Here is a 57,671-nt window from a genome sequence, read left to right on the forward strand (position 1 = left end):
ATTGGAATAAAATCAGGGATGCTTAGCGACATAAAATGGAATAAACGAAGCACTTCTAACCGATAATCGTCAAATTAAAATTAACCATTCTTTGAGATATGAAAAAAATAATCTTTACCGAAAAAGCTCCGGCTCCTATTGGTCCTTATAATCAGGCTGTATTATCAGGAAACACACTTTATGCTTCCGGGCAAATAGCTATAAATCCAGCTTCCGGAGAACTCATTACTGAAAACATTAATGATGAAACTCATCAGGTCATGAAAAACATTGCTGCAATCCTTGAAGCTGCAAATATGACTTTTGAAAACGTTGTAAAAGCATCTATTTTTATTATGGATATGAATAATTTTGCAGCTATAAATACAGTTTACGGATCTTATTTTAACGAAAAAACCGCTCCAGCTCGTGAAACGGTTCAGGTGGCTTGTCTGCCAAAAAATGTAAATGTTGAGATTTCTATAATTGCTGTGCAATAGCATCTAATAATAATTGTGCCGTTGCTTCATTTGTTGCCAGCGGCACATTATGTACGTCGCAAACACGAATTAACATATTGATATCAGCTTCATGGGGATGGCTCGACAAAGGGTCTTTAAAAAAGAAAACCATCTTTGTAATTCCTTCTGCTACTCTTCCGGCAATCTGAGCATCACCTCCCAATGGTCCTGAAAGCATTCTTCTTGTTTTAAAACCTGCTGCTTCAGCTTTTCCTCCAGTAGTACCAGTACCAATCAGACTTATATTTTCATTATGTAAAACGATTGTATTTTTAATTAAAAAATTAATCAAATCCGCTTTTTTACCATCATGAGCAATAATTGCAATTTCCATTATAAAATTTTATTTATTAGCAACGTGATACGCTATTAACCCGTCAATCGGACGTCTTAAAACATTCCCTAGCTGAAGTTCATATTTATCAAATGTTTCCTGTAATTCATCTTTTAAATAAAAAGCAATTGAACCTACAAAATGAACCGGAACTTCTTTGCAATTCTCATATTGTTTGATATAATTTTTAACGAAAGATTTCATTCCCTTAAAAATGATTTTTCTACAAAATTCAGAATCTTTATGCTTTATTAAAAACTTGGCAAAAGTGGCTAAATATGCATTAGGATTTGGCTCTTTATATAATTTATTTTTAATAAAATCAGGATCTAAATTATATTCTTTTTCAAATTCAGATGCCAGTTCTTTAGGCATTTTATTAAAATAGTACTTTCTGATTAATTCTTTTCCAAAAACATTTCCACTACAATCATCCATAGCAATATAGCCTAATGACTGTACCTTTTGATGCAATACTTTTCCATCAAAATAACTGCAGTTAGAGCCAGTACCTAAAATACTGACAATTGCTTGTTCTCCTTTTGGGGTAGTTGCGTAAACAGCAGCATATGTATCTTCATGAACTTCAACAATAGCATTCTCAAAGTATTCCTGAAATATTTGTGAAAGTGCGGTTTGCATTCTCTCAGTACCACAACCTGCTCCATAAAAAAACAAATGTGTGGCTTCTTTTCTATTTTGTAAAATATCAAAACGGTCATTTAATCTCTCGATAATCTCGGGACCGTCAAGGATTTCAGGATTTAATCCTAAAGTTTGTGTTGTGAATAATACCTTTCCATTATCATCAATTGCAATCCAATCGGCTTTAGTAGATCCACTATCAACTATTAATTTCATTTTATTTCAGTTTTTGGATTAGTTTTCTTTAATTAAAAGTGTGTTTTTTACATTAATTAAAGAGGTAACAAAATAAGAAAATCCCGTTACTTTGAAATAACGGGATTTTCTAAAATTATAAAATATTATTTTAAACCTGCGATATGCACAGATAAATCAATTAATTTACTAGAGTATCCGTACTCATTATCATACCAGGATACTAATTTGAAGAAAGTTGAATTTAAACCAATTCCTGCAGTAGCATCAATGATTGAAGTTCTTTTATCAGAGATAAAATCTTGAGATACAACTGCATCTTCAGTATATCCTAAGATACCTTTCATTGTAGTTTCAGAAGCTTTTTTCAAAACAGCCATAATTTCTTCGTAAGAAGTCTCTTTAGCTACTTTTACAGTTAAATCTACTGTAGAAACGTCAGCAGTAGGAACACGGAAAGCCATACCAGTTAATTTTCCATTCAATTCCGGAATAACTTTTCCAACAGCTTTTGCTGCACCAGTTGATGAAGGAATAATGTTTATGCTTGCAGCACGTCCACCTCTCCAGTCTTTTCTGGAAGGTCCGTCAGCTGTCATTTGAGTTGAAGTTGTTGCGTGAACAGTTGTCATCAAAGCTTCTACAATTCCAAAGTTATCGTGAATAACTTTAGCTAAAGGGGCTAAACAGTTTGTTGTACATGAAGCATTAGAAACTACAATATCTGAAGCTTTTGCTGTTTCGTGGTTTACACCCATTACAAACATTGGAGCATCTGCAGACGGAGCAGAAATAATTACTTTTTTAGCACCACCTTTAATGTGCTCATTTGCAGTTTCGATAGTTGTGAAGATACCAGTACATTCTGCAACTACATCAACATCAACTTCGTTCCATTTTAAGTCAGCCGGGTTTCTTTCTGCAGTGATACGGATATTTCTTCCGTTTACATAAAGTTTTCCTTCTTTAACTTCTACAGTTCCGTCAAAACGACCGTGAACTGAATCATATTTTAATAAGTAAGCTAAGTGATCTACATCTAATAAATCATTGATTGCTACTACTTCTACATTATCTCTATTGAATGATTCTCTAAAAACGATTCTTCCAATTCTTCCAAATCCGTTAATTCCTAATTTTACTTTTGACATTTTACTTGATTTTGCTTTTGTTTTTATTTAACTAATTTAAAGTCTAATTTCCTCACTTATAAACTTCGTTTCCTTTTATGTTATGTTGACATGATATCTGATACTCTCAATAATTCTCTGTCGATTTCCGATTTTCCTTTAATCGCTTGCTCCAATGGGGTCAAAGTTACTTTATCCTGTTGTAAACCAACCATATAATTTGACTTACCATCTATTAAGGATTCTACAGCCTTTACTCCTAAACGGCTGGCTAATACACGATCAAAACAAGACGGAGAACCTCCACGCTGCATATGACCAAGAACTGAAACTCTTACGTCATATTCAGGCAGATTAGCTTCAACGTAATCTTTTAATTCGAAAACGTTTTTACCAATTCTATCACCTTCGGCAATAACTACTATACTTGATGATTTCCCTGAAGCTTTACTTTTTTGAAGTGAGTCTAAAAGTCTTTCAAGACCTAAATCTTCTTCAGGAATAAGAATTTCTTCGGCACCGGCACCGATTCCTGCGTTAAGGGCAATATGACCGGCATCTCTACCCATAACCTCTACAAAAAACAATCGGTTATGTGAACTTGCTGTATCTCTGATTTTATCAATACAATCTACAACTGTATTTAAGGCAGTATCATATCCTAAGGTGTGACTTGTCCCAAAAATATCGTTATCAATTGTCCCTGGAATTCCCATTACCGGAAAACCAAATTCTGAATTAAATATCAAACCTCCGGTAAAACTTCCATCTCCACCTATAACTACCAAAGCATCTACTCCGGCTTTTAATAAGTTTTCATGGGCTTTTTTTCTACCTTCAGGTGTTCTGAATTCAGTTGAGCGTGCCGATTTTAAAATCGTACCTCCTTTATTTACAATATTATTCACACTTCGAGGTCCCATTTCTTTGAAGTCTCCTTCAATCATTCCCTGGTATCCTCTATAAATTCCCAAACATTCTATATTATGATATGCGCATGTTCGAACAACTGCTCTTATTGCGGCATTCATTCCTGGCGAGTCTCCTCCTGAGGTAAGAACACCTACTTTTTTTATTGTTTTTGGCATTATTTAAGTATTAAAGTGTAAAATTAGCAAACATTCATCACTTTTCAGTGGATGCTTATAATAAATTAATAAAAAAACTAAATTCAAACGTTTTCGGTTAATAAGTTTTACTATACCAAAAAATTCATTTAAAATAATAAAAGGCACATTTTTTAATTAAAAATGTAAAATTAACAATCTATAAATGAACTGTTATAATTCTCTGGATTTCAGGTTGTTTTTTATAAAAGCAAATCACTAAAATAAAAAGCATTTAAAAAACTGCTTAAACAATTACAAAATTAATAATCATCATCCGGTATTAAACCTTGGTTATTATTATTGTTTTCTTGCTGTTTTTCTTCTTCTTTTTTATCCGCATCTTTTTTATCCTTTTTTGATTCTTTTTTAGAATTCGAAAAATTTATATAATCCGGATTCAAATTAGAATCCTGCAAATCATCAGAAGAACTTTTAACTTTTTCTATTTTATGCTTTTTAAAAATTTTATTGACTAATTCACTAAAAGTATCAAAATCTACTTCATACGTAATACCGACACCTTGCGTGTAGCCAATTCCCTGACCTATATAACTAATATCATTTTCTTTATTGAACAAACGCAAATTGGCAGTCCCATCTTCATTGATTCGATATTGTACTTCTATATTTCCAACAATTGCTGATTCATTAATACCTCCAACCGGCACCCCTACTTTTCCATTAATGGTAATTTTTTCATTGATTTGAGATGAAACTGTAGCCACAACCTGACCATCTGCCTCCTGTCCTATTCTTTTATCAGCAGATATGTAATTCAGTCCTACATTTATTTTATCATTATCAGATTTAATGATCCCTCCTAACAAACTCGATGCAGTTTCTGCAAATGTTCCTGATAAATCTCCCTGACTAAAACCATCTGTACTCATGAAAGAACCTGTCGATAATAAATATAAAGCTTGTGTCTGACGAACATCCTTATCATCTAATTTATATTGGATTTCCGATTTTAAAACACTGCTTACAGATGGAAATTCAATGTCAAAATTCGGATCCGGACTAGCTAAATCCCCTTTTAACCCTATGACAACCTCTACAGGAACCTTTTTATTAAAGGAAGAATTCTCTAATAAAACTGCCGGATTTGCAATTGTTCTATAAACGGCTTCCAAATTTAGCTGTGCTTTCATTGGGTTTCCTTCCCAAATGATCGAACCTCCTTTTCTGACAGCGAATTTTTTATCAATTAATCCACCATATTTAAAATTGTAGGTTCCTTCATATGCCTGAAAATCCCCCCACATGTTAAACTTACCTAGTGTATTAATTTTAAACAGCAATGATCCATGACCTCTTCCTTTCATACCATGACCTGAATTCCGGTCCAGGATTACCTCTACTTCAGCATCGGGGGTAATATCAAAATCAAATTCTAATTCAAGACCGTTATAATTTTTTGTTTTTTCGATGATACCATTAGCCAAATTATATTTTTCCTTTGGTGTCACAAAATGAATAAAACTATTTTCCCCTACACTCTGCACATTATTAATAGGTATTTTTATCTCTGTACCTTTCTCTGATTTGGCATCTACTTTAATAAACAACCCTTCCGTTGGTCCTTTTATACTTGCCGTACCATTGATAAAAGCGGTTCCAAAATAAGCAGCATCTTCGCTATCTTTCGTATCTAATGCCAATAATCGTTTTGAGGTTATCGTTAGGTCTAATTTCCAATCTCCAAAATTTTTATGTTCTATACTTCCATTCAACAAACCTTTTGTTTTAAACTTTGTATCTGTTAATTGATTGTTTCTGAACAAAAACTTTTCATCTGTCAAATCGATAACGGTACGATCGTTTAATTCATAATCTGTATTAAGATAAGTAACCGTCATACCCGCTTTTTCTACATAAAGCCTTCCATTGATTTCCGGTTTTTTAAGGTTTCCTGCTATTGCAGCATTTCCTGATGCAGTTCCTCTTATATTTGACAATACATTACCTCCAATAGTTCCTAAAGTTGCCAAATTAAAACCATCAAGTTTTAAGTTTAAGTCTAAAATTGTTTCTTTATTTTGAATTGCGAAACTTCCTTCAGCTTTAAAAGATTCAGTAAAACCATTTTCTATAGAAGAATTTATCGTGAATTTTTTAAATGCTTCATCTCCAGCTATATCAAACTTTAAAGTCCCTAACTCAATCTTGTTTAAATTCAGATGATCAATTTCAATTGAGGCAGTTGGCTGATAGACATTTTTATTCTGTTTATAATTTATACTTCCGTTTAAATTCCCGTTTACTACAAACTTATTGTTTAAAGGTGTTATTTTATTAATATCAACATCTTCAAAATTTAGAACGACGTCTTTATAATCTGTTCCTTTTATAACACCATTTAAATCAATTTTTTGGTCCTGATGAGACAATATAATGTTGTCAATAGTGAAATTTTTAAAATCTTTATCAAAAACTACTTGATTATTGTGTTCTTCATTTTCGTTCAAATACCATAAATAGTCTTTAAATTTCATTTCGGATTTATGAATTCCAACTATATTGTTTTTATTTTTATCTATGGTATGATATAAATTCAGATTGTAGTAATCCTCACCCTTATCCCCTCCTTTAAATTCAGAACGGACAAATAGAGTGTCTTTTGAAGTAACATTTACCAGACTAAAATCCCGAACCTTATAATAAGGCGTTTTGATACTATCCAGTTCCACAAAAGCATTATATAGCGGATTTTTATTATCAATATTGATTCGGATATTATCAAATGTATTTTTAGAGGCTGTTATTTTTTGTGAATTAAATTTAAATTTGAATTCTTGTTTGTCAGAATCAATTTTACCTCTAAAAACAGTACTTGAGTCAATTTTTATATCCGGATACAACATTTCAACCACTTTATTGTATACATGGAAATTAAATTTCAAAAATTGCCCTTTTTTAACTTTATATGGTTTGTAATTCGTATAAAGACTTCCAACAGAATTCAATACTAATTTATCTAACTGATCAAATTGGAATTTACCAACTATTTTTCCATTTATAATATCCGTAGAATTGACGGTTATTGTTCGTAACCTATCTGCATCAAAACTGGAATTTATTGTAAGCTCATCAAAGGCATAAATTGCTTGTGGATTTTGATAAACGGCATCTTTTATATAAATATTACCCTGAAGGGTTTCTATAGAATTTCCTGTAACGGCGACAATAGCATTCCCTTTAAAGTAAGAAATAGAATCTTTTACTAATTTGAGTTTTCTTAAATCGGCATTTTCAACATTTAAATGAAAATCATATTTATTCTCACGTTTGCTTAAATCGACCAAACCATCAAAAGTCAAACTCAAATTAGGATCGTTTACAGAAAGCTGTCCTTTATAATAAGGCAATTTAAAATTACCGTTTACAACAATATTATTATAGGTGTAATTATTATAATCAAATTTGGCGATATCTCCTTTTACAATAGTGTTTAGATATTTCTTAGAAAAACCAACTCCGTCAACATCCAGATTTAAAGTTGTTTTACCGATATCTTTTCTGTTCAGTAAAGCGCCTATATCAAAATTATCCAAAACAATATTGCCTGAATAGGATGCCTTATCTATAAAATCAATATTATTCATATTCAATTCTACCTGACCGTTTCCTAAATCAGTAACCATTTTAAATTTAGTTTCTAAATCTGTGGTCGATACATTTGCAGTTCCTACAATATTAAATTTGCCAATTCTTTGCAATTCTTTAGGCAATTTTTTCCCTAAAACATTTGGTAACAAAACAACCAGATTATCATAACTTGAAACCAGTTTGTTAAACTTTCCATACATAGAAAATTTTTGAGATTTATTTCCTAAAAGATTTCTGAAATTAATATTCCCTACAATTCTCGAACCGTTTCTGTCACTCAATCTAAGACCATTAAAATTAAGATTATTCAGAGGCCCCTGTATTTTAGTTTTAATTTTAAAATGCTGGTTTTTACCTAATCCATTATAAAAATATCGAATATCATTTGAAGCTAGTGAAGCTGAATCTAATGTCACATTAAATCTAACTTTATCCGTAAATTCTAAAAAATCCTTGACTTTATAATTTAAAATTGCCTTTCCATAAATATTAGATCTTTTGGTCAGTATAGTTAAATCTTCAAGTTTTATTTGTTTTTTGGTATAACTAAACTTAGATATTAAGTTTGAAACATATAATCCCCTATGATCTAAAAAGGAAAATCTGTGAATATTCGTATTTATTTCAGAGCCATATAATTTGAAATCACTGATATAAGCATTTAATTTCTTAAAATCTATAATCCTTGGCGTCTTTTTATTTTCGTCAATTACAGAAAATGTCCCTTTAGAAATATAGGCATTTTTAGAAGTTAATAAAAAATGCTTTTTTGATTTGGTTGGTTTGCCCGATTCAAATAATCGTATAAACACATTGATATTATTTTCGTCTTCGTTTTTGTACGTTTTTAAATTAAAAATCAATCCCGTTAAACGAACATCCCCAAAAATTAAGTCTCCATCAATTAATCTGGTCACACTTAAAATATCAGTGGTAATAATATCTGAATAAATTAAAGTTTTTTTGTGATGGTCTAAAATCAATACTTTTTTGAGCTTAACACCTCCAAAAATATTTATTGCCACTTTATCAATACTGATATTGGTTTTAAAATCGGTATTGAGCGTTTCTGTAATATAACGGGCAATTTTAGTCTGTACAATAGGTAAAGACAAAACAATAGCAAGTACTAATAATAGTAAAATTAGCCCAATTAGGGTACGAGATACTATTTTTTTTACTTTTTTGATAACTGCTTTTATTTTAGTTTTCTTTTAAATTTATTTGAACAGGTAAAGAACAACTGTTTCTGATAAAAATTCTTTAATTTTGGCTTCTATTTTTAATCAAAGAAATTTAAAAATTTGATTTGTCAAATATAATTCAAAATTTGTGCCTTTATATGCAAAATTCAGAGGTTTTTATTCTTGCCATCGAAAGTTCATGCGATGATACTGCCGCCGCGGTTTTACATAACGATAAAGTTCTCTCAAATGTTGTAGCCAATCAGTTAATTCACAATCAATATGGTGGTGTAGTTCCTGAATTAGCTTCCAGGGCGCATCAGCAAAATATTGTTCCGGTAATTGATGCAGCACTTCGAAAGGCAAATGTACGAAAAGAACAGCTAACAGCCATTGCCTTTACCCAGGGACCCGGATTAATGGGTTCCCTTCTGGTTGGAAGTTCTTTTAGTAAATCATTATCATTAGCCCTAAATATTCCGTTAATTGCTGTTAATCACATGCATGCACATATATTGGCCCATTTTATAGACGAAGAAGGTTTTGATAAACCGGAATTTCCTTTTCTGGCCCTGACAATTAGCGGAGGACATACCCAAATTGTGAAAGTAAACGGTTTTTTTGATATGGAAATTATTGGAGAAACTACCGATGACGCCGTTGGTGAAGCTTTTGACAAAAGTGCTAAAATACTTGGACTTCCCTACCCTGGCGGACCTTTGATTGATAAATATGCCCAATTAGGAAATCCTAAAGCTTTTGCTTTTACAAAACCTAAAGTTCCCGGATTAGATTTTAGTTTCTCCGGATTAAAAACAGCAATCTTATATTTTATTCAAAAGAAAAAATTAGAGAACCCAAATTTTATTGAAGAAAACCTGAATGATATTTGTGCTTCTATTCAATATACAATTATTGAAATTTTGATGGATAAATTAAAATTAGCCGTAAAAGAAACCGGAATCAGACAAATTGCAATTGGCGGAGGAGTTTCGGCAAATTCAGGAATAAGAACGCGATTAAAAGAAAGTGAAAGCAAATACGGTTGGAAAACCTTTGTTCCAAAATTCGAATATACTACCGACAATGCTGCAATGATAGGAATTGTAGGATATCAAAAATACTTATCAAATCGTTTTGAGACTTCTGCAGTTGTTTCGAAAGCGCGAATTCAATTTTAAATTATGCAATTATTTTACAATCCGGATATAGACGAAACTACCGAAAGCTTTTCTTTTGACAAAGAAGAAAGCCGTCATATTATAAAGGTTTTACGAAAAAAAGATTCGGATATCTTACACGTTACCAATGGTTTGGGATTTTTATTTGAAACTAAAATTACTTTGGCTTCAGATAACAAATGTACCGTTCAGGTTCTTTCCGTAAAAAAAGCTGACGAACCAAAATTCCGTTTGCATTTAGCTGTAGCACCAACCAAAATGAATGATCGTTTTGAATGGTTTTTGGAAAAAGCTACCGAAATTGGTATTCAGGAAATTACACCGGTTTTTTGCGATCGATCTGAAAGAAAAGCAATTAATCCGGAACGTTTTGAGAAAATTATTCTTTCGGCAATGAAACAATCAAATGAAACATTTTTACCAAAATTAAATCAGGCAGTTTCATTTAAAGAATTCATTAAACAAAAAAATGAGGGCTTAAATTTGATTGCACATTGTGAAGAAACCGATAAAAAATCGTTGAAAGAAATTTTAAGATCAAACGAAAATGTTACAATGCTGATTGGCCCTGAAGGAGATTTTTCGGAAAAAGAAATTGCATTGGCTTTAGAAAATAATTTTCAGCCTGTAACTTTAGGGAATACTCGTTTAAGAACTGAAACTGCGGCTATTGTCGCTTGTCATAGTGTTGTTTTTTTTAATGAAATAACTAATAAATAAGCCTAGTTTTGTCATTTCGACGAATTAGTTTTATCATTTTGATGGCTTAGCTTTGTCATTTCGACGAAGGAGAAATCACACGCGGGATTCGACAAAGATTGACGACTTTCTGTGCGAAGTTTCTAGTATGATTTCTCCTTCGTCGAAATGACAAAAAAATATAAATTATATGAAAAAAATATTTCTTTTGTTTTTATTCGTTTCAGTTTCATCATTTTCCCAGGAAATTGCTTTATTAAAATATAGCGGCGGCGGTGATTGGTACGCTAATCCTACCTCATTGCCTAACTTAATCAGATTTTGTAATGCTAATATCAATACCAGAATAAAAGCTAAACCGTCTACGGTTGAACCAAGTAATCCCGATTTACTTTCATATCCTTTTGTTCATATGACCGGCCACGGAAATGTTGTTTTCAGTGACGCTGATATAAGTAACCTTAGAAATTATTTAAACGGCGGCGGTTTTTTGCATATTGATGATAATTACGGAATGGATCAATATATCCGAAAAGAAATCAAAAAAATATTCCCTAACAATAATTTAGTCGAAATTCCGGCCAATCATGCCATTTTTCAAAAACCTTTCCCTTTTCCAAACGGATTGCCAAAAATTCACGAACACGACGGTACCCGCGCACAGGCATTTGGAATTTTTATTGAAAATAAATTAGTGCTTTTATATACGTACGAATGTGATTTAGGAGATGGCTGGGAAGATCCGGAAGTACATAACGATCCTGCAAACGTCAGGGACAAAGCGTTAAAAATGGGCGCTAATATTATCAACTATATATTCACCAATTAATTTCTAAAAAGTGCAGCTTACTCACGAAGAAAACCAATTTGAAAGAAAAACATTTCCGATAACACTCGTTTGCGATCATATTTACTTTCAACAAAATATTGGTTCCCTTTTTAGGATTAGTGAAGCTTTTGGAGTCGAAAACATCATCTTTTTAGGAAAAGATATTCCGCTTACTCCCCGTAAAATAAACAAAACATCAAGAAGTACCCACCTTTATGTACCTCATCAGATAATCGAAGAAACATCTGAATTAATTACTTATTTGCTGGAAAATAAGTTTGAAATTATTGCCTTAGAAATTACAAACAACAGCAAACCTCTAAAAGAAATCATAATTCCTGAAAATAAAAAAATTGCAGTTTTAATTGGTAGTGAAATTAACGGGGTTTCTGATGAACTTTTAAAAATTTCGAACCAAATTGTTCATATAAACATGTTTGGAAAGAACAGTAGCATGAATGTTTCGCAGGCTACAAGTGTTATTTTGTACGAATTAACTTCTTAAATTATTTTTTATTTTTTTGTAAGAACTAGACTATACAAGGGATTGTTAAATTTATGCTAATAAATTGTTTAAAAAATTTGTTCAGGTGTTTTTTTTGTTATAAAATTGCATTAATGTTAACGAATAAACAATTTTATAACAAAAAAACCCCTATTATTATGAAAAAAGTTCTTTTATCTGCAGTGGCCGCACTGTTACTGTTTTCTTGTCAAAATGACCAAACAGCTGAATCTACAGATTCAAACATGAGTGCAATTACCCATCGCAGATGTGCCTCTCAGGAAGTTTTAGAAGCACAATTAAAAGCTGACCCTATGTTGGCTATCAGAATGAATGAAATCGAAGCTTTTACTTCAAAACAACTTCTTAATGGTTTTACTGGCCGTTTAGTAAATGGAAAAGTCGAAATTCCTGTTGTCGTAAATGTTTTATACAAAACTACTGCACAAAACATTTCGACTGCTCAAATTCAATCTCAAATTGATGTCTTAAACAAAGATTTCAATGCCTTAAATTCAGACTACAACAGTGTACCGGCATTATTTGCAGGTGTGAAAGCTAATGTAGGAATCACTTTTGTTTTAGATCAGGTAATTAGAAAATCTACAACAAAAAGTTCTTGGGGTACAAATGATGCTATGAAAAAAACTGCTCAGGGTGGTTTGGCACCAACTTCTCCTACAACAAAACTAAACTTATGGTCTTGTGTTATTGGTGGCGATATCTTAGGTTATGCTCAATTTCCTGGTGGAGCTTCTGCAACTGATGGAGTTGTAATTGACTACAGATTTTTCGGATTATCCGGTTCAGCAAATGCACCATTTAACTTAGGAAGAACAGGAACTCACGAAGTAGGTCACTGGATGAATTTACGTCATATTTGGGGAGATGCAACTTGCGGAAGCGATTTAGTATCTGATACTCCAACTCATAACGATCCTAATTTTGGTGTACCGGCTTACCCACATTACAGTACATGTTCCGGAACTCCTGTAGAAATGACAATGAACTACATGGACTATACTGATGATAATGCAATGTACATGTTTACAACAGGTCAGAAAAACAGAATGGCTGCCATTTTTGTTTCTGGAGGAGCAAGAGCTGCTTTTGGAATCTAAAAAGTAAAAAGTTTAAAAAAAATAAATGCCCTCTAAAAATATTTTTAGAGGGCATTTTAAATTTGGTTATAAAACCTATTATTTATATTTGGAAATTATTTAACGATTGCTTTTTTATTGTTTTATGAATATATTTTGTCCGGCATTTAAATACGATATTTAGAATTAATCCTCTCAGCCAAAACGAATTAAAATAGTATTTACTTTTTTGGCACCCACATATTGGCTCTGTTTTTCTAATAATGAAACATGTTTCACATCGGCAATATAATATGAAATTCTGCCCCAATATTTTCTTCTGCTTTGGAAAAAATAATTCCCAGATGATTTTCTACAATTTTTTTACCAATCGATAGTCCAATACCAGTACCCATATACACTTCATTACTGTGAAGCCTTTGAAAAATTGTAAAAATCTTATTTTCATACTCTTTATTAAAACCTATACCATTATCTTTAATTATTATCTCACAATAATCAAATCTGGTATCTAAAACAGGATAATTTTTAACTTGTTTTAAGGTAAGTTTTTTTGAACTTATCTGCACTTTAGGAACTGAACCATCATTTTTATAAAACTTTAGCGAATTGCTTATCAAATTATAAAAAAGCTGATTCATTTGCAGCGGAATGGCATTAATAATTGGCAATTGCCCAACTTTTATTTCAAACTTATGTTCATGAATCAACAGCTCAAAATCAATGAGAATATTTTCTATGACCACATTTAAATCTGTAGCTACAAATTGCCTGTCCGGATTATTAAGAGAGGAATAAGCCAGTAAGTCTTTGATAAGCGTGTTCATCCTAATGGACGATTTGCTGATTTTTTCAAGTAAAACAAGTGCCTCCTCAGAAATATTTTCTTCCATTCCTAAAAGCCTGCTTATAAACATTAATATCTTGCGCAATGGTTCCTGCAAATCATGACTTGCTATATATGCATACTCTTGTAATTGAACATTGGCAACATTCAAATTCTTGAGAGAACTTTCAAGCTCTTCATTAGCTATTAACAAATCTAAAGTACGTTCCTCAACTTTGGCTTCAAAACCATCTGACAATACCTGCAATCTCTTTTCAATAATTCTCCGTTCCGTAATATCTTCAATAGCGAGCAGAATCAATTGTTTTTTACTGGTTTCATTGGTTACTTGCCTGACATTTAGCAACATGATACTTTCACCATAAGGTAAAAGATTTACAGATATTTGATAATCATCAAGCTGTGTTTTTTCCACAAGTACTTTTTCAAGCATTGCACGCATGGGAAGATTGTCAAAAAGATGATTTTGGATTTCATAAATGAGCTTGCCTGCAGCTTCCTCTTTTGCAATATTATATTTTTTAGAAAATGCCCTATTAATGTTTTTTATTCTCAGCATGCTATCCAGGACTACAATAGGTTCCCTAAGAGTAGCCACAATAGCCTCTGTATAATTTTTTGAAATATTAATCTCTTGCTGCTTGTTTAAAAGTTCCTGGTTAATTTGCAAAAGTTCTTCGTTACTGGATTGTAATTCTTCTTTAGAAGTTTCCAGCTCTTCATTAAGACTTTGCAATTCCTCACTGCCGCTCAATAATTCTTCATTAGCACTCTGCAGTTCTTCGTTAGATGCTTCATGCTCTTCGCTAATAGCATTTACGTCATCGTGTATTTTGGCTAATTCTTTTTCAAGTTGTGCAATCCTTCTTAAATTTACGTCGTCGCGTATTTCTTCAGCTGTAAACCCATTTGTGGGCACATTTTCTTTTCTAATAATGCTTTTGTAAAACAATACTAAAAAATAAGGATCAGAGGTATCCTCCAATGGTTGTACTTCAATGGTGATTTCACTTATGCTTCCTTTATTTTTAATCTGAATGCCTTCTTTTATTATTGATGATCCTGTTTCCCTGGTTTTGTGCCAGGCATTTCGCAGTTCAAAAGCGAGTCCTTCGCGAGCCATTTTGAGCAGATTAAATGTAGGTTTTCCAGACGAAAGCTCAATAAATTCTGCAATAGTTCCATTTATATGTACAATATCCATTTGTTCATTTACAATGACACTCGCCGGCGTATATTTTGAAAGCAGTAGTGATTCTGCACTTTTTCTAAAATCCTCTTTGATAATTTCTTTTCTTTGAATATCAGTTTTAAAACTTTTTAATTTGTCATTAGCTCCCAAACCTGAATGTACAAATCTTCCGGAAGCCATTTTTCGGGTATATATTTTTCCTGCTTTATCAAATGGCTGAAAAAATTCAGCAGCCGGAACAGCAGTTTCCGATTTCCCTAAAAGTAAAAATCCATTTTCTTTTAAGGCGTAATGAAATGTAGTTAATGCCTTTTTTTGCAAAAATGAATCCATATAAATGAATACATTCCTACAGGTAATTAAATCCATTTTAGCAAATGGCGGATCTGTCAAAAAATTATGAACAGCAAAAATGCACAAATCCCTAATTTGTCTTTTTATTTTATACCCGTTTATATTTGGAGTAAAATATTTGGTAAGAATAGTTTCGGAAACATTCCGCATTTGAGACTTTCTATAAAAACCGATTCTTGCTTTTGCAATTGCTACTTCTGAAATATCGGAGGCAAAAATCTGAATTTCTTTTCCTTCAAGGTTCTCTCCTAAAAATTCATGAAGAGCAATGGCTAAAGTATAAGCTTCTTCGCCGGTAGAGCAGCCTGCAATCCAAATACGTATTGAGTTTCCTTCTGTTACCCTGTTGGTCAGTAGCGGGAAAATTTTTTCTTTCATTATCTGAAAAATTTTGATATCCCTAAAAAATTCCGTTACAGGTATAAGCAGGTCGTTAAATAAATCTTCAGATGCTAATTTATCTCCTCGCAAAATTTTAAGATAATCCCTAAGACTGATAATTTTGTTCAATGTCATTCTTCTGGCAATACGCCGGCGTATCGTAGTTTGTTTATAATAGGTGAAATCAACCCCGCTATGATGACGTAAAATTTTAATAATTTCCTGAAATACCGCTTCATCATCTGATTCATTTTCTTCAGCTGCAAGAGCTTCCGCTTTTGAAAACTCAATCAATTTCTCTACTATTTTTGCTGGCGACATTACATAATCAACAACTCCGGCATTAATAGCATTTTGCGGCATTTCATTATTAGCAGCATCAATATCCTGGGCAAAAGTAATACCTCCGTGTTTTTTAATTGCTCTTAGGCCAATTGTCCCGTCAGATCCATTTCCTGAAAGCAATATACCGTATGCCAAGTCAAGATGAACTTCGGCCAATGAAGTAAAAAAAATATCTATTGCCTGATTTTTTGTGTCTTTTATACGGGGGCTTAATTTTAGAACTCCATCAAAAGAGGTCAGCATTTTATTTTCCGGAATGACGTAAATATTATTTGGGGCTAAATGAATATCATCCGTGATTTCATTAATTGGTATTTTAGCGACACGGGAAAGAAGTTCTGTGAGTATGCTATCGTGCATTGGATGTAAATGCTGCACAATGACATACGCCATTTGGGAATCATTAGGAATCGCATCAATAAACTGGCTAAAAGCTTCAAGTCCGCCTGCTGAAGCTCCTATACCTACTATAGGAAAATCTTGTCTGGTAGCCGTAGGCAGAACGTTTTTTTGGGTATGCATGATTTCTAATATTAATTATATTGGGTAGTATGCAAGGAGTATAAATCAATGCAAAACAGTACAGTTATTAAATTCTTTAAAAACCTAGATCGTAATTATAAAAGATTCTAATGCTGAATGTTTCAACTTTTCTTTCCAATCCATTTCGATAACCTTCCTTAATAATTTCTTTAAATCATCAAAATCAACAGGTTTAACAATATAGGCATTGGCACCTAATCCAAAAGTGTTTTTTATACCTTCTTCAGATGCTGAAGTAGAATAGATTGCTATAACCGGAATGTCTTTAAACAGAACATCTTCTCTAATTTGCTGCAAAGTTTCAAAACCGGACATTATCGGCATATTAAGATCTAAAAAAATGATGTCCGGGACAAAAAGATTTTTATCATAAAGACGATTTAAAAGTTCCAAACCATTTTTACAAAATTCAACAGGGAAATTAAGGTGAATATCTTCTATTGCATAAGCAAAAAAATCTCTGTCGTCCTGATCGTCATCAGTGAGTAAAATCCTTATATTCTCTTTATTATCCATTAGTTTTTCATCATTTACTTCAAATGTACGCTTTAATAAACAGCAAGAGATCAATTATAGTGATTTACTTATTAATTTAACTCGTTGGTTAGAATTGATTGAAACTCTTATTTGATATAAATCAAAAAGTATAAATTTGAGCAAAACATTTTTATACTTCCAGAAATCATTGTCATCTTATGCCCATTCGGCTTCGCTCATGATAAATTTTACACGGAAAGGGCTTCGACTCCTCTCAGCCTGACATCTATTTTGAATTACACCCTCTTCATCAGTTTAGATTCTTTTTTAAAAAATGAATCTAAACTATAAATTGTCATGCTTTTTTAGCTTCAAATCTGCCCTCAATTTAGAATAATTAAGATTTTATTTCGTCTGAATTTTCTTCAAAATCATCAATTATTTATTTTACACATTCTTTTTTTATGAATTTCAAAAAAATATCATTTTTTTTCGAAGTGTTCTTTTTACACCAAGTACAGGGAGAGTTTGGCAGGTCAAAGCCTTACAAATACTAGATTTTGTACATTATTAAAATATTAACTAATAGATTATGATATTAATATTTAATCACAGATTAAAAAACACATATCAAAAAAAACAGGATACTACAGGATAGAAATAGCAACATAACCTTTTAGGTTTGATATGTTAATTATTTACAAAAAAAAAGTTAAGAAGATATAACCAGCCTTTTTCAATTTTATAAATTAAGCAAGAATGAAGAAAAAAATACACTACTGTTTACTTGTCTTTTTATTTCTAACCTTACTGACCAGTTGTAGCCGGGACGTCTTTGATGAGTACTATGACCGCCCTGAATCTTTAGAGCCTCCAATTTATCAACAATTGGAAGCACGAGGCAATTTTAAGAATCTTTTAATCTTAATTGAGAAAGCCGGATACAAAGACATTTTGGGCAAAGCGGGTTATTGGACAATGATGGCCCCAAATGATGAAGCCTTCTCTAAATTTTTTCAGGAACAGGGTATTACAGATGTAAACAAAGTTGATCCTGAAACTGCTTCAAAAATTGTTCGATATGCACTTATATACAATGCCTTTCGTACCGAACAGCTTTCAGACTACCAATCTGCAGCCGGATGGGTACCCGATATGGCTTTTAGAAGAAGAACCGCTTTTTATGACGGATTTCAAACTAAGACAATTAACAGTAAACCAATGATTGTTGTAGGATCTAATCGAAATGGAGGATATGCTTCAGGAGATAACAACAATAAGTACATTTCTTATTTTGAAAAAGAATATTTTGCGGCACAAAGTTTAAATTCTAATGACTATAATTTTTTCTTCCCAAATTCAACATACACAGACTTTAATGTATTAGCCGGGACTATAAAAGAAGCTGATATTATTGCGGAAAATGGTATTATACAGGAAGTTAGTCAGGTTTCACTTCCCTTAGTAAATCTGGATCAATATTTAGAAAGTAATAGTGAGTACAGTGAGTTTCGCAAGTTGATTGAGGATAATTTGGTCACTTATGCTTTTGTCCAGTCTGCAACTACTACCTACCGTAATTATACAGGCAAAAACGACGATGTTTACGTAAAGTTTTATGACCCCACTTTGCCTTATTCCCTTAATAATGAAAACTTTTTAAAACAAGCGGACAATGATGGGCAAAGTGATGCTTATACTTTGTTTGCTCCTGATAATGCGTCTTTAGAAAAATTCATCAACGAAGTTTTACTTAAAAACTATACTCGTGAACAACTTCCTAAATATATTTTTCAGGATTTGCTTAAAGCACATATGGTAGTTGGTGCGGTATGGCCATCTAAATTGAGCTCCTTTAATAATGGACTTGATGAGGATTTAAGGTTCAACTTAAGCACTGATGTAAAAGAGGCTAAAGTATTAAGCAATGGTTTCTTTTACGGAACTAACAAAGTACAGGCATCTAATTTGTTTTATAGTGTTTATACCTCAGCTTATCTGGATCCTAAATTTACTTTGGCTACACGATTATTCAATGACGGTTCTTCATATAGGGAAATTATCAGTAATATCAATCAAAAATTTACTTTGTTCCTTCCATCGGATACCGTGTTGCGTGCTCTTGGGTATGAATATAACACGGCCAGATCAGAATGGAATTATGTTTCGCCTATAAATGGTGCAACCTTATCAGGTACTCCTGCCCGATTACGTTTGTTACGAGTATTATACAATTGTATTGTTCCTACTCCTGAAGGAGAATTAAATGATTTATCCGGTTCCGGAATTATACGTTCAGGAGATATGGATATTCCCGGTGAATACATCAAATGGAGTAATAATAAAGTGTATGCTGCAGGAAATGAAGTTTTGGGAAACATGGCTAATATTCTCGGATACGAAGATCAGCAAAACGGACGTACTTACTATATTGACAAATTACTTGAATTTAGTGAGGAACCACCAGGTGTGGATCTTAAAAATTTAGCCGTAGCCGGTTCTGAATATTTTAATTTTTACAGTTATCTGAAAAACTCTAATATTTATTTTGCCGGTGATCAAATCAGAGGAGTAAGCGTTGGAAGCTCATACACATTTGTAATACCAAATAATGCAGCTATTGTACAAGCTGTAAAAGATGGAAAACTTCCCGGCAATACGACAACAGGTGTGCCCAACTTTACCCCGGCTACCTTAGGAGAACAAGATTTAGTAGCTGATTTTATTCGATATCATATTTTGGTTAACAAAACCGTTTCTGACGATGGCCTTTTTGGAGGGCAGGTCGAAACTCTAAGAAAAGATAGTCGTGATGAAAAAACTTATGTAGGAGTAATGAGTGATAAAGGAGTATTAACCTTTACTGATAAGGCAAACAGATCAGCCAACTTCGTCCCAAACAAAAGTAACAACCTCGCCGACAGAACCTTAATCCATTTAGTAGACAACTATCTTTTATATACGGAATAAAATGAAACAAAAAATAACCAATTTGCTTTACCGTTTTTCATTTGCCTTGCTTATTATGGCAGCATTACCATCTCTGGCACAAGAATCTAAAAATAACTTAGTGCGTGGTCAGGTTGTAGATTCAGAAGACAAATTGCCTATACCCTCAGCTACTATTGTTGAACAGGACTCAGAAAATCGTACCGTTGGAGGTGTTTTATCAGATATCGATGGAAATTTTGCCATACACCTTAAAGACCCTAACAATAAATTATTAATTACAAACATTGGATATAAATCTAAAGTGGTTTCTATTAATGGTAAAACCACAATAAAAATTTCTTTAACATCTACTATTACTTCTTTAAATGCTGTAGTTGTGACAGGACAAAAAAAGGTAGAAACCGGTTTACTAAACATTGCAGACAGAAATAAAACAACCAGTTCTGTTACCATTAAAGCAGCCGATATAGCCAACTCTCAAGCCGCTTCTATTGACGAACAATTGCAGGGACGTGTTGCAGGTGTGGATATCATTGCTTCTAGTGGTGATCCGGGTGCCGGAATGCAAATCAAGATCAGGGGAGCTTCTTCTATTTCCGGATCTTCCAGTCCTTTAATTGTTGTTGACGGAATGCCTTACGAAACCTCTATTCCTGCAGATTTTAACTTTGGAACCGCAGATGATGATGGTTATGCGGCATTGTTAAATATTGCTCCTTCGGATATAGATACTATTACTATTGATAAGGATGCGGCTGCAACTGCTTTGTGGGGTTCCCGCGCTGCAGGTGGTGTTATTATCATCAATACAAAACGTGGAGGAGTCAGTGCTCCAAAAATTAGCTACACTTTTGTAGGTACCCGTTCAAAAGTTCCGGATGCAATCCCGATGTTAAACGGAGATCAATATTCACAATTGATTCCAGAAGAATATATGAATCGAAACGGAATACCTTTAAACACACAAAATATCAAGGAATTTCAATATGACCCTCAGGAAGTTTATTATTATAAAAACTATAGCAACAATACCGACTGGACAAAAGCAATATCTCAAGTTGGTCTGGTACATGATCATAACCTTTCTTTACAAGGTGGCGGACAAAGAGCAAGATATTTCAGTTCTGTAGGGTATTACAATTCTAAAGGAGTTACTATTGGCACCGGTTTTGAGCGTATCAGCACCCGTTTAAATTTAGATTATGTAGTTTCAGATCGTATTCGTTTTAAAACGGATATAGCCTACACTTTCTCAAGTACAGACCGTAATTATGTAAATAATTTCTCAGGTACTGATAAAGACTTACTTAGAAGTGTTTCTTATGGCAAAATGCCGAATATGGGAATTTTTGAATATGATCAATCAGGAGTGCTTACCCCTAATTATTTCTCACCTGCACAAAACGTTCAGGGAGGCTATCCAGGTACTTATAACCCCGTTGCAATGGCAGAATTTGCAACAAACAATCAGGTAAGCAATAGAGTTGTTCCACATTTTAATATAAATGTTGACATTATACCAAAAAAATTCATCTCTACATTTGATTTGCAATTTGATTTTAATAGTACAAAAGCCAAATCTTTTTTACCTCAAAATGCCACAGGACGTCCCATTACAGAAACTGTAGTTAACCGTGCTTCAGATGTAGATGTTGATATGGCTAATATTACAACCAAAACTAATTTTATATATACCCCTGATCTTGGTGAAAAACAAAATTTATCCGTACTCTTATCTTTGCAATCTAATGACTCCCGTTATGAGTCACATCAGGTAATAACCTCTAATACAGCATCTTCATTACTTACGGATCCATCAAATCCGTCCAGAACACAAAATTCAGAATTAAATTTATACACCAGTAATAGCCAGACAAGAACTTTAGGCGGCTTGTTGAATGCACAATACGGATTATTAGATCGTTACATTTTAAACGTTGGTTTACGTGGTGATGGTAATTCAAGATTTGGCCAGGAAAACAGATACGGATTATTTCCTTCGGCATCTGCCCGTTGGAGGGTTTCGGGAGAATCTTTTATGAAAAATGTGAGTTGGGTAGATGATTTGAGTGTGAGATTTAGTTATGGACAATCGGGAAAAGCTCCCAGATATGACTACCGTTATTACAATGTATATGGAAATTTCCCCTCTGAATACTTAGGCCTTAATGGAGTATATCCTCAAAATATTGAATTGAGTAATTTCCGTTGGGAAACACTGACCGGAAAAAATTTAGGGTTCAATCTTCAAATGTTTAATAAACGGGTTCAACTGGACGTAGAAATCTACCGAAACACTACAAAAGATATGATATTTCAGGATCTTGATATCACCACAGTTTCAGGATACAGTAAAATGGATCAGAATGTAGGTACTATGGATAATCAGGGCTGGGAATTAGGTCTTTTTACAACCCCGATCAAGACAGACAAATGGAAGGTAGAATTCAACTTTAACATTGCCAGTAATGAAAACATGATTCGTGAGATTTCAGAATATTTCCCAAATGAAAGCGGAAATACGGATCGTAATGGAGAATACAAGCGTTTCCTTCAAAAAGATAACCCGTTTGGATCTTTCTACGGATACCGTTTCAAAGGAGTTTATACGGATAAAGAAGCAACTCTTGCCAGAGATGCAAATGGAAATGTGATTACAGGTCCAAATGGTCAAACGGTTTATATGCGCTTTAATTATCCAAATACCGATTATACTTTTCAGCCTGGAGATGCTATTTATGAAGATATTAATAAAGATGGTAATATCGACAGTCGTGATGTGGTTTATTTAGGAAACAGTAACCCAAAACTTACTGGAGGATTTGGCCCTAATATAATATTCAACAATCAGTTCAAATTATTACTGTTCTTTAACTTCCGTCTGAATTATGATATTGTAAACGGAACTGATATGACCACAACAAACATGTACGGCTGGGGTAATCAAAGTACTGCAACATTATCCAGATGGCGTAATCCGGGTGACAAAACGGATATGCCAAGAGCAGTTTATGGCGCAGGTTACAATTGGTTAGGATCTGATCGATATGTAGAAGATGCTTCTTTCCTTCGTCTTCGTTCAGTTACTTTCAGTTATTCTTTGGGAAAAAAATTATTGAAAAGCTTAAGAATGGACGAAGTAAGAACTTATATAACAGCTGATAACTTGCTAACATTTACGAATTATAGAGGACAGGACCCGGAAGTAAGTATGAAATCCGGAGATCCTTTTGGAATTGCGATCGATAACTCCAGAACTCCTCCTACAAGTCGTATATCATTAGGTATCACATCACGTTTCTAAATAAAATTGATTATGCAAACTAAAATAAAATCCATACTGGCAATCCTTCTAATCTTTGTTACTGTAACATCCTGCAGCGATTATTTAGATTTACAACCTGAGGACGGAATCGTACGCGAAGAGTTCTGGAAAACTAAAGAAGATGTTCAGGCTGCCGTTATCGGTATATATTCTTCTTTACTAAAAAGACCTCCTGCAGCACAAACTCCAACAGATGGAACTGATTACAATATCAGTGAGTATTTGTTTATGTATGGAGAAATCAGAGCAGATATGATATCGCCTGCTGGAAATACTACTCCGGATCAAAGAGACATCACGACATCAAACATATTGTCTTCTAACGACTTGACAAGCTGGGCAGCATTTTATCGAACTATAAATTACTGTAATACCGTTATTGAACTGGCTCCGGCAGTAAGAAGCAACGACCCTACTCTGACACAGACCCAGTTGAACAATTATCTGTCTGAGGCTTTGGCTATCAGAGCCTATTTGTACTTTACGCTGGCTCGTACTTTTAAGGATGTGCCTCTTAAATTAAGTGCAACACTTTCAGACAACGATAATTTCCAAATAGCTAAAACACCGCAAAATGAAATTTTCGAACAGGTAATCAAAGATTTAGCCTTAGCAGAAGAATATGCTGTTGTTGATTATGGAAATATACCTTCCAACAAAGGCAGAATTACTGTTTATACTGTTAATGCAATGCAGGCCGATGTTTATCTGTGGATGGATAAATATACAGAAGCTTTGGCTGCAACCAAAAAGATAGAAGAATCAGGTAAATTTGAACTAATTCCTGCTTCCAACAGTTGGTTCAACAGAGTATTTGCTACAGGAAATACTACCGAAAGCATTTTTGAATTTCAATATACCACACAAAACCTGAATCCGTTTTACGATATGTTTCATCAAAGACCGGAATTTATTGCTTCTCCTGTGGTTACGGAAGATATATTTGGAATTGATTTTAACAATCCAAATAATTTTGACATTCGTGGTGAAAGATGTTCTGTCATGCCGGGAACAAATGAAATATATAAGTTTATTGGTCTTAACATGCAAGATATTAAAACATTCCAGGAATCTAACACACACTGGTTTGTTTACAGATATTCAGATGTTTTACTTTTACAGGCAGAAGCCTTAATTCAATTAGGAAGAGGAGAAGAAGCTCTTCCTATTATCGAAGATATCCGTACTAAGCGAAGAGCAATCAGCCAAACCGCTCAAAATGTAAATCCTGCTAATAAAGCACAAATGACCGACTATCTTTTAGCAGAACGTGCACGCGAATTTGCTTTTGAAGGAAAACGTTGGTTTGATGTTTTACGAAATGTCAGAAGAAATAATTACGAACGATTGGATTTATTGATTAGTATGGCATTGATTAGTGCTCCGGCTGATCAACAACAATCTATCATAGCTAAGCTTCAGGATCCAAATAGTCATTATTTACCAATTAATGAATACGAATTATATACCAACAAAGCACTAGTTCAAAACCCATTTTATAAATAATTAAGTCATGAAAAGATACTCCGCATTACCAAAATTGATGAGACTTACTTTAGTGGTTTTTTTAACCCTGGCATTTCTTAACTGTACTTCTGAGAAAATCAATGAACGTACAGATGAAACAGTAAACATTACTGATTTTTTAAGACAAAATGATGAATATTCCATGTTTTTGGAAATGTTGGAAATTACTAACTATTCTTCGTTTATGAATACTTATGGCACATACACCCTGTTCCTTCCAACCAATACTGCGATAAAACAGTATTTAACCGATATTGGTGCTGCTTCTGTTAAGGATGTACCATTAGCGGATTTACAGGATTTAGTAAAACTTCATATTCTTGATCAGGAAGTAGCTACGACATCATTTACTGATGGAAAGATTGCAACACCCAGCCAACAAGGGCAATTCATCATTACTGGTGCTGCTAATATTGGAGGCGTTTCCAGTATTACAGTTAATAAAACTGCCCGAATTATATCGTCAAATGTAAAAGTAGGAAACGGAGTAATACATATAATAGACAAAGTGTTGCGTGTTGCCAATAAAACTTTAGCAAAGACTATAGAAGAAAATGAATCATTTTCTTTGTTTACCGAAGCGCTAAAAGCAACAGGATGGTATGAAAAATTAAACCAACCGTTAACCGCCACAACTGTTGATGGAAAAACTACTCTTACAGGACATTTAACCGTATTAACTGAAACAAATGAAGTATTTAAAGCTGCAGGTATCAACAACCTTGAAGATTTAAAAGCAAAATACAGTCACCTGCATGACCCTATGAATCCTCAAGACAGTTTGAACCTTTTTGTGAGCTACCGTATTTTGCCTAAACTTCAATATTTAGCTGATTTAGCCGTTTCTCCATCATTAGAAACTAAAGCGCCACTGGAAGTAATTAGTGTAAAATTAGCTACAGGTAATATCTTATTAAATGAAGAAACTTTCAATGGCGTTTTAGAAAAAGGGGTTCCTGTAAACCGCGCAGCAAGTGATGTTACCAGCTCAAATGGAGTAGTTCATACTGTTGATCAAAATTTCTTTATTAAAAAAAGAAACCCTGCTCCGGTTTATTTTGACCTGGGTGATCAGCCGGAGTTTAGAAAATTGAGTGCGATTTTTAGAAAACCGGGTAATTTTGTGTCTCTTGCAAAATCTCTTTTTAGTGAAGTAACCTGGGATGGAACTGATGCATTAACTTATGTTTGTGCTGCTAAAGGAAGTTCAAGTTACCAGGACCGTGCATGGAAAGGGGATATAATTGAAATATTCCGTTTTCGAAATAACAATACTCAAAATATTGCCTTTAAAACACCGGTAATTATAAAAGGAAAATACAAAGTTTGGGTATCGTACAGATGGAAAAGCACTAAAAACCCTACTGTTAGAGCCTATTTTGATGGCGTTGCACTACCTAGGCTTATTAACTTTCAAGAGCAAGGGGTTAATAATATTGACGAGAGAGTTTTAGAATCACAAGGATATAAAAGTCATATCAGCCCATTTACCAATAGGTTCAATACCAGACTTTGTGGTGTTATAGATGTACAAACAACAGGTCGGCATACTATAACATTTGAGTCGCTTTCTAATCCTGGTGATACGGCCTGGATGGATACGGTAGAATTCCGCCCGATAGACATGGATCAGCTATATCCAAGATTTCAATCAGGTGGGGAAGGTTTTGCACCTTAATAATCCATTCATAAATCGAAAAACATTCTAACCAAAACTTAATCACCTAAAAATGATATTATTAAAATTAATTAATAAAAAACTCTTTGTTGGTATTCTGACAATGGCATTGGTTTCGTGTTCTGATCCTTGGTCAGATCGTGAAAATAATGGAGACGATAATCTAAATGCTACTCTTACCGAAGCCATTACAAATACATCTGAAACATCTAAGTTTGCAGAATTGTTAGTACAATCGGGTTATGACAAAATTTTGTCGGCTTCTAAAACTTATACTGTTTTTGCACCAACAAATGCAGCTATGGCCCAAGTTGACGCTTCTCTTCTGGATACTCCACAAGAACTTGAAGCTTTTGTACAAAACCATATTGCGCTCACAGCATATTCTTCTATAAGAAATAAAGCTTCAGAGCAAATAAAAATGCTTACCAATAAATATTTGTTGTTTAACGGTGCAACAGCAATTGGCGACGCCATGATTGTTACTGCCGATAAATATGCCGCCAACGGAGTTTTCCATATAGTAAATAAAGCATTGAGTCCAAAACAAAATATCTGGCAGTATGTGAATAGCATAACAGCGACCTCTGCAATGAGTAATTATTTAGTAAGTCTAAATGAGTTAAACATTTATGATTCAGATATTATTGCCAAAGAAAATGCAATACCGGGAGCATTGGCAGATTCCCTTAGTAACTCTTTTTTAAAAAATGTATATAATGTAAATAACGAAAAGAACTCTTATACACTTTTTTTGATTGAAGATGAAGGTTATACTATTGAGGTAGATAAACTTAAGCCTTATTTAAACAAACCTACTGCCGATTCAACTGCCACATATTCAGGATATTTTACAGTTAGGGATATGGTTTTTCCAAAAGCGTATATGCCAAGCGAATTGCCAAACGAATTAACTACTCGTTTTGGTGTAACGGTGCCAATAGACAAAACTCAAATCGTGGGAGAACCTATTGTTTTGAGTAATGGGGTTATATATCGTATGAAAAAAATGGATGTTCCTTTGATCAATCGTTTGGTAACAACTAAAATAGAAGGAGAAAAAAACACCTCATTATTTCCAAATTTACGCAGCAAGGTTTTTTATCGTGAAGTAAGAGATCCTTTTGGCGTACTCTTTAATGATATTATGTCTCAAAACTCTACAGTTTCCACTTTTTTAATTAATTATAAAGCTGCTGATTTGTACAGTACTACTTATAAAGTTTACTGGAGGGCCATTAACGATGTTCAAACCAATGTATTTCAGCAAAGGTTACTGATAGGAACAGTAATCAGAGATAATGTTATTTATGTTAATGAATCGATCAAAGCGTTTCCTTATACCAATGTAGAGGTAAAAAATTATAATGAAGTCTATCTGGGAGATTTTAATTTGTCACAAGCCGGTAATATCGATATGATTTCGTTAATGGCTTTCAATACAACTACAAATGGTAACAATTCCCTTACCCTTGATTATTTAAAATTTGTTCCTGTCGTTAAATAATATTTTATTAAAATATAGATATGTTAAAAAATTTACAACTAACCTGTGCGATAACCATCTTCTTTGCCGGAAGCCTTAGTGTATCCTTATACGCTCAAACCGATCAGGATTCAACTGCAACAACTGTAACCGCGGCTCCAAAAATAAAAAATGGAATTATAGTTAAAGGTATTGTTAAAGATGCTAAAACTAAAGGAGGCTTATCAGGGATAAATGTAGTGGTGAAAGACTTTTCGGCAGCAATTACAAATGATGACGGTAGCTTTGAAATAAATGTACCTCATTTAGAAGCACTTCTTACTGTAAGCGGACAGGAATTTCAAACTAAAGTTTTTCCACTTAAAAATAGAAATACAGGTTTAGAAATCTTCTTATACGAAGCATATTACTCCCCTGCTTACCAAGTAGCCAATATGCCTACAGGAGAAGAACTTCAATACGGAAGTACAAAAGCTGTAAGTGTGGTGAATTTCAAGACCAATCAATGGTCAAGTCCTGTTAAAGAGTCAGTTGGAGACTTTCTTCAAGGGAGAGTTGCCGGACTAAACAGTATCAGAAGATCCGGAGTTCCGGGTTCTGGTGCTTATCTGAACCTGCGTGGCTTTACTTCTTTATATGGATCAAACAAACCGTTGATTATTGTAGACGGAATGATTTATGATGATGAAGATTATGGTTCAGGAATTATACAAAACAATAACTCTTCTCCTCTGGACAATCTTGATGTTAAAGATATTGAGAACATTACCGTTCTTAAAGACGACAGTGCCCTTTACGGAGCCAAAGGAGCAAATGGTGTATTGGTTATCAACACTACACGCCCAACAGAATTGACTACAAAAATTGATTTTACCATGTATGGAAGCGCTAATCAAACCCCTGACCAATTACCGGTTATGGGCGCAGATGCTTACCGTACACATATTTCACAATTAGAAGCTTCGCGTGGACTTTCGCAAGATCAAATTGCCAATCTTCCTTACATGAACGATAATCCCCAGATTCCGGGATATTACAGATACCATAACGAAACTAATTGGCAGGACAAAGTTTTCAAATCGAGTGTAAGCCAAAATTATTTCCTTAAAGTTCGCGGAGGTGATGATATTGCAAAATATGGTTTATCTGTAGGTTATCTTAACAATCAGGGTATTGTAGAGAATACCAAATCAACTCGCTACAGTACTCGTTTAAATGCTGCTTTACGCTTAACAGAAAAATTATCGGTAGATGCCAATATGTCTTTTATCAATAATCTTCAGGATCAAAAAGACCAGGGTTTTGCTTATAAAACCAGCCCTATATATCTGGCTCTTACAAAATCTCCATTTTTAGCTCCTAATGCTATTGGCGACGATGGAAATGTTTCTCCAAATCTTGCAGATACAGATGATTTTAATATAAGTAATCCAAGAGCCATCATCAATGACGGAATTGGAATTAACAAAAACTACCGTTTCTTTGGTAACCTTAATTTTAAATATAACATTAACAATGCATTCAATGTAAATGCTCTTTTCGGACTTACCTACAACAAAGAGCGCGAAACTTTCTTTATTCCCGATAAAGGAGTAGCCGACGTTATTCTTCCTACTGCAATAGCAAAAAACCGTTCAGGTAGTGAAGTGCAAATTTATAATAGCATTTATACCGATATTTATGCTAACTATCTTAAGAGATTTAAGGAAAATCATAAAGTAGATGTTCGTTTTGGTTTTAGAACTCAAAGCAATCATTCAGAAAGTGATTTAGGTTTAGGATACAACTCTGCTACAGATGATTTTACCAGTGTTGGAGCGGGATCTAACCTATTGCGTCAGGTTGGCGGAGCTTTGGGAGAATGGAATTGGCTAAATATCTATGCCAGTGCCAATTATAATTATCTTGATAAATATTTCCTGACTACAAGTTATGCTGTTGATGGTTCAAGCCGTTTTGGCGATGATCTGGATGGAACTAATAAATTCTCTTTAATGACAGCCCTAACAGGAGCATGGATAGTTTCTGCGGAAAATTTCATGAAAAATTCTCCAATTATTGACTATTTTAAATTGAGAGGAACCATTAGCCAGGGTGGAAATGATGATATCGGAAACTTTACAGCTCAAAAATATTATGTTTCTCAAAACTTATTGGGCGTACAAGGTTTGGTAAGCGGCAACATTGGAAATCCAAACCTGGAATGGGAAACCGTTAAAAAAATCAATTTTGGTGCTGACTTAGGCCTGTTTAACGAACGTGTCAATCTTTCTATGGATTTTTACGGAAAGAAAACAGACAACATGATTGTTTATGAATCTGTTAGCGGCTTAAGTGGTTTTGATTATGTAGTATCTAACAGCGGCCAAATGCGAACTTTAGGAACTGAAATGTCTTTGAATGCCCGTGTTGTCAGTACGCCTGATTTCACTTTTGATTTTGGTTTGAATTTAGCTACTTATAAAAACGAAGTACAAAGTCTTCCAAACGGCGATATTCTTACTCAATTTGGCGGAGCTACCTACATTACATCAGTTGGGCATGATGCTAACTTATTCTATGGTTTAAAAACGAATGGTATTTATTCAACTACTACAGAAGCACAGGCAGACGGATTATCCAGACGTTTGACTAATGGACAACTTGTTCCTTTTCAAGGGGGAGATATGCGTTTTACAGATACTAACGGAGATAAGGTTATTGATGATAAAGACCGTATGAATATTGGTAATCCAAACCCTGACTTAACCGGAAGTTTTACGACTAATTTTACCTACAAACGCTTCAGCCTTCAGGGTTTGTTTACTTTCTCTGTAGGAAACGACCTTTATAACGGCGTACGTTACAACCTGGAAAAGATGAGTGGTTACGAAAATCAAAGCGTTGCTGTATCAAACCGCTGGAGAGCCGAAGGGCAACAAACTGATATGCCAAAAGCAACATGGGGTGATCCAATGGGAAATGCAAGTTTTTCTGACCGTTGGATTGAAGATGGTTCTTATTTAAGGTTAAAAACTTTAGTACTGGGATATGATTTTAATGTTGAAAAAATGAATTATATCAAGGCTATAAAAATTTATGCTACTGCCAATAACTTGTTTACCCTGACAGATTATCTTGGATATGACCCTGAATTTAGTCCTACCTCCTCTATATTTGGGCAGGGAGCAGATATAGGATTAGCTCCTCAGTTCAGAAGTTTTCAGTTAGGATTACGCTTAGGCCTTTAATTATTTTACACTATAGAAAGAACATACAGATGATAACAATTAGTACAAAAACAAAAAAAAGCACCGTATTATGGGTGTTGGCTCTCGTATTTAGCCTGAGCTCCTGTTCAGACTATTTAGATGTACAGCCTGAAGACAAGCTTGTTGAAGAACAAATGTACCGTAATATATATGATGCCGATGCAGCCGTAATAGGTGTTTATGGAAAATTTATGGCGCTTGCAGAGAAAAACGTTATTTTGAATGAAATGCGTGCCGACCTGATGACGACAACCCGAAATTCAAGCCCTTTCCTAAAAGAAATTTCAGAGCACAATGTTTCCCCAAATAATCCTTATGCAAATCCTAAAGATTTCTATGTGGTGATTCAGAACTGCAACAATGTGCTTAAAAATTTCGATATCATGCTCGAAAAAAAGCGATTTACTCAAGAACAATATGACCAGCGTTATTCTGATATTGGAGCAATTCGCAGTTGGGTTTATTTACAGTTAGGAATTCATTACGGAAGTGTTCCCTACATCACAGAACCTATTGAAACTATAGAAGATGTCAAAAATATTTCTAAATATCCTAAATTGTCATTTAACCAACTGCTAGACCAACTGGTTTTATTTACAGAAAATTTGCCTTACAAGGATTTATATGCGGCAGGAAGCTCTATGGTAATTAATATTGACGGTTACAATACTGCAAAATTCTTTATCAATAAAGAATGTTTGTTGGGAGATTTACAGCTTTGGAAAGGAAATTACATGGAAGCTGCTGCCCATTACAAAAACGTTATGGAAACAGGAACTAAAGGAGGTGCTGATACAGAATTGTATAATACTTACCGTGTAAAATTTGCTGAAGTTACAACACATGATGATTTAGCCGTTGGTTATTTAAGATATTCTGAACAGGATGCTACTACTTTAATCAATAGCAATACTCAGGGATGGAGATCTATTTTTGCACGAGACAGAGATGCATTGTGGAATACCGAATGGATTTGGTCTTTGCCTTTTGAAAATAATTTCGCCCCTAAAAATCCATTTATTACTTTGTTTTCCAACAAAAATGGAGACTATTTAGTTAAACCATCGCAAAGCGCTATTGATTTGTGGAACAGTCAAATCCAAAATAATAATATTCCTTACGATGCACGTGGGCCAAAATTCACTTACAATATTGTAAATGGTGATCCTGTTATTATGAAATATCTTTATAGTAGTGAAGCTGTAGCTTCAACTGGAATTGCTAATACAAAAGGACAATGGTTTTTATACCGTGCGGCAAAATTACACCTGCGTTATGCAGAAGCATCCAACAGGGACAACCAGCAAAAAGTCGCCTATGCCATTTTAAACTATGGCATAAATGATACTTTTACCATAAGTCCGGAACCTACAGACGTTACCAATATTCAACAAACTAAATTACCATTTCCTTATGATTTCGATGCCCGTATGGGAGATTATCCGTTTTTTAGAGGGAATTGGCATCGTGGCGCAGGAATTCGTGGTCGCGCCTATACAAAAGCTGTCGGAGCAGTGGGAGATGATATGATCACAACTGAAAACCACATCATTGAAGAAGATGCACTGGAACTTGCTTACGAAGGAAACCGTTGGGAAGATTTGGTTCGTGTGGCTTTACGCCGAAATGATCCTTCTTTTTTAGCTGATAAAATATATGACAAACTTAGCAAAGAAGGAAACGGAAAAGCAAGTGAAGTACGCTCTAAATTAATGAATGTAAACAATTGGTACCTGCCTTTCACTTGGTAACATCCCTTTGAAACTCAATCTATACAAGTTAAAACTCTAAGAATCAAAAAGCTTTTAACAATATAATAAACTGCCCCCAAAAAGCTAGACACTATTTGGGGTATTTTTATTAACTAAAAATCTAATGGCTTTTCCTTATATTTATGGTCTAAAAACCAAATATGATAACATCAAGAATTATTTCTAATGGAATTCTGAGAGCTTTAACTACAATATTAGTCGTTGGAGGCATTTTATATTTTTTATATGAAATTCAAACAGTAATTGTTTATTTATGTATCTCCCTAATATTATGCTTAATAGCAAATCCATTAGTTCAATTTTTAAAAAATAAATTAAAGTTTAGTAATTCGTTAGCAGCCTCAACAACTATAATTCTTTTTATATTAGCAATGGTTGGGTTTATTTTACTTTTTGTTCCGCTAATCATTTCTCAGGCCAACAATTTATCATTATTAGACACCAATCATTTGCGGGAGCAATTTATAGAAACAGAAAAAAGTATCGAAAGCTATTTCAACATTCAACATGTAGATTTAAATAAAGTCCTTAAGGATTCACAAATAACTTCTATGTTCGATTTTACTTATTTCACAAGATTCATAAATTCTATTATGGGATTTATGGCAGACATGGGAATGGGCTTGGTTTCTGTATTTTTTATTACTTTTTTCTTCATCAAAGATCAGGAAATCTTTAAAGATCAGGCAAGAAGAATTCTTCCGGACACTAATGAAGATAAAATCTTAAACTCGATTACTAAAATTAATCATTTACTAACGCGATATTTTGTTGGTCTCTTACTGCAATTAATGGTTGTTTTTATCCTCTATCTAATTGTTTTAATTATTTTCGGAAATAAAAATGCATTCGTTATTGCATTCCTGTGTGCCATCTTAAATATAATTCCTTATATCGGACCAATTATAGGAACAACCTTAGCCGGAATCCTAACCATGATTAGTCTGATTGGAAAAGATTTCCAATCAGAAATTTTACCAACTACAATTTATGTAATTATAGGCTTTTTAGTAGTTCAGGCGATTGATAATAATATCAGCCAGCCAATAATTTCATCAAAAAGTGTAAATTCGCACCCGTTAGAAATATTCTTGGTTATTTTAGTCAGTGGTATTACTTTTGGAATTGTCGGAATGATTATAGCAATTCCGGTTTTTACTATGGTCAAAGTAATCTTAAAAGAATTTTTTCCCAACAACAAAATTGTCTCCGTATTAACTGAAAGGATTTAGCATTGAACACTTCTATTTTAAGCAAAAATATTCAGAACTTTATAACTCAAAATAGCAGTGCTTCGATTTCAAAATTAGCACTTCAGAAAAATCCATTTCCTGAAGTCGATTGGATTTTAATTTTAAATCAAATTGAAGCCAAATCAAAAGCAAAAGATAAATTACCAACCTGGTTTTCAACAGAAAATATTATTTATCCGGGCAAAATTTCTGTAGAACAAACTTCTTCCGAAAAAACAGCAGCCTACAAAGCTTCTTTACTATCAGGAGAAACCCTAATTGATCTTACAGGAGGTTTTGGAGTTGATGATTATTACTTTTCCAAAAAATTCAAAAGCATTTCACATTGCGAAATCAATGAAGATTTATCGGCAATTGTAAAACATAACTTCAAACAATTAGAAATAACAAATTGTGAATTCTATGCTGATGATTCTACAAATGTTTTAAATAAATTAAATCAAAAATGGAGCTGGATATATATTGATCCATCCCGCAGGAATGATGCAAAAGGCAAAGTTTTCATGCTTAAAGACTGTTTGCCAAATGTTCCGGAATTATTAGATTTTTATTTTGAAAAAACAGATTCAATTCTAATAAAAACTGCTCCGCTATTAGATATTTCTGCAGGTTTATCCGAATTAAAATTTGTAAAAAACATCCATATTATTGCACTCGAAAATGAAGTAAAAGAATTGCTTTTTGAAATTCACAATCAATATTCAGGTGAAATAACCATTAAAACAGCCAATATCTTAAAAGACAAAACAGAAACATTTGAATTTGTTTTAGATAATGATTCCAATTTCCCCTCCTATCATTTGCCTCAAAAATATCTGTACGAACCCAATGCTGCGATTATGAAATCCGGAGGTTTTGATGAAGTCAGCACAATTTTCAATATCAATAAACTCCATAAACATTCTCACTTATATACTTCCGAAGATTTGATCGATTTTCCGGGAAGAGCCTTTGAAATAGAAAAAGTCATTTCATACAACAAAAATGACATGAAAACTGTACTGGCAAATCAGCAGGCAAATGTTACTACCAGGAACTTTCCGGACACCGTAGAGAACATCAGAAAAAAATGGAAAATAAAAAATGGAGGAAATCTGTATTGTTTTTTTACAACCAATAAAAATGATAACAAAATAGTTTTAATTTGCAGAAAAATAACTTAAAAATGAAACAACTAATTACACTTACTTTTTTTCTATTAACCATAGCCGGATTTGCCCAAAAGCCATGTGAATACAGCACTAATGTAACAGATTCAATTGGTACCTACAAAGTAACAAATGAATATCTGATGAGTGAGAAATATTTTGGGGGAAGCTTTAGCTACATCTTCTTTTCATTGGCACAAACAGATGGTTTACCTACATTAAATTTGCAGCTTATTCAGAAAAGTAAAGATTTTATAAAAGCGAATTGTTTTGACAAAAATTCAAAAATTTTTCTACAATTAGAAAACGGAAAAATAGTTAGTTTAATGCATATCAATCAGGAGAATTGCGGCACTCTTATTCGTGACGACAAAGGTTTTGACAACCGTGTAAATACAGGAATTTTTATGTTCATGAAGGATAATTTTGAGGAACTGAAAAAATCCCCAATTTCAATTATGCGAATTAAATACTTAACTGATACTGAAGATTATATTGTAAAAAGGGAATTAACATCAGAGTTAACCGGCAAAGTCACTCACCCAAATACATATTTTATGGAAAACATCAGATGTGTCGAGTAATTAATCACATTTCCATTTTTGGTTAGAAACTTTATCTTGTAAACCGGTTTTTAAATTGTAATGCCACCACTCAGAATCAAAGGAATTGAAGCCATTTTTGACCATTACTTTTTTAAGATATTTTCTGTTTGAAAGCACTTTTTTTGAAAGTTTAGTATAATTATGACCTGCCTGAATTCCAAAAAAATCAAAAGGAGTCCCCATATCCACTTCTTTTCCGGCAGTATCAACTATAGAAATATCAACGGCTCCTCCTCTATTATGGATGGAGCCTTTTTTTGGATCTGCTACATACTCCGGATTCGACACAATCTCCCACATTTTTTTCTGAATAGATAAAGGTCTGTAACAATCAAAAAGTTTGATTTTATATCCTTTCTTCATAAAATCTTTATTGGCTGCAATTAAAGCTTCAACAGTCTTTAAGCGCAAAAAACATTCAGCACAATCATATACTTTTGCCTTTAAAAAATTATCGTCTGTAGCATATTTCATATCATAGACAAAATCTTTACTGTAATCTTTTAGGTTCACAAAAGTTGTGTCTGCGATTACTTGTTTTATTGGGTCTGAATAAACTTCATTTTGTGCATCTACAGAGAATAAGCAGAAAAAAAAACAGCCAAATAATATGAATTGAGCAGCTGATGAGTTATTTATTTGCATAGTGTGATTTATTTATAGAGTAAATATAAAACTAAATCATTATTAAATAAACAACTTTATTTTTCTGACTCAATTATTACGAAACCCCAGGCTGCTAAATCTATTTTTTCATTTTTTGAAATCTTTTTATTGCCTAAAAGCTCTGTTCCATTATTATGCGGATAAGTAAAATTTACCGGAGCTGCAGAGTAATTAAAGTAATAACGGACAGTTTTTCCATTCCGGTTACTACCTGTTTTTACTATAATAGGAAAACTTATTTCCTGGTCAGCTTCCCACAGTCCTGCCTTTTTTACTGCATTTTCAATAATTTTAGCTGTAAGTGCCGGACTTGTATAAGCTGCTATATACGTTGCCGTTCCTTTACCAAATTGATTTTGGGTTACAGCAGCATATTTACCCCATTGAGGATGATCATAATAGGCAAGTACTTTTGCCGTAACCGGTTCTACAAGCTCCATCCATTTCTCAATATAATTATCTTTATCTTCAACCTTAAAAAAATCGCTTTTTAATCCTATTTTATCAGGAATAGTAAACTGACTGTATTTAATGCCACAAGCCTGATCTATGATACCTGGCTGAATAGTATGCCTTACTTTTGCATACTCATTTGAAAAACCGCTTTTAAAAGTAAAAACTACATTGCCGCCTTTTTTAATAAATTCATCCAGTTTCTGAAGAAGGCTGTCAGGAGCTGCATATAAGGCCGGTACAATTATAAGTTTGTAATCATTTATGTTTACTGATGAAGGGTCTATCAAATCAGTTTCTATATTCATATTATAAAGCGCATCATACATTCTGCGTAAAACACCATTATAGCTATCTCCTATCCAAAATGAATTAAAGGCTGTTAAAGCTTCATTGCTAAAAAGTATTGCAACCTTATTCTTTTTCTTCAGACTGATCAAATGATCACTAAGCCTGCTAAAATCAGCACCAATAGTTTTAGCTTCTAAATAAGTTGGATTAGGTTCAAAGTCATGGCTTAATAAACCTTTCCAATAGGTTTCGGCAGAATTATGTATAGAGTGCCAATGCCAGTATGAAACCATATTGGCTCCCGATGCCAAATGACTAAATGCCTGCAGTCTTAACTGTCCCGGATAGGGAACCCATTCCGGAAAACCTTGTGCCTCGGTTTCCATTACAAAATAGTTTTTACCTGCTTTCATAGACCTTGTAAGATCGCCTCCAAATGAAATTTCCAATCCGGTAAGTTTATCTTGAGTGGGATGATAAATATCAATTCCTGCTACATCCAGTGTTTTGGCAGCAGCAAAATGATCCACTTCGGTTTGTATCCCAAAAGAATGACCACGCCAGTCCATATCGAAATTTTGAGTAATAAACTGATCCTTTTTTTTGTATTCCCTTACTATATCAGCCTCCCAGTTCAAAAATTTAGTAACAAGCCCACGTTGAAAACGGGCAAACTCGCCGCTAAGGCTTGCATTAATACTACCATTAACAGAAGGAAAATCATTCCAGTTATTAATTCTGTTACTCCAGTAATCAAGTCCAAATGCATTATTTATACTATCAAGGCTTACAAACTTTTCTTTCATATAAGACACAAATTGTTTTTGAACCTCAGGTCCACTGGTATCATATGCTTTTGTTTCATTATCTACCTGATATCCTATTATTGCCGGATGATCTTTTACGTGCTCAAGAAGCTTTCGTATAGCAATCTCTGCATGATGTAGATAATGGGGATTTGTTATGTCCATATTCTGTCTCGGTCCATATTGGTTCGGACCTCTCTTAGTAATAGCCAGAACATCAGGGTATTTTTTCACAAGCCAGGTAGGTACCGCATAAGTGGGTGTACCTATTATTACTTTTATGTTAGCTTTATTCATTGCATTTAGTACGCGATCAATATGCGAAAAATCAAATGTTCCTTCCTGAGGTTCCATTGTACTCCACGTAGACTCCGCAATTCGTACAACATTTATGCCTGCCTCTTTCATCATTTTGACATCCTTATCAAGTCGTTCATATGGCATATATTCGTCATAATAAGCAACACCATATAAGAGTTTCGGTTTATTTTGAGCTTTAAGATGCGAAGTAAAAATTAGTGATATAAATACGATTTTAATAAACAGAAAAAAGTTAGCTTTCATAAGTTAAAATTATTTCCGGTAAATATAAGTGTTTATTTTACATTTTTAAATTATGCCTGCGGAAAATTGGAGATAGCATTTTGCCTCTAACCTATTAATGCTTCTCTAATTTACTGTATAGAGCTCATAAACTATCTACTTTGAAGTCATAAAAAAAAACCTGTAGTATAAAATGCATACTACAGGTTTTATAACAAATCTGTTCATAAATTTAAACTTCATCACTAGTTTCGGGAATGAAATAACCATCGGTAAACACTTCCTACATTAATTTAAAATCTATGGACACATTAACTTTCTTTGAAACTTTTTTACTTACAATACTTGGAATCTTAATATCAAAATCATCAGCATTTACATTGAAATTGGCTGCAATTTCTACTTTATTATCATTTTTTCTGATTTTTGCCGGAACTGTAATTTGCTTTGATTTTCCATGTAGCTCTAATACTCCGGTAATTTTAAAATCTTTGGCGGTTTTGCTTAATGCTGAAATATCAAAACTCTCGATTTTTCCTCTAAAAACTGCTTTTGGATATTTATCACTCTCAATGTAATTTTCATTAAAATGTTCTTCCATTAAAGCAATTTTAAATTTGTATCCTTTCATTAAAGATAACGATGCAATTTCTCCGGTTGCAGTATTTAAAACACAAGAAGAACTTTCATTGACAGCTTTTACCTCTTCGAAAGCAGGTACAGATGCTTCAAAAGTAATTTTTCCAGTTTTAGTGATTAATTTATCTTGTGCATGAATGAATCCAAAAGATAAAAATAAGAGCAGGGTGATTTTTTTCATAACTAATTATTAATTTATTCTTGTAATCCGTCAGTATTCCATTTAATAATAATATCTATATTCGTTTGCGAAAGCCTTGGCCCTCCAAAAGGCATGGCACCAGACGTACCTTCTGCTCTGGAAATTCGATCTAATAGTCCTCTGTTAATAACAGCTTGCTTAACAAATGTATATGTAGTTAAGGACATTGGAGCTCCATTGGTGGGAGTTGATGCGTGACAAAAAATACAATTGTTATCAATAATTGGTTTTACGTTTTGAGTATAGGTAGCTGATTCGATATCATCTACAGTTGTTAAATCTGATAAACTATCATTGGTACAACTATTCAATAAAAGGCTGAAAAGTGCCGGAATAATTAATTTTATTGATTGCTTTTTCATTTTTTTAATATTATAGATTAAAAAACACGAACTAAATTGAAACCGAAAGCAATTTCTCCTTTACTCCAATCTCCCGAAGTTTGCCCTAAGTAGCCACTTTCATGCATTGCTCTTGAATTAGTAAAATGCATTTGAAAGACGTGACCGCCTGTTTCTAAATCAACACCTATCGATAACGGATTTTTATATATAGATTCAGAGGCTCTGTTCAAATGTGCAGCATAATCAATATTTACCGACCAGCGCTTTGCGAATTTATAACGTCCTCCTAAACCAAGGGCAAATTGGCTATTGTTTTGCGGATTTGGAATGATAGGCTGGTTATTAGTATCCAGAATATCACGCACCGTATTTTCATGGAAATAAGATGGAGCGATTTCCAGCGATAATTTTTCAGTAAATTTTCTGGATATTAAAATTTGTGTTACATAGCTGAGCCTGTTTGCAAATTTAAGAAGCGGGTAATCTTCCTTTTTTAATTCAGAATTAACAGCTACACTGCTGAAACCTACAATGGCAAAAGGGAATCCATTTTTTATTTGTGATTTCAAGCGATATTTCACGCCCAAATCATAGGTTTCCTGAAAACCACTGCGTGCAGCATGTACAGTCAGCCAATCGTTTACGCCATACAAAAATTTAATTTGTGTATTAGCATTATCCATTCCAAAAAAATCATCAAAACCATTTTTTACATAATCAAAACGATGTGCAACAACAAGATAAAAATCGCCTTTTGCTGCCAATTTAGTTGATTCTAAATTAATAATTTTTAATGATTTAAAAGCTGATTCAACTTTTACATTTGTTTCAACAGTATCGATTTCCTTCAGCAGGTCATCTTGTGCAAAAATTGATAAGGGTAAAAAAAGTAGAAGTAGAATTAGTTTTTTCATAATATTAAATATTTAAATCTAGTTTTACTGTCATTCCAGAAACAGGGAGTGTTACTATTTCTGTTGATTTTGTTTGTACCTGTGCACTTAAAAAGTAAGTATAATTTTTTTAACCCATCTGTACCAGTTTTGTCAATGTCAAATACCCTTTTATACTAATCCATGAACTGAAATTAGTATAGTAAATATGATAATAATTTTCTTTCAATTTAAATTAGTTTAATATTTTACATTGATCCATTTTTAATTCTTCCAATAAATCATCATAACCAACAAACCTTCCCTTAATTTTAATTTTTTGATTGACTTTCAAATCACCGGAAATTTTATCCACCATTGTTGCAGATAATTTTTCATCCAAAACAATGGTGTTACTTTCTAAATCTAATGAAGTGATAGTCCCATAAGTTTCAATAGTTTTATCCGCGTATTTTTTTGTGCCGGCATTAGCATCTTTCAAAAACTCATCATGAAGCTGAGTCACTGATATTGTGAAACTTGCTGATTCTGAATTTATATCACGGTGATCTTTGTAAACATAAAAATTGATGAAACAAAAAACTACTAAGGCAATAAAAGAAAGAATCAGGAGAACTTTTTTTATAACAGATGATTTCATATCAAAAAAAGTTAATTTATTTATTTTTTATTTAGGGTATTTTTTACTTAAATATATTGTGATGATACACAAACCCATCTTATTCTGATAGATTAAAAAATTATCAGACTAACATTAAATATGTATTGAGGCAGAAAATAGCCTTTTATTTAGAATTACAATTTGAATTTCCCCTGAATGATGGTACTCTTATTTCAAAAGTCAAGATGACTATATAATATTCAAATATAATAAATTTATACGTCTTAATAACACATAATACAATATTAATGAGACTATTATGACGTTTATTTATTTTTAGATCAATGTTTAAGCCAAATCAAAAGCTTTCCTTTTTTTTCTTTACTGACAATTATATCTTTATTAAATTCAAAATTTAAATTGATTTTAAGCTTTCTTGGAAAATAATCAGTGACATACTCAATAGCATTTCGGTTAACCAAAAATTGCCGGTTTACCCGAAAGAATATCTTATGCGTTTTTTTCTCCATTTCATCAAGGCTTTCTGTTATAATATAAGATTTACCAGTAAAAGTATACAAGTACATTAATTCATTTTCCAGAAAAAACATTGCGATTTTATCAAATGAAAATGGTAATATTTTATCCCTGTATTTTATCATAATAGTATTGCTGGTTCTGGATTCTATTGAATTCAATGCTTCCATTGCAGCTTCATATCGTGCTGCAACAGTCGAACTCATAATCTTTTGCAAACTTTGAAACTTGATCAGTGCATTCTCAAGAGATTCAGCGTTAAATGGCTTTAATATATATTCAATCCCATTAGCTTTAAATGCATCGAGTGCGTATTCATCAAATGCTGTACAGAAAATAACCGGAACGTTAATGGCTACACTTTTAAAAATTTCAAAACTAAGTCCGTCACCAAGCTGTATATCGCTAAAAATCAGATCGGGCTGTATATTTTTACTGAAATAATCTATTGCTTCAGCAGCAGATCCTAAAACAGATACAATTTCTATATCCGGTTTAATTTGTTTAAGCGTGTTGGCAAGATCTTCGGCAACAAGCATTTCATCTTCAATTATTACTATTTTCATGCTGGATGATTTTAAAACTTACTGAAAAAGTAACACCGTCGTTTTTAATATTTATTGTATCGCCAGACCATAAAAAATAGCGTTCAGATAAATTCTCAAGACCACTTTTAATAGAACTCTCGCTAAATTCTTTATTGCTGATAGAATTAGATACACTTATATAATCCCCATTTTGTTCTATTACAATTCTTAACGGTATCAGCTTTGTCAGCTTATTGTGTTTTATTGCATTTTCCAATAAAGGCTGTATGGAAAAAGAAGGCACATAACCTTTAAGCATAGCTTCATTTTCAATTTTTAATTCCCAATCCAAAGATTCATTAAAACGTATTTTTTGCATTTTCAAGTAATTTATACAAAAAATCAATTCTTCATCCAGTGTCGTAGCCTGGCTGTTATTATGAGAAACTGCCGACCTTAAAAAATTGGCTAATTGAATGAGATATTCTTCTCCTAAAACCAAATCTTTCTTATATAACGCTTTTAATGTATTAAGTGAATTAAAGAGAAAATGAGGGTGAATTTGTTGTTTTAATAATAAATTTTCAGCTTCGGTAGTACGCATCTGCAACCTTGCATTCTCCAGTTCTGTCTTTGCTTTAGCATATCTTAAAATGGCAAAATCCTGCAATAAAAGAACTAAAGTAGCTAATATTAAGCCCTCTATAATAAAAATCAAAAGCAGTTTATAATTACTATAATCCCAACTTATACTGCCAAAATAGGCAAATACAGGCCAGATTAGTAATTGTAACAGTATTGCGCTAAAAAAACTTACTGCAATACGCCACAATCTGTATTTTATTAAACTATCCTGAAAGCGTCTGGCTGTTTCATTCAAAACAAAAGAAAGTGTAAAAGTCAGCAGCAACATATAAACACCACTTTTGAATGCCATTGAAATTAAAACCACCATTGGCTCATCAAACATTTTAAGGAAAAACATTGAAAAAATGAAAGCAATAAAACTTAATCCAATATTCATCCTATAAATTTCCCGTAAAGTTCTGGCAGTGAGATTACTTTTTACATTGTTTATCATTGTTTTTTATAGCGTATTTATTCTTATATGTTCTAGGCCGGGTCTATACTCTAAACATTGTCATCCTATGTCCATTCGGCTTCCCTCAGGATAAACGTAGTCGAAGGCTTTTTAGATGTAAAGAGCCTCGACTCCGCTCAGCCTGACACCTATTTTGAATTACACCCAACCTCCTAAGTAAATATAGTTATATCATTTTTAACTATTTATCAGAATTAAAATAGTTCTTTTTTAAAGCATCGGATTTCAACTTTATATCAAAATATTTATACAAAAAATCCGGTTACATCATATAACCGGTATCCTTCATGCATTTGCTGGTTAAAGCAAATTTACTATACTATTGCTTTGTTAGAAAATATAAAATATACTGACCTGTGCAACATTGTTTTGAAAATCTGTCTTAACAACAGATGTTTTGCTTTTACTCACATCTGTTAATCCCAAATAGTATCTTGCACCAATTCCGAATCCATTCTTAAATTGATAACCAACTCCGGCTGCAAAACCACCATCGATTTTTTCTGCAAATTTATCCGAAGAATCTATACTTTTAAAATCTTCAGAAGCAAGAATTCCAATTTGAGGACCTGCTTCTGCATAGATACCAATACTGGAAGTGTATTTTAACAGAATAGGAACTGATATATAAGACATTTTCAGTTCTTGTCCTTTATATACTCCGTCTTTAATTTTACTTCCCTGTGTAGAGAATAAAAACTCTTCCTGTACCGAGAACTTATCATTAATTTCAAAATTAACGATCGCGCCTGCATGAAATCCGATCAAACCTTCGGTATCAAAATCTGCATTAGTAAAGTCACTATAATTTGATCCTGCTTTTAATCCAAAATGAAATCTGTCAAGAAAACTTTGACTAAAGGAATTTGTTCCGGCTAAAACTAAACAAATAAGGGCTAATTTTTTCATAATAATTTAATTTTAAAAAATAAGTTATAAAACCATTTCTGGTCACATTTATATTATACTAACGCAAATGTAAAAGTGAAATTTTCATTTTTATTAGGATATCAGGACCAAACGGACAAAAAGAAAGGTGAAGCGGAAAACCTCAGTAAATAGGTCTCAAATAGATTGTTTTTTATTATAAAACGATCTTCAAAGTAATCTTTTTTAGTATAGGCAACTCATGACAGCTTTTTAATCCATAAAACCGTTTCATTTACAAAATTGTCCGCTTGCCATTAATAATTCCCTCTTTTTGATAATTGCCGAACTACTTTCGTCGAAGCAAAACAATAAAAATAAAATTAGCATTAAAGTTAAATACATGTAATCCATAAAAACAATTAATTAAAATTAAAACTATGAAAACTAAAATTATGAATAAATTTATAAACGGCTTCTTGATCGCTGCATCAGCTCTTGCATTATTATCTTGTGATAACAATAATATCGATCCGTTCGGTTCTGCAAAACTTAAAGTGGTAAATGCCGCACCAAACTCAGGCTCTCAAAGATTTGCCTTGGCAAACATACCTTATATTAGTGATCTTGATTTTTTAGATAGTTCCGTTTCTTATCTGACTGTCAGTTCCGGAAATGATTTAATCGCACAATACAGAGATGAAAATGATAATGATAAATATGCAGAAGCAAAATTCAATCTTGATGATGATCAAAACTATACTGTATATTTAACCGGTGAGTCAAGAGATGAAGCTGCTGTACGATTATATCAGGATAACTTATCTGCCCCGGCCAGCGGAAAAGCAAAAATAAAATTCATTCATTTGAGTGGCGGCGCACCATCTTCCTTAACGTTTAGTGATGATAAAGGTACTGTTCTGACATCTAATCTGGAACGTTATAACCAAAGCGGTTATACAGAAATTAATGCCGGTTCGCTGACAATACAGGTTAACGGTGCAGGACAATCACAAATCCTGGCTACTTTAGAATCTGAAGAATTTACTGCCGGTAAAATTTATACAGTTTACCTTATTGGATCTACCTCTTCCACATTAAGTATCCATACAATCACTCATAATTAGGAGTAAAAACGGAAAACGTTTCACTAATTCTGTTTAGGATTCAACTAAATTACTTCAAATCCTGCATAGCATAGTTTGAAATTTGTACCATGGGGGCACAAAACTAAAAGCTCAATTCGTATGAATTGAGCTTTTTATGTTTAACAAATAAAACTTTAATGATTTTAGTCAATAAACCAAATTCATTATTTTTTCAAACACTGCATTAATAATCATAAATTTGTATTTTAATCAATAGACATTATTTTGAGAAAAATTCTAATCATAGACGACGAAGAAAAACTACGAAGTCTGTTGGCTCGCATTGTAAAATCGGAAGGATTTGAAATTATCGAAGCCAAAGATTTAAAAACCGGTTTTAAAAAACTCGAACAAACAGATATTGATGTCGTTTTGTGTGATGTAAAATTGCCTGACGGAAATGGCGTTGACTTTCTACAAAACATAAAAGGAAGTTTTCCGCTTACCGAAGTTATTTTGCTTACTGCTTTCGGAAATATTGCAGACGGCGTTCAGGCGATGAAAAATGGGGCTTTTGATTATATTGTAAAAGGTGATGACAACGATAAAATCATTCCGCTTCTATACAAAGCGGTCGAAAAAGTACATTTGCAGAAAAAAGTTCAGCAGTTAGAAAAACGTATTGGCGATAAATATTCTTTTGACACTATTATAGGAAAATCAAAAGGGATCGAACAAGTTATTGATCTTGCCAAAAAAGTTGCAAAAACAGATTCAACGGTTTTACTTACTGGTGAAACCGGAACCGGAAAAGAAGTTTTTGCTCAGGCAATTCACGAAAACAGCAATCGTGTCGGAAAATCTTTTGTGGCTTTAAACTGCAGTACTTTCAGTAAAGAAATACTGGAAAGCGAACTTTTCGGTCACAAACAAGGTGCTTTTACCGGTGCTCTGAAAGACAAAAAAGGTTTTATTGAAGAAGCGAATGGCGGTACTTTATTTCTGGATGAAATTGGAGAAATGCCAATCGAATTACAGGCCAAATTATTACGGGTTTTAGAAACCAGCGAATATATTCCGGTTGGTGATACGACTTCAAAAAAATCAAATTTCAGATTAATTGCAGCAACAAACAGAGATTTAAAAACGGAAAGTGATGAACATCGTTTTCGTTCCGACTTATATTTTCGATTGAATATTTTCGAAATAAAACTTCCTCCGTTAAGAGAAAGAATTAAAGATATTGCAACGCTGACACATTGTTTTGTCAAACAATTCTCTGAAAAAACCAATAAAAAAACGTTAGAAATTTCAGATGATTTTCTTCAGAAATTAGAAAACTATTCCTGGCCGGGAAACATCAGGGAACTCAAAAATATCATTGAACGCTCGGTTATTTTAAGTAATGATGTTATTTTAACTTCTGACGTTTTGCCCTACGAAATGCAGCATCAACCTGAAAAAGCATCCAAAACTATGTCGGCTTTTTCGATGCAGAGTGTCGAAAAACTGCATATTCAAAAGGTTCTAAATTATACTAAAGGCAATAAGGCCGAAACTGCCCGTTTGCTCGAAATCGGAATTGCGACTTTGTACAGAAAATTAGATGAATACAACATACAATAGCAGTATCAATGGCAAATTCAATAGCAATTTCAAATTTCAATCTCATCAGCAATGGCAAATTTTAATTTTTAATTGAGTTCCCCCCTATCATTTCAATAAAAGCTTATCATTTTGATAGGCTTTTTTTATACCTGATTTTTGGCAAAAAACTACATTTCTTTTATTCACAGCACTTTAGCTGTAACTAGACTTTTTCGGAACATCTTTTGGCATAAGAGAGAAGAACATAAAAATTCATTCTTATGAAAAATCAAGTCACCTCAATCTACAAACAAGCCGAACGCTTTGCCGAGATTACCAAGAAATCAATCATTTCCGGTAATATCGTACGGGCAAAAAAATGTTTGGCACTTGCTGAACGTTTGTTTATTACAGGAAGCATCGAAACTAAAAATGCCATTTCTAATGTGTATGTATTCTCGGTTTCTTCTTTTATGGAAATGCGCCATTGCAACATTTCACATCTTTTTCCTCAAACGCTTAAAGCGGAATATATCAAACAAATTAACACTTCAGGAGTATGATGACACTAATCTTAATCGCGGCAGGAATTGTACTTTTTGCCAGCTTCTTTAAAATGATTTCATTTTTCGAAAAAATCTAAATTATGACACTATTATTTATCATCGCTATCGCCGTTTTTATTTACATCGGTTATGTTTTAATCAAACCTGAAAAATTTTAACCAGAAAATTTAAGACTGTTGATTTTGATTCGTATAAAAAATTTAGCCATCAATTGCACAAATTCTCTCTAATTTATTTTAAAAAAAATCGTGAATAATTCGCGGAATTAGTGGCAAAAAAATCTAAAATCCACATTCTAAAATCTAAAATCAAATCATGAACACAGAAATATTAGGAATTATCGTTATGTATGGATTAGTTATGCTTTTAGCTATTCCGTTAGGTCGTTACATCGGCAGGATTTTCAATTATGAAAGTACTTGGCTCGATAAAATTTTCGACCCAATTGACAAATTATTTTATAAAGCCGGAGGTATTAATCCAAACATCGAAATGACATGGAAACAGCATTTAATAGCGCTGTTGTCTATTAATTTTATTTGGTTTATTATTTCGATGCTGGTTTTAACCAATATGGCCTGGCTGCCTCTAAATCCGGATGGAAATCCATCAATGACAGGCGATTTAGCATTTAATACTACCGTAAGTTTTATCACCAATACCAACTTGCAGCATTATTCAGGTGAAACAGGATTGTCTTACTTAGGGCAATTATCGCTTATGCTTTGGCAGTTTATTAGTGCCGGCTGCGGGATGGCAATTTGTGCTATGGTTTTTGTTGCCATGAAAGAAAAAACAACCACTCAGCTAGGGAATTTCTACAGCTTTTTTGTTCGTTCCTGTACCAGAGTTTTATTGCCTTTATCTATTATAGTTGCTGCGATTTTAGTTTTTAACGGAACACCAATGACTTTTGAAGGAAAAGATAAAATCACAACTCTTGAAGGTAACGAGCAAAACGTAAGCCGTGGGCCGGTAGCTGCTTTCGTAGCCATCAAACAATTAGGAACTAACGGCGGTGGATTTTACGGTCCGAACTCTGCCAACCCAATGGAAAACCCTAATTACTTAACCAATATTGTTGAGAACGTTTCGATAGTTTTGATTCCGATTGCGATGATTTTTGCACTTGGATTTGTCTTAAAACGAAAAAAATTATCATGGACAATTTACAGTGTCATGACTTTAGGATTTTTGTTCTTACTGATTCCGACAATTGTTAGTGAAATGAATGGAAACCCTGCCATTTCTCATATGGGAATTGCCCAAAATATGGGAAGCATGGAAGGAAAAGAAGTTCGTTTTGGATCTGCTGCTTCGGCCAATTGGGCAACATATACCACTTGTACCAGTAACGGTTCTGTAAATGCCATGCACGACAGCATGACTCCAATTGCGGGAATGACAACACTTTTAGGAATGATGATTAACTGCTTTTATGGCGGAATTGGTGTTGGATTTTTAAACTTCTACATCTTTATTATTCTGGCTGTTTTCATCAGTGGATTAATGGTTGGAAGGACTCCCGAATTCCTCGGAAAGAAAATTGAAGCCAAAGAGATGAAAATCGCTATGATTATTGCCTTGCTTCACCCCTTCCTGATTTTGGTTGGAACTGCTTTGGCCAGTAATTTATATGCAGGAAATCCTCAGGGTTTATCCAGCTGGCTGGCAAATCCGGGTTATCACGGATTCTCAGAAATGTTGTATGAGTTTACCTCATCATCTGCCAATAACGGAAGCGGTTTTGAAGGTTTAGGAGACAATACTCCTTTCTGGAATATCTCAACCGGAATTGTAATGCTGTTAGGACGTTATTTGCCAATCATTGGTCCTGTTGCGATTGCCGGAATTTTAGCTTCGAAAAAATACATCCCGGAAAGCAACGGAACTTTAAAAACAGATACTTCAACTTTTGGATTATTAGTTTTTGCGGTAATCCTGATCGTAGCTGCTTTATCGTTCTTCCCGGCTCTGACATTAGGCCCAATTGCTGAATATTTTTCTGTGAAATAAAAATAAAAAACTAACAATTTGAATGTCTTTATTTTCTAACACATAGATTTTTTACTAAAGAAGTCGATTAAAAAAACTCTGGTTTTTCACATAGTCTATGAGTTTTTAAGTAAAAATGAAATGCCTTTTTTAGGTTTAAGACTATGTTACTATGTGTTAAAAATCAGGAATAATCTAAATATTAAAATACCATGAGTGCATCTCAAAATAATTTATTTCAAAAAGAGTTGGTCAGCGAAGCTTTCAAACAGTCTTTCGTGAAACTGAACCCAAAAATAATGTTCCGCAATCCTGTAATGTTTACAGTAGAGATTGGAACTTTCGTTATGTTTTTTGTTTGTCTTTGGATTCTGTCCGGAGAAAATTCACAAGGAAGTTTTGGTTATAATTTCACCATCTTTTTAATTCTGCTGGCAACTTTGCTTTTTGCCAATTTTGCCGAAGCTATTGCCGAAGCCAGAGGAAAAGCACAAGCCGACAGTTTAAGAAAAACAAGGGAAGAAACACCTGCAAAACTGGAAAACGGACAGACTATTTCGTCTGCACAGCTTAAAAAAGGAGATATTTTTGTCTGCGAAGCCGGTGATATTATCGCTACCGATGGTGAAATCATCGAAGGCCTGGCTACTATTGACGAAAGCGCCATTACAGGCGAAAGTGCCCCTGTAATCAGAGAATCCGGTGGAGATAAATCATCTGTAACCGGTGGTACAAAAGTACTGTCAGATAAAATAAAAGTAATTGTTACCTCTGAACCCGGTGAAAGCTTTTTAGACAAAATGATTGCTTTGGTAGAAGGTGCAAGCCGTCAGAAAACGCCAAACGAAATTGCCTTAACCATATTATTGGCAGGTTTTACTTTAGTCTTTATTATTGTTACGGTTACACTAAAACCTTTCGCTGATTACGCCAACACTCCTATTACTATTGCTGCTTTTATTTCGCTTTTTGTATGTTTAATTCCAACAACGATTGGTGGTTTATTATCTGCAATTGGAATTGCGGGAATGGACAGGGCTTTGCGTGCCAACGTAATTACAAAATCCGGAAAAGCGGTTGAAACTGCCGGTGATATTGATGTTTTGCTTTTGGACAAAACAGGAACCATCACGATTGGAAACAGAAAAGCGACGAATTTTTACCCTTCAAAAGGAATTTCTCATGACGAATTTATTCAGTCAGCAGTATTGAGTTCTTTGGCAGATGATACTCCGGAAGGAAAGAGTATTGTGGAATTGGCCGGAGCCGATGTTGCCGGTAAATTATCTATTGAAGGTGCTGTTTTAATCAAATTCACTGCAGAAACCAGAACTTCCGGTGTAATCTTAAAAGACGGAACCAACATTAGAAAAGGTGCTCAGGATGCGGCGAAAAATATTGCACAGCAAGCAGGAAACCCTTTCCCTGAAGATACGGCACAACAAGTTATCACAATTTCTTCAAACGGAGGAACACCTTTGGTCGTCATTAAAAACAATCAGGTACAAGGTGTAATTGAATTGCAGGATATCATTAAAACGGGAATGAAAGAACGTTTTGAACGTTTGCGCAAAATGGGTATCAAAACTGTGATGGTTACTGGAGACAATCCGTTAACAGCCAAATTTATTGCGGAAAAAGCCGGCGTGGATGATTTTATTGCCGAAGCGAAACCTGAGGATAAAATGAATTATATCAAAAAAGAGCAGGCTGCAGGAAGATTGGTTGCCATGATGGGTGACGGAACAAACGATGCGCCGGCTTTGGCCCAGGCCAATGTGGGTGTTGCGATGAACAGTGGAACACAGGCTGCTAAAGAAGCCGGAAACATGGTCGATTTAGATAATGACCCAACCAAACTGATTGAGATTGTAGAAATAGGAAAACAGCTCTTGATGACACGCGGTACCTTAACTACTTTCTCGATTGCGAATGACGTTGCGAAGTATTTCGCCATTATCCCAGCCTTGTTTATCACAGCGATTCCAGCTTTGCAAGGATTAAACATCATGGGATTGCACAGTCCGGAAACTGCCATTTTATCTGCAGTAATTTTCAATGCCATAATAATTCCGTTTTTGATTCCGCTGGCGTTGCGAGGTGTTGCGTACAAACCAATTGGAGCTTCGGCATTGTTACGCAGAAACTTATTTATCTACGGACTTGGCGGTGTTTTGGTTCCTTTTATTGGGATTAAACTGATTGATTTACTAGTATCTATATTTATGTAAAATGGTTTTAGTTAAATGTAAAATGTCTCCAAAATCAACATTTTACAAAATCCATCTCACATTTTACAAATAACACTTTACATTAAAACATAAAAAAATGAAAACAAATAGTATGCCCGCCCTTAGATTAACTCTTTTTTGTGCTCTGTTTTTCTCCGGAGTTTACACGATGAGTATTCTTGGTATTGCACAATTTGCGCCTAATCACGGAAAAGGTGAAATCGTAACTTCAAAAGGAAAAAATTACCATATTAATGTAGCCCAGAAATTTACAGATAATAAATATTTCTGGTCTCGTCCTTCGGCTGTAGATTATAATGCTGCAGGTTCCGGTGGAAGTAATAAAGGAACTAACAATCCTGACTATTTAGCCGAAGTAAAAACCAGAATCGATACTTTTTTATTGAAAAACCCAACGGTAAAACGCAGCGAGGTTCCATCAGAATTGGTAACGGCTTCCGGAAGCGGGTTAGATCCCGACATTTCTGTAGCAGGTGCTAAAATACAAGTGGATCGTATTGCTAAGACACGTAATGTTTCTGCTGATAAAGTAGCAGCCTTAATTGAAAAAACGAAACAAGAACCTCTTTTGGGTATTTTAGGAACAGAGAAAATCAATGTTCTGGCTTTGAATATTGCTTTGGATGAGTTAAAATAATTTTTAAGGTCCTGAGATTCTGTGAGGCTAAGTTTATCCTAACAGGTTTTAGAAACCTGTTAGGATAACGAAACGATCTTTTTATCCCAAAAGCCCTAGCCCAGATAGAAGCGGTATCCTTTTTATTCGCTTTTTTTGCGGATGAAAAGATACAAGCGGATAGCTGGAAACAGCTCCTTAAAACCTATAATAATAAATGAGGATGAGATTAGCTTACGCTTAGTTCGCTGGCGCTCAAGTACTTCGTTCTTCACAATGACAAACAAAATGAAAAAAATAATATTTACCGCTTTAATCGCTTTTGGTTTTACCTGTTTACACGCTCAGGAAGAATCTAAAAGCCCATTTACATTTTCGGGATATGTGGACACTTATTACAGTTATGATTTTGGGAAACCGGACAATCATACACGCCCGGGATTTTTTTACAGTTACAACAAAAGCAACGAAGTCAACCTGAATTTGGGTTTGGCAAAAGTGAATTACAGCAAAGATAATGTTCGTGGAAATTTTGCTTTAATGGCAGGAACTTACGCCGAATACAATATGGCAGCCGAGCAGGGTTTACTGAAAAATGTATACGAAGCGAATGTGGGTGTAAAGATTTCTTCCACTCATAATCTGTGGATTGATGCCGGAATTATGCCTTCGCATATTGGTTTTGAAAGTGCAATTGGAAAAGATTGCCAGAATTTAACGAGAAGTATTCTGGCTGAAAATTCGCCTTATTATGAAACTGGTGTCAAAATTGGTTACACCTCTGAATCCGGAGCATGGTATTTGGCCGGAATGTATCTGAATGGATGGCAGCGCATTGAGAAAGCTGAAGGCAATCATACCCCTGCGTTTGGAACGCAGGTTACATATAAACCATCGGATAGAATAGCTTTGAACTGGAGTACTTATGTTGGTAATGAGCAGCCGGATATTGACAGAAAATGGCGTTATTTTAATAATTTCTACGGGCAATTTAAGGCAACGGATAAAACAAATGTTACCGCTGGTTTTGATGTTGGTTCACAGCAATCAGCCAATAAAAGCAACAAATACGACACTTGGTTTTCGCCGGTTTTGATTCTGCAATACAAACCAACAGATAAAATTCAGTTAGCCGCTCGTGGTGAATATTATAATGATGAAAAAGGTGTAATAATTGCCACAGAAACACCAAACGGTTTTCAAACTTATGGATTTTCGGCTAACTTTGATTACTTGGTTACTGATAATGTTATGTTTAGAATTGAAGCCAGAAATCTTTCGAGTAAAGATGAAGTGTTTACAAAAAATAATCTTCCAACGGATACGAATACATTTGTAACGACTTCGCTGGCGATTTCTTTCTAGCTTTTGGCTATAGGCTTTAAGCAATAGGCTTTTGAAAAGTCATATTGCTTAAAGCTTACAGCTTTTATTGCTTAAAGCAAAAATTATGGAAAAAGAAAATAATGCACAGCACTTTCTAGATTTAATTCAGAAATCACGAAAAGGAAAGTTTAAAGTCTACATTGGGATGAGCGCCGGTGTGGGCAAAACTTTTCGTATGTTGCAGGAAGCACATACATTGTTGAAAAACGGAATTGACGTCAAAATCGGTTACATCGAAACGCATATGCGAAAGGAAACGCATGAACTGTTGTTTGGTTTGCCCGTAATTCCGAGACGGACCATTTTTTATAAAGGAAAAGAGCTCGAAGAACTTGATGTGCAGGCAATTATCAACCTCCGTCCGGAAGTGGTTATTATTGATGAATTGGCGCACACAAATGTTGAAGGAAGCAAAAACGAAAAACGCTGGCAGGATGTTTTGGAAATTATTGAAGCGGGAATCAATGTGATTTCGGCTGTGAATATTCAGCATATTGAGAGTTTGAATGAAGATGTAAAACGCATAACAGGCATTGATGTCCAGGAACGGGTTCCTGATAATGTTTTGCGTCTGGCTGACGAAGTCGTGAATATCGATTTGACATCCGAAGATTTGATTGCGCGTTTGAAAGAAGGAAAAATTTATACGGCAGATAAAATCCAGACGGCTTTAACGAATTTTTTCAAGTCGGAACAAATTTTACAATTGCGTGAATTGGCTTTGAAAGAAGTCGCGAGTCAGGTCGTTCGAAAAGTCGAAAGTGAAGTTCCTCAATTGCACGCTTTAAAACACGAAAAACTGTTGGCATGTATTAGCAGTAATGATAAAACGGCTAAAATTGTAATTAGGAAGGCGGCGCGTCTGGCAAGTTATTACAACGGAATCTGGTATGTTTTGTATGTAGAAACCCCAAAAGAAAGCAGTACCAAAATTGCACTGGACAAACAACGCCATTTGATCAATAACTATAAACTGGCGGTACAATTAGGTGCTGAAGTGATTAAAACAGAACATAAAAATATTGCTGATGCGATCCTGATTGCGGTTGAAGAAAAACAAATTACAACTGTCTGTATCGGAAAACCGCATTTGAATTTATTTAAAGTAATTTTGTCTACAACTATTTTTAGGCGCTTGCTAAATAAGCTGTCTTTATCGAATGTAGACCTTGTTATTTTATCTTAAATGTAAAATGTTATTTCTAAAATGTAAAATGGTTAGGGAAGTCGGAGAAAGTACATTTTACATCTCACAAATAACATCTCGCAAAAAAATAAAACAATAATTAAATTTAGAGGATGAGATTGCTTCGTTCCTCGCAATGACGTCATGAGAATTAAAACCAAATTGAATCTGGGAGTTGGATTATTATTTTTAATGATTATCATACTCTCGTTAGTGAGTGCCTTTTATATTTTTTCAATCAAAAAAGACACTGAAAACATTCTGAAAGCCAATTATAATACGTTGGAATATTCCAGAAACATGCTTTTGTCATTAGACGAAATTTCTACCGATGCTGATCATGCGATTATTACTTTTAAAAAAAATCTGCTGAATCAGACGAAAAACATAACCGAATCCGGTGAGAAAAAAGTAACGGATAATCTTAAAGAAAACTTTACTCTTTTAGAAAAAAACACAGCTGATGAAGCAGTAAAAACGCAAATCAGGCGAGATATTTTTGCAATTATGAAACTCAATTTGGATGCGATAAAACAAAAAAGTGATATTGCCAAACGTACCGCCGAAACTGCCAATTTTTCGATTGCTATTGTGGGAACGCTGTGCTTTTTGATTGCTTTTAATTTACTGGTTAATTTACCAAACAATATTGCCAGCCCAATTAAGGAATTAACGCTGAGTATTAAGGAAATTGCCAATAAAAATTATTCGGAACGTGTGCATTTTACCAATCATAACGAATATGGTGATCTGGCAAAATCATTTAATACGATGGCGCAGAAACTTCAGGAATACAACAACAGTAATTTGTACAAATTGTTCTTTGAGAAAAAACGACTGGAAACGCTGATCAATAATATGCACGATCCTATTATTGGACTGGATAATGAAGGGATTGTTTTATTTATGAACGATGAAGCGCTGAAGATTATCGGAATGAAATTAGAGGATATTATTGGTAAATCTGCTTCTGTTCTGGCCTCGTCAAATGACCTGATTCGTTCATTAATTTTAAAAGACGATACTGATTCTCCAAAAAAACAGCCTCTTAAAATTTTTGCTCACGGAAAAGAAAGTTATTTTGATAAAGAAATTATCAACATCACGATAACGCCCACAGGTGAAGAAAAAGAAATTAATATAGGCGATGTAATTATCCTGCGAAATATTACTTTGTTCAAAGAGCTTGATTTTGCTAAAACTAATTTTATTGCAACGGTTTCACACGAATTAAAAACACCAATTGCTTCTATAAAACTAAGTCTTAAATTACTTGAAAATGCCAAAACGGGTGATATGAATGACGATCAGAAACAGCTGGTCGAAAGTATTAAAGATGACAGTCAGCGATTATTGAAAATTACAGGCGAATTACTCAATCTATCTCAATTGGAAACTGGAAATATTCAGTTGAATATTGAAAAAAGCAACCCTTATCATATTGTAGATTATGCTGTCGAAGCGGTAAAAGTACAAGCCGATCAAAAACAGATAAAACTGGTTATTGAAGCCGATAAAAACTTACCGGATATAAATGCTGATAATGAAAAAACGTGCTGGGTTTTGATAAATTTTTTAACCAATGCAATAACGTATTCTCCATCACAAAGTAAAATTACAATTAGATTAAGAAAGATAGATGAACAACATGTTATTTTTCAGGTGATTGATAGCGGAAAAGGAATAGATTCCAGATATAAAGACAAAGTTTTTGATAAATATTTCCAAATCCCCGGCAGTAATAAATCCGGGACAGGCTTAGGGCTTGCAATATGCAAAGATTTTATTGAGGCCCAAAATGGAAAAATAAATCTGGACAGCGAACTTGGCTCAGGAAGTACCTTTAGTATCACAATGAATATTTATAACGAAATATAACGAAGCCTGCTATAATTATGCTGCCGAATGTGAAAAAATGACAGCTTAATTCATATTTAAGATTCAATATTAGATGCATGAATTTCATCATCTAATATTGAATATGATTATAGGCAAAACGTTTATAGTATTATTCCAGCTCTTCACAATAATAACCCAGTGTTTGAATCTTTTCAATTATTTGATCAGCAGTATAAGAATTGCCTTCAGTACGCATGATTTTGTCACAGTCCTCGAGATCGAAAGTAATTAGTAAATCATTAGAAACTTCAAATATTTTTTTAATTTTAACTATATCTTTTTTATATTTTATAGATGTTTTAAAAACTAATATCATATCCTTTTGTGATTTCACGGTTTTTAATTTATAAGTTTTATTTTTCATTTTCTTTTAATCTCATACTTAAACCAATACTAAAGTAAGGTGAAGGATTTAAGTTGTGATTTTGATTTTGTACTAAATCGAAATGTGTATCCAGCATACTATAAT

Annotated in this window: 45 protein-coding genes (2 of these 45 cut by a window edge); 27 read left to right on the forward strand and 18 right to left on the reverse strand. The window is 33.7% G+C overall.

The genetic code is table 11. The features are described from left to right. Together PMI10_RS05190 and PMI10_RS05195 are read left to right on the forward strand one after the other, a co-directional pair. Positions 1-66, forward strand: partial view of a putative LPS assembly protein LptD gene (locus PMI10_RS05190; protein WP_035631420.1) — the end only. The gene continues 2,673 nt to the left of window position 1, outside the view; the window shows 66 of its 2,739 coding nt (coding positions 2,674-2,739); its start codon lies off the left edge, out of view; it ends in the stop codon at positions 64-66. A 32-nt stretch (positions 67-98) separates the two neighbouring features. Then, positions 99-479 (forward strand): RidA family protein, encoded by a 381-nt coding sequence (locus PMI10_RS05195; RefSeq protein WP_007805321.1) that lies wholly within the window; start codon positions 99-101, stop codon positions 477-479. Here PMI10_RS05195 and PMI10_RS05200 read toward each other — a convergent pair. The 5 genes from PMI10_RS05200 to PMI10_RS05220 form a co-directional block, all read right to left on the reverse strand. Continuing rightward, positions 460-834, reverse strand: a complete 375-nt coding sequence (locus tag PMI10_RS05200; protein WP_007805324.1) for a methylglyoxal synthase — start codon at positions 832-834, stop codon at positions 460-462. The two genes, PMI10_RS05195 and PMI10_RS05200, sit on opposite strands and share 20 nt — an antisense overlap. A 9-nt stretch (positions 835-843) precedes the next feature. Further along, positions 844-1,695, reverse strand: coding sequence for a hypothetical protein (locus tag PMI10_RS05205; protein WP_007805325.1), 852 nt, complete (start codon positions 1,693-1,695; stop codon positions 844-846). Positions 1,696-1,820: 125 nt separating this feature from the next. Continuing rightward, positions 1,821-2,825 (reverse strand): type I glyceraldehyde-3-phosphate dehydrogenase, encoded by a 1,005-nt coding sequence (gene gap, locus PMI10_RS05210; protein WP_007805327.1) that lies wholly within the window; start codon positions 2,823-2,825, stop codon positions 1,821-1,823. 80 nt (positions 2,826-2,905) lie between these two features. Continuing rightward, positions 2,906-3,892 (reverse strand): 6-phosphofructokinase, encoded by a 987-nt coding sequence (gene pfkA / locus PMI10_RS05215; RefSeq protein WP_007805330.1) that lies wholly within the window; start codon positions 3,890-3,892, stop codon positions 2,906-2,908. 281 nt (positions 3,893-4,173) lie between these two features. Further along, positions 4,174-8,637 (reverse strand): translocation/assembly module TamB domain-containing protein, encoded by a 4,464-nt coding sequence (locus PMI10_RS05220; protein WP_007805333.1) that lies wholly within the window; start codon positions 8,635-8,637, stop codon positions 4,174-4,176. A 227-nt stretch (positions 8,638-8,864) separates the two neighbouring features. Between PMI10_RS05220 and tsaD the strand changes: the two genes are divergently transcribed. The 5 genes from tsaD (at position 8,865) to PMI10_RS05245 (ending at position 13,041) form a co-directional block, all read left to right on the forward strand. Continuing rightward, positions 8,865-9,887, forward strand: a complete 1,023-nt coding sequence (tsaD, locus tag PMI10_RS05225; RefSeq protein ID WP_007805335.1) for a tRNA (adenosine(37)-N6)-threonylcarbamoyltransferase complex transferase subunit TsaD — start codon at positions 8,865-8,867, stop codon at positions 9,885-9,887. Between the two features lie 3 nt (positions 9,888-9,890). Continuing rightward, positions 9,891-10,607, forward strand: a complete 717-nt coding sequence (locus tag PMI10_RS05230) for a 16S rRNA (uracil(1498)-N(3))-methyltransferase (RefSeq protein WP_007805336.1) — start codon at positions 9,891-9,893, stop codon at positions 10,605-10,607. 169 nt (positions 10,608-10,776) lie between these two features. Next, complete coding sequence (locus PMI10_RS05235; RefSeq protein ID WP_007805339.1) at positions 10,777-11,415, forward strand: DUF4159 domain-containing protein; 639 nt, start codon at positions 10,777-10,779, stop codon at positions 11,413-11,415. 10 nt (positions 11,416-11,425) lie between these two features. Continuing rightward, the gene (locus PMI10_RS05240) at positions 11,426-11,920 is read left to right on the forward strand and encodes a TrmH family RNA methyltransferase (protein WP_007805341.1); all 495 of its coding nucleotides are present in this window, start codon (positions 11,426-11,428) and stop codon (positions 11,918-11,920) included. Between the two features lie 158 nt (positions 11,921-12,078). Beyond that, on the forward strand, positions 12,079-13,041 hold the full coding sequence (locus PMI10_RS05245) for a zinc metalloprotease (protein WP_035631421.1): 963 nt from the start codon (positions 12,079-12,081) through the stop codon (positions 13,039-13,041). Positions 13,042-13,295: 254 nt separating this feature from the next. Here the strand turns inward: PMI10_RS05245 and PMI10_RS05250 are convergent, their stop codons facing one another. Then, on the reverse strand, positions 13,296-16,661 hold the full coding sequence (locus PMI10_RS05250) for a CheR family methyltransferase (RefSeq protein WP_007805345.1): 3,366 nt from the start codon (positions 16,659-16,661) through the stop codon (positions 13,296-13,298). 84 nt (positions 16,662-16,745) lie between these two features. Beyond that, positions 16,746-17,198: a response regulator gene (locus PMI10_RS05255; RefSeq protein ID WP_035631406.1), complete on the reverse strand. Its 453-nt coding sequence runs from the start codon at positions 17,196-17,198 to the stop codon at positions 16,746-16,748. 720 nt (positions 17,199-17,918) lie between these two features. Here PMI10_RS05255 and PMI10_RS05260 point away from each other — a divergent pair. From PMI10_RS05260 to PMI10_RS05305, 10 genes are all read left to right on the forward strand, one after another. Beyond that, on the forward strand, positions 17,919-20,129 hold the full coding sequence (locus PMI10_RS05260) for a fasciclin domain-containing protein (protein WP_007805350.1): 2,211 nt from the start codon (positions 17,919-17,921) through the stop codon (positions 20,127-20,129). A gap of 1 nt (position 20,130) precedes the next feature. After that, positions 20,131-23,415 (forward strand): SusC/RagA family TonB-linked outer membrane protein, encoded by a 3,285-nt coding sequence (locus PMI10_RS05265; RefSeq protein ID WP_007805353.1) that lies wholly within the window; start codon positions 20,131-20,133, stop codon positions 23,413-23,415. Positions 23,416-23,427: 12 nt separating this feature from the next. Then, the gene (locus tag PMI10_RS05270; RefSeq protein WP_007805354.1) at positions 23,428-24,942 is read left to right on the forward strand and encodes a RagB/SusD family nutrient uptake outer membrane protein; all 1,515 of its coding nucleotides are present in this window, start codon (positions 23,428-23,430) and stop codon (positions 24,940-24,942) included. Positions 24,943-24,949: 7 nt separating this feature from the next. Further along, positions 24,950-26,641: a fasciclin domain-containing protein gene (locus PMI10_RS05275; RefSeq protein WP_007805356.1), complete on the forward strand. Its 1,692-nt coding sequence runs from the start codon at positions 24,950-24,952 to the stop codon at positions 26,639-26,641. 52 nt (positions 26,642-26,693) lie between these two features. Beyond that, positions 26,694-28,148, forward strand: a complete 1,455-nt coding sequence (locus PMI10_RS05280; RefSeq protein ID WP_007805358.1) for a fasciclin domain-containing protein — start codon at positions 26,694-26,696, stop codon at positions 28,146-28,148. A gap of 20 nt (positions 28,149-28,168) precedes the next feature. Then, the gene (locus PMI10_RS05285; protein WP_007805361.1) at positions 28,169-31,357 is read left to right on the forward strand and encodes a SusC/RagA family TonB-linked outer membrane protein; all 3,189 of its coding nucleotides are present in this window, start codon (positions 28,169-28,171) and stop codon (positions 31,355-31,357) included. A gap of 29 nt (positions 31,358-31,386) precedes the next feature. After that, complete coding sequence (locus tag PMI10_RS05290) at positions 31,387-33,129, forward strand: RagB/SusD family nutrient uptake outer membrane protein (protein WP_007805363.1); 1,743 nt, start codon at positions 31,387-31,389, stop codon at positions 33,127-33,129. 161 nt (positions 33,130-33,290) lie between these two features. Then, positions 33,291-34,382 (forward strand): AI-2E family transporter, encoded by a 1,092-nt coding sequence (locus PMI10_RS05295; RefSeq protein ID WP_007805365.1) that lies wholly within the window; start codon positions 33,291-33,293, stop codon positions 34,380-34,382. Positions 34,383-34,384: 2 nt separating this feature from the next. Beyond that, a complete protein-coding gene (locus PMI10_RS05300) occupies positions 34,385-35,566 on the forward strand; it encodes a THUMP-like domain-containing protein (protein WP_007805367.1) in 1,182 nt (393 codons plus the stop codon). A gap of 2 nt (positions 35,567-35,568) precedes the next feature. Then, positions 35,569-36,135, forward strand: a complete 567-nt coding sequence (locus PMI10_RS05305; RefSeq protein WP_007805369.1) for a hypothetical protein — start codon at positions 35,569-35,571, stop codon at positions 36,133-36,135. Here the strand turns inward: PMI10_RS05305 and PMI10_RS05310 are convergent, their stop codons facing one another. The 9 genes from PMI10_RS05310 to PMI10_RS05350 all read right to left on the reverse strand — a co-directional run bounded on the left by PMI10_RS05310 (position 36,136) and on the right by PMI10_RS05350 (position 44,669). After that, on the reverse strand, positions 36,136-36,801 hold the full coding sequence (locus tag PMI10_RS05310) for a M15 family metallopeptidase (protein ID WP_007805370.1): 666 nt from the start codon (positions 36,799-36,801) through the stop codon (positions 36,136-36,138). A gap of 56 nt (positions 36,802-36,857) precedes the next feature. Next, positions 36,858-38,936 carry a beta-galactosidase gene (locus PMI10_RS05315; RefSeq protein ID WP_007805372.1) on the reverse strand — a complete coding sequence of 693 codons (2,079 nt, stop codon included), beginning with the start codon at positions 38,934-38,936 and terminating at the stop codon, positions 36,858-36,860. A 262-nt stretch (positions 38,937-39,198) separates the two neighbouring features. After that, positions 39,199-39,735, reverse strand: coding sequence for a YceI family protein (locus PMI10_RS05320; protein ID WP_007805374.1), 537 nt, complete (start codon positions 39,733-39,735; stop codon positions 39,199-39,201). A 14-nt stretch (positions 39,736-39,749) separates the two neighbouring features. After that, positions 39,750-40,118 (reverse strand): hypothetical protein, encoded by a 369-nt coding sequence (locus PMI10_RS05325; RefSeq protein WP_007805376.1) that lies wholly within the window; start codon positions 40,116-40,118, stop codon positions 39,750-39,752. A 17-nt stretch (positions 40,119-40,135) separates the two neighbouring features. Next, positions 40,136-41,014, reverse strand: a complete 879-nt coding sequence (locus tag PMI10_RS05330) for a DUF5777 family beta-barrel protein (RefSeq protein ID WP_007805379.1) — start codon at positions 41,012-41,014, stop codon at positions 40,136-40,138. A 214-nt stretch (positions 41,015-41,228) separates the two neighbouring features. Continuing rightward, complete coding sequence (locus PMI10_RS05335; protein WP_007805381.1) at positions 41,229-41,633, reverse strand: OB-fold protein; 405 nt, start codon at positions 41,631-41,633, stop codon at positions 41,229-41,231. Positions 41,634-41,935: 302 nt separating this feature from the next. Next, the gene (locus tag PMI10_RS05340) at positions 41,936-42,697 is read right to left on the reverse strand and encodes a LytR/AlgR family response regulator transcription factor (protein WP_007805384.1); all 762 of its coding nucleotides are present in this window, start codon (positions 42,695-42,697) and stop codon (positions 41,936-41,938) included. After that, on the reverse strand, positions 42,678-43,739 hold the full coding sequence (locus PMI10_RS05345; RefSeq protein ID WP_007805387.1) for a sensor histidine kinase: 1,062 nt from the start codon (positions 43,737-43,739) through the stop codon (positions 42,678-42,680). Before PMI10_RS05345 ends, PMI10_RS05340 begins: the two co-directional genes overlap by 20 nt. Positions 43,740-44,090: 351 nt before the next feature. Next, positions 44,091-44,669: a porin family protein gene (locus PMI10_RS05350; protein ID WP_007805390.1), complete on the reverse strand. Its 579-nt coding sequence runs from the start codon at positions 44,667-44,669 to the stop codon at positions 44,091-44,093. Between the two features lie 398 nt (positions 44,670-45,067). Between PMI10_RS05350 and PMI10_RS21555 the strand changes: the two genes are divergently transcribed. The 10 genes from PMI10_RS21555 to PMI10_RS05395 all read left to right on the forward strand — a co-directional run bounded on the left by PMI10_RS21555 (position 45,068) and on the right by PMI10_RS05395 (position 57,181). Further along, positions 45,068-45,754: a DUF4397 domain-containing protein gene (locus PMI10_RS21555; protein WP_007805392.1), complete on the forward strand. Its 687-nt coding sequence runs from the start codon at positions 45,068-45,070 to the stop codon at positions 45,752-45,754. A 243-nt stretch (positions 45,755-45,997) separates the two neighbouring features. After that, positions 45,998-47,341 carry a sigma-54-dependent transcriptional regulator gene (locus PMI10_RS05360; protein WP_162129558.1) on the forward strand — a complete coding sequence of 448 codons (1,344 nt, stop codon included), beginning with the start codon at positions 45,998-46,000 and terminating at the stop codon, positions 47,339-47,341. A gap of 242 nt (positions 47,342-47,583) precedes the next feature. Further along, a complete protein-coding gene (locus tag PMI10_RS21840; protein WP_007805397.1) occupies positions 47,584-47,865 on the forward strand; it encodes a DUF7674 family protein in 282 nt (93 codons plus the stop codon). Positions 47,866-47,948: 83 nt separating this feature from the next. Continuing rightward, positions 47,949-48,026, forward strand: coding sequence for a potassium-transporting ATPase subunit F (locus tag PMI10_RS21845; protein WP_081491444.1), 78 nt, complete (start codon positions 47,949-47,951; stop codon positions 48,024-48,026). Positions 48,027-48,183: 157 nt separating this feature from the next. After that, entirely contained in the window at positions 48,184-49,884 is a 1,701-nt protein-coding gene (kdpA, locus tag PMI10_RS05370) for a potassium-transporting ATPase subunit KdpA (protein ID WP_007805398.1), read from the forward strand. A 191-nt stretch (positions 49,885-50,075) separates the two neighbouring features. Then, positions 50,076-52,094 (forward strand): potassium-transporting ATPase subunit KdpB, encoded by a 2,019-nt coding sequence (kdpB, locus tag PMI10_RS05375; RefSeq protein ID WP_007805400.1) that lies wholly within the window; start codon positions 50,076-50,078, stop codon positions 52,092-52,094. A 97-nt stretch (positions 52,095-52,191) separates the two neighbouring features. Further along, positions 52,192-52,752 carry a K(+)-transporting ATPase subunit C gene (locus PMI10_RS05380; RefSeq protein WP_007805403.1) on the forward strand — a complete coding sequence of 187 codons (561 nt, stop codon included), beginning with the start codon at positions 52,192-52,194 and terminating at the stop codon, positions 52,750-52,752. A gap of 267 nt (positions 52,753-53,019) precedes the next feature. Further along, complete coding sequence (locus PMI10_RS05385) at positions 53,020-54,096, forward strand: porin (RefSeq protein ID WP_007805405.1); 1,077 nt, start codon at positions 53,020-53,022, stop codon at positions 54,094-54,096. Between the two features lie 85 nt (positions 54,097-54,181). Then, the gene (locus PMI10_RS05390; RefSeq protein ID WP_007805407.1) at positions 54,182-55,303 is read left to right on the forward strand and encodes an osmosensitive K+ channel His kinase sensor; all 1,122 of its coding nucleotides are present in this window, start codon (positions 54,182-54,184) and stop codon (positions 55,301-55,303) included. A gap of 144 nt (positions 55,304-55,447) precedes the next feature. Beyond that, positions 55,448-57,181, forward strand: a complete 1,734-nt coding sequence (locus tag PMI10_RS05395) for a sensor histidine kinase (protein ID WP_007805410.1) — start codon at positions 55,448-55,450, stop codon at positions 57,179-57,181. Positions 57,182-57,311: 130 nt separating this feature from the next. On the opposite strand, the gene PMI10_RS05400 is transcribed toward PMI10_RS05395, so the two are convergent. Next, positions 57,312-57,566 (reverse strand): hypothetical protein, encoded by a 255-nt coding sequence (locus PMI10_RS05400; RefSeq protein ID WP_007805412.1) that lies wholly within the window; start codon positions 57,564-57,566, stop codon positions 57,312-57,314. Next, positions 57,556-57,671, reverse strand: partial view of a DUF6268 family outer membrane beta-barrel protein gene (locus PMI10_RS05405; protein WP_007805413.1) — the 3' end only. The gene runs 775 nt beyond the window's last position; 116 of the gene's 891 nt are visible here — the last part of the coding sequence; its start codon lies off the right edge, out of view — the gene reads right to left on this strand; its stop codon occupies positions 57,556-57,558. Before PMI10_RS05405 ends, PMI10_RS05400 begins: the two co-directional genes overlap by 11 nt.

It is taken from the genome of Flavobacterium sp. CF136 (assembly GCF_000282055.1).
Classification (GTDB): Bacteria; Bacteroidota; Bacteroidia; order Flavobacteriales; family Flavobacteriaceae; genus Flavobacterium.

What these genes read in the sequence shown, in the direction of transcription:
- PMI10_RS05195 (WP_007805321.1), top strand. Translation starts at nt 99, where the DNA reads ATGAAAAAAATAATCTTTACCGAAAAAGCTCCGGCTCCTATTGGTCCT.
- PMI10_RS05200 (WP_007805324.1), bottom strand. Translation starts at nt 834, where the DNA reads ATGGAAATTGCAATTATTGCTCATGATGGTAAAAAAGCGGATTTGATT.
- PMI10_RS05205 (WP_007805325.1), bottom strand. Translation starts at nt 1,695, where the DNA reads ATGAAATTAATAGTTGATAGTGGATCTACTAAAGCCGATTGGATTGCA.
- gap (WP_007805327.1), bottom strand. Translation starts at nt 2,825, where the DNA reads ATGTCAAAAGTAAAATTAGGAATTAACGGATTTGGAAGAATTGGAAGA.
- pfkA (WP_007805330.1), bottom strand. Translation starts at nt 3,892, where the DNA reads ATGCCAAAAACAATAAAAAAAGTAGGTGTTCTTACCTCAGGAGGAGAC.
- tsaD (WP_007805335.1), top strand. Translation starts at nt 8,865, where the DNA reads ATGCAAAATTCAGAGGTTTTTATTCTTGCCATCGAAAGTTCATGCGAT.
- PMI10_RS05230 (WP_007805336.1), top strand. Translation starts at nt 9,891, where the DNA reads ATGCAATTATTTTACAATCCGGATATAGACGAAACTACCGAAAGCTTT.
- PMI10_RS05235 (WP_007805339.1), top strand. Translation starts at nt 10,777, where the DNA reads ATGAAAAAAATATTTCTTTTGTTTTTATTCGTTTCAGTTTCATCATTT.
- PMI10_RS05245 (WP_035631421.1), top strand. Translation starts at nt 12,079, where the DNA reads ATGAAAAAAGTTCTTTTATCTGCAGTGGCCGCACTGTTACTGTTTTCT.
- PMI10_RS05250 (WP_007805345.1), bottom strand. Translation starts at nt 16,661, where the DNA reads ATGCATACCCAAAAAAACGTTCTGCCTACGGCTACCAGACAAGATTTT.
- PMI10_RS05255 (WP_035631406.1), bottom strand. Translation starts at nt 17,198, where the DNA reads ATGGATAATAAAGAGAATATAAGGATTTTACTCACTGATGACGATCAG.
- PMI10_RS05260 (WP_007805350.1), top strand. Translation starts at nt 17,919, where the DNA reads ATGAAGAAAAAAATACACTACTGTTTACTTGTCTTTTTATTTCTAACC.
- PMI10_RS05265 (WP_007805353.1), top strand. Translation starts at nt 20,131, where the DNA reads ATGAAACAAAAAATAACCAATTTGCTTTACCGTTTTTCATTTGCCTTG.
- PMI10_RS05270 (WP_007805354.1), top strand. Translation starts at nt 23,428, where the DNA reads ATGCAAACTAAAATAAAATCCATACTGGCAATCCTTCTAATCTTTGTT.
- PMI10_RS05275 (WP_007805356.1), top strand. Translation starts at nt 24,950, where the DNA reads ATGAAAAGATACTCCGCATTACCAAAATTGATGAGACTTACTTTAGTG.
- PMI10_RS05280 (WP_007805358.1), top strand. Translation starts at nt 26,694, where the DNA reads ATGATATTATTAAAATTAATTAATAAAAAACTCTTTGTTGGTATTCTG.
- PMI10_RS05285 (WP_007805361.1), top strand. Translation starts at nt 28,169, where the DNA reads ATGTTAAAAAATTTACAACTAACCTGTGCGATAACCATCTTCTTTGCC.
- PMI10_RS05290 (WP_007805363.1), top strand. Translation starts at nt 31,387, where the DNA reads ATGATAACAATTAGTACAAAAACAAAAAAAAGCACCGTATTATGGGTG.
- PMI10_RS05295 (WP_007805365.1), top strand. Translation starts at nt 33,291, where the DNA reads ATGATAACATCAAGAATTATTTCTAATGGAATTCTGAGAGCTTTAACT.
- PMI10_RS05305 (WP_007805369.1), top strand. Translation starts at nt 35,569, where the DNA reads ATGAAACAACTAATTACACTTACTTTTTTTCTATTAACCATAGCCGGA.
- PMI10_RS05310 (WP_007805370.1), bottom strand. Translation starts at nt 36,801, where the DNA reads ATGCAAATAAATAACTCATCAGCTGCTCAATTCATATTATTTGGCTGT.
- PMI10_RS05315 (WP_007805372.1), bottom strand. Translation starts at nt 38,936, where the DNA reads ATGAAAGCTAACTTTTTTCTGTTTATTAAAATCGTATTTATATCACTA.
- PMI10_RS05320 (WP_007805374.1), bottom strand. Translation starts at nt 39,735, where the DNA reads ATGAAAAAAATCACCCTGCTCTTATTTTTATCTTTTGGATTCATTCAT.
- PMI10_RS05325 (WP_007805376.1), bottom strand. Translation starts at nt 40,118, where the DNA reads ATGAAAAAGCAATCAATAAAATTAATTATTCCGGCACTTTTCAGCCTT.
- PMI10_RS05330 (WP_007805379.1), bottom strand. Translation starts at nt 41,014, where the DNA reads ATGAAAAAACTAATTCTACTTCTACTTTTTTTACCCTTATCAATTTTT.
- PMI10_RS05335 (WP_007805381.1), bottom strand. Translation starts at nt 41,633, where the DNA reads ATGAAATCATCTGTTATAAAAAAAGTTCTCCTGATTCTTTCTTTTATT.
- PMI10_RS05340 (WP_007805384.1), bottom strand. Translation starts at nt 42,697, where the DNA reads ATGAAAATAGTAATAATTGAAGATGAAATGCTTGTTGCCGAAGATCTT.
- PMI10_RS05345 (WP_007805387.1), bottom strand. Translation starts at nt 43,739, where the DNA reads ATGATAAACAATGTAAAAAGTAATCTCACTGCCAGAACTTTACGGGAA.
- PMI10_RS05350 (WP_007805390.1), bottom strand. Translation starts at nt 44,669, where the DNA reads ATGAAAAAATTAGCCCTTATTTGTTTAGTTTTAGCCGGAACAAATTCC.
- PMI10_RS21555 (WP_007805392.1), top strand. Translation starts at nt 45,068, where the DNA reads ATGAAAACTAAAATTATGAATAAATTTATAAACGGCTTCTTGATCGCT.
- PMI10_RS21840 (WP_007805397.1), top strand. Translation starts at nt 47,584, where the DNA reads ATGAAAAATCAAGTCACCTCAATCTACAAACAAGCCGAACGCTTTGCC.
- PMI10_RS21845 (WP_081491444.1), top strand. Translation starts at nt 47,949, where the DNA reads ATGACACTATTATTTATCATCGCTATCGCCGTTTTTATTTACATCGGT.
- kdpA (WP_007805398.1), top strand. Translation starts at nt 48,184, where the DNA reads ATGAACACAGAAATATTAGGAATTATCGTTATGTATGGATTAGTTATG.
- kdpB (WP_007805400.1), top strand. Translation starts at nt 50,076, where the DNA reads ATGAGTGCATCTCAAAATAATTTATTTCAAAAAGAGTTGGTCAGCGAA.
- PMI10_RS05380 (WP_007805403.1), top strand. Translation starts at nt 52,192, where the DNA reads ATGAAAACAAATAGTATGCCCGCCCTTAGATTAACTCTTTTTTGTGCT.
- PMI10_RS05385 (WP_007805405.1), top strand. Translation starts at nt 53,020, where the DNA reads ATGAAAAAAATAATATTTACCGCTTTAATCGCTTTTGGTTTTACCTGT.
- PMI10_RS05390 (WP_007805407.1), top strand. Translation starts at nt 54,182, where the DNA reads ATGGAAAAAGAAAATAATGCACAGCACTTTCTAGATTTAATTCAGAAA.
- PMI10_RS05395 (WP_007805410.1), top strand. Translation starts at nt 55,448, where the DNA reads ATGAGAATTAAAACCAAATTGAATCTGGGAGTTGGATTATTATTTTTA.
- PMI10_RS05400 (WP_007805412.1), bottom strand. Translation starts at nt 57,566, where the DNA reads ATGAAAAATAAAACTTATAAATTAAAAACCGTGAAATCACAAAAGGAT.